General features: G+C 70.3%; 51 protein-coding genes and 2 pseudogenes (1 of these 53 only partly in view). 30 read left to right on the forward strand and 23 right to left on the reverse strand.

Annotated elements, in window-relative coordinates; all coding sequences use genetic code 11:
* Window positions 1-54: the start of a serine/threonine-protein kinase gene (locus tag ACWF79_RS03825; protein WP_453726431.1), read on the reverse strand. It extends 1920 nt beyond the left edge of the window; 54 of the gene's 1974 nt are visible here — the first part of the coding sequence; it begins with the start codon at window positions 52-54; the stop codon falls past the left edge of the window.
* Between the two features lie 228 nt (window positions 55-282).
* Here ACWF79_RS03825 and ACWF79_RS03830 point away from each other — a divergent pair, with 228 nt between their 5' ends.
* On the forward strand, window positions 283-672 hold the full coding sequence (locus ACWF79_RS03830) for an SSI family serine proteinase inhibitor (protein WP_453726432.1): 390 nt from the start codon (window positions 283-285) through the stop codon (window positions 670-672).
* A gap of 89 nt (window positions 673-761) precedes the next feature.
* Here ACWF79_RS03830 and ACWF79_RS03835 read toward each other — a convergent pair whose 3' ends face one another.
* The 3 genes from ACWF79_RS03835 to ACWF79_RS03845 form a co-directional block, all read right to left on the reverse strand.
* Window positions 762-3047 carry an FG-GAP repeat domain-containing protein gene (locus ACWF79_RS03835; RefSeq protein WP_453726433.1) on the reverse strand — a complete coding sequence of 762 codons (2286 nt, stop codon included), beginning with the start codon at window positions 3045-3047 and terminating at the stop codon, window positions 762-764.
* Between the two features lie 116 nt (window positions 3048-3163).
* Window positions 3164-3349: a DUF397 domain-containing protein gene (locus tag ACWF79_RS03840; protein WP_453726434.1), complete on the reverse strand. Its 186-nt coding sequence runs from the start codon at window positions 3347-3349 to the stop codon at window positions 3164-3166.
* Entirely contained in the window at window positions 3346-4209 is an 864-nt protein-coding gene (locus tag ACWF79_RS03845) for a helix-turn-helix domain-containing protein (protein ID WP_453726435.1), read from the reverse strand. The genes ACWF79_RS03840 and ACWF79_RS03845 overlap by 4 nt, the downstream gene beginning before the upstream one ends.
* A gap of 91 nt (window positions 4210-4300) precedes the next feature.
* On the opposite strand from ACWF79_RS03845, the gene ACWF79_RS03850 reads away from it, so the two are divergent.
* Complete coding sequence (locus ACWF79_RS03850) at window positions 4301-4753, forward strand: ATP-binding protein (protein ID WP_453726436.1); 453 nt, start codon at window positions 4301-4303, stop codon at window positions 4751-4753.
* On the opposite strand, the gene ACWF79_RS03855 is transcribed toward ACWF79_RS03850, so the two are convergent.
* The 4 genes from ACWF79_RS03855 to ACWF79_RS03870 all read right to left on the reverse strand — a co-directional run bounded on the left by ACWF79_RS03855 (window position 4711) and on the right by ACWF79_RS03870 (window position 8342).
* Window positions 4711-6957, reverse strand: coding sequence for an FG-GAP repeat domain-containing protein (locus tag ACWF79_RS03855; protein WP_453726437.1), 2247 nt, complete (start codon window positions 6955-6957; stop codon window positions 4711-4713). The genes ACWF79_RS03850 and ACWF79_RS03855 overlap by 43 nt on opposite strands.
* Window positions 6958-7082: 125 nt before the next feature.
* Window positions 7083-7598 carry a mycothiol transferase gene (locus tag ACWF79_RS03860; RefSeq protein WP_453726438.1) on the reverse strand — a complete coding sequence of 172 codons (516 nt, stop codon included), beginning with the start codon at window positions 7596-7598 and terminating at the stop codon, window positions 7083-7085.
* Window position 7599: 1 nt separating this feature from the next.
* Window positions 7600-8022, reverse strand: a complete 423-nt coding sequence (locus ACWF79_RS03865; RefSeq protein ID WP_453726439.1) for a DnaJ family domain-containing protein — start codon at window positions 8020-8022, stop codon at window positions 7600-7602.
* Window positions 8023-8138: 116 nt separating this feature from the next.
* On the reverse strand, window positions 8139-8342 hold the full coding sequence (locus ACWF79_RS03870; RefSeq protein WP_007265804.1) for a cold-shock protein: 204 nt from the start codon (window positions 8340-8342) through the stop codon (window positions 8139-8141).
* Between the two features lie 317 nt (window positions 8343-8659).
* Between ACWF79_RS03870 and ACWF79_RS03875 the strand changes: the two genes are divergently transcribed.
* Window positions 8660-9532, forward strand: coding sequence for a menaquinone biosynthetic enzyme MqnA/MqnD family protein (locus ACWF79_RS03875; RefSeq protein WP_453726440.1), 873 nt, complete (start codon window positions 8660-8662; stop codon window positions 9530-9532).
* Between the two features lie 4 nt (window positions 9533-9536).
* Here the strand turns inward: ACWF79_RS03875 and ACWF79_RS03880 are convergent, their stop codons facing one another.
* Window positions 9537-10592: an alpha/beta hydrolase gene (locus tag ACWF79_RS03880; protein ID WP_453726441.1), complete on the reverse strand. Its 1056-nt coding sequence runs from the start codon at window positions 10590-10592 to the stop codon at window positions 9537-9539.
* A gap of 226 nt (window positions 10593-10818) precedes the next feature.
* Here ACWF79_RS03880 and ACWF79_RS03885 point away from each other — a divergent pair, with 226 nt between their 5' ends.
* From ACWF79_RS03885 to ACWF79_RS03905, 5 genes are all read left to right on the forward strand, one after another.
* Window positions 10819-12684 (forward strand): protein kinase domain-containing protein, encoded by a 1866-nt coding sequence (locus ACWF79_RS03885; protein WP_453726442.1) that lies wholly within the window; start codon window positions 10819-10821, stop codon window positions 12682-12684.
* Between the two features lie 68 nt (window positions 12685-12752).
* Window positions 12753-13952: a cyclic dehypoxanthinyl futalosine synthase gene (gene mqnC, locus ACWF79_RS03890; protein WP_453726443.1), complete on the forward strand. Its 1200-nt coding sequence runs from the start codon at window positions 12753-12755 to the stop codon at window positions 13950-13952.
* A 7-nt stretch (window positions 13953-13959) separates the two neighbouring features.
* Window positions 13960-14559 carry an imidazolonepropionase-like domain-containing protein gene (locus ACWF79_RS03895; protein WP_453726444.1) on the forward strand — a complete coding sequence of 200 codons (600 nt, stop codon included), beginning with the start codon at window positions 13960-13962 and terminating at the stop codon, window positions 14557-14559.
* Window positions 14560-14661: 102 nt separating this feature from the next.
* A complete protein-coding gene (locus ACWF79_RS03900) occupies window positions 14662-15357 on the forward strand; it encodes a demethylmenaquinone methyltransferase (protein ID WP_453726445.1) in 696 nt (231 codons plus the stop codon).
* A 106-nt stretch (window positions 15358-15463) separates the two neighbouring features.
* Window positions 15464-16750 (forward strand): geranylgeranyl reductase family protein, encoded by a 1287-nt coding sequence (locus ACWF79_RS03905; protein WP_453726446.1) that lies wholly within the window; start codon window positions 15464-15466, stop codon window positions 16748-16750.
* On the opposite strand, the gene ACWF79_RS03910 is transcribed toward ACWF79_RS03905, so the two are convergent.
* Window positions 16716-17711 (reverse strand): helix-turn-helix domain-containing protein, encoded by a 996-nt coding sequence (locus ACWF79_RS03910; RefSeq protein WP_453726447.1) that lies wholly within the window; start codon window positions 17709-17711, stop codon window positions 16716-16718. The genes ACWF79_RS03905 and ACWF79_RS03910 overlap by 35 nt on opposite strands.
* 76 nt (window positions 17712-17787) lie before the next feature.
* Between ACWF79_RS03910 and ACWF79_RS03915 the strand changes: the two genes are divergently transcribed.
* The gene (locus ACWF79_RS03915; protein WP_453726448.1) at window positions 17788-18660 is read left to right on the forward strand and encodes an NAD(P)-dependent oxidoreductase; all 873 of its coding nucleotides are present in this window, start codon (window positions 17788-17790) and stop codon (window positions 18658-18660) included.
* A gap of 60 nt (window positions 18661-18720) precedes the next feature.
* Here ACWF79_RS03915 and ACWF79_RS03920 read toward each other — a convergent pair whose 3' ends face one another.
* Window positions 18721-19551 carry a C40 family peptidase gene (locus tag ACWF79_RS03920; protein WP_453726449.1) on the reverse strand — a complete coding sequence of 277 codons (831 nt, stop codon included), beginning with the start codon at window positions 19549-19551 and terminating at the stop codon, window positions 18721-18723.
* Window positions 19552-20230: 679 nt separating this feature from the next.
* Between ACWF79_RS03920 and ACWF79_RS03925 the strand changes: the two genes are divergently transcribed.
* Genes ACWF79_RS03925 through nuoN form a run of 14 tightly spaced genes read left to right on the forward strand, consistent with a single transcriptional unit; the run spans window position 20231 to window position 36050 of the window.
* Window positions 20231-20590 carry an NADH-quinone oxidoreductase subunit A gene (locus tag ACWF79_RS03925; protein WP_030494815.1) on the forward strand — a complete coding sequence of 120 codons (360 nt, stop codon included), beginning with the start codon at window positions 20231-20233 and terminating at the stop codon, window positions 20588-20590.
* A 17-nt stretch (window positions 20591-20607) separates the two neighbouring features.
* Window positions 20608-21162: a NuoB/complex I 20 kDa subunit family protein gene (locus ACWF79_RS03930; RefSeq protein WP_010041554.1), complete on the forward strand. Its 555-nt coding sequence runs from the start codon at window positions 20608-20610 to the stop codon at window positions 21160-21162.
* Window positions 21159-21890 (forward strand): NADH-quinone oxidoreductase subunit C, encoded by a 732-nt coding sequence (locus tag ACWF79_RS03935; RefSeq protein WP_453726450.1) that lies wholly within the window; start codon window positions 21159-21161, stop codon window positions 21888-21890. Before ACWF79_RS03930 ends, ACWF79_RS03935 begins: the two co-directional genes overlap by 4 nt.
* Window positions 21890-23212 carry an NADH-quinone oxidoreductase subunit D gene (locus ACWF79_RS03940; RefSeq protein WP_453726451.1) on the forward strand — a complete coding sequence of 441 codons (1323 nt, stop codon included), beginning with the start codon at window positions 21890-21892 and terminating at the stop codon, window positions 23210-23212. Before ACWF79_RS03935 ends, ACWF79_RS03940 begins: the two co-directional genes overlap by 1 nt.
* Complete coding sequence (nuoE, locus tag ACWF79_RS03945; protein ID WP_453726452.1) at window positions 23209-23952, forward strand: NADH-quinone oxidoreductase subunit NuoE; 744 nt, start codon at window positions 23209-23211, stop codon at window positions 23950-23952. Before ACWF79_RS03940 ends, nuoE begins: the two co-directional genes overlap by 4 nt.
* On the forward strand, window positions 23949-25301 hold the full coding sequence (gene nuoF, locus ACWF79_RS03950; protein ID WP_453726453.1) for an NADH-quinone oxidoreductase subunit NuoF: 1353 nt from the start codon (window positions 23949-23951) through the stop codon (window positions 25299-25301). Before nuoE ends, nuoF begins: the two co-directional genes overlap by 4 nt.
* Entirely contained in the window at window positions 25298-27781 is a 2484-nt protein-coding gene (locus tag ACWF79_RS03955) for an NADH-quinone oxidoreductase subunit G (RefSeq protein WP_453726454.1), read from the forward strand. The genes nuoF and ACWF79_RS03955 overlap by 4 nt, the downstream gene beginning before the upstream one ends.
* Window positions 27778-29133 carry an NADH-quinone oxidoreductase subunit NuoH gene (gene nuoH / locus ACWF79_RS03960; RefSeq protein WP_453726455.1) on the forward strand — a complete coding sequence of 452 codons (1356 nt, stop codon included), beginning with the start codon at window positions 27778-27780 and terminating at the stop codon, window positions 29131-29133. Before ACWF79_RS03955 ends, nuoH begins: the two co-directional genes overlap by 4 nt.
* On the forward strand, window positions 29126-29704 hold the full coding sequence (gene nuoI / locus ACWF79_RS03965) for an NADH-quinone oxidoreductase subunit NuoI (protein ID WP_453726456.1): 579 nt from the start codon (window positions 29126-29128) through the stop codon (window positions 29702-29704). Before nuoH ends, nuoI begins: the two co-directional genes overlap by 8 nt.
* On the forward strand, window positions 29701-30597 hold the full coding sequence (locus ACWF79_RS03970; RefSeq protein WP_453726457.1) for an NADH-quinone oxidoreductase subunit J: 897 nt from the start codon (window positions 29701-29703) through the stop codon (window positions 30595-30597). The genes nuoI and ACWF79_RS03970 overlap by 4 nt, the downstream gene beginning before the upstream one ends.
* Window positions 30594-30893: an NADH-quinone oxidoreductase subunit NuoK gene (gene nuoK, locus ACWF79_RS03975; RefSeq protein ID WP_069927518.1), complete on the forward strand. Its 300-nt coding sequence runs from the start codon at window positions 30594-30596 to the stop codon at window positions 30891-30893. The genes ACWF79_RS03970 and nuoK overlap by 4 nt, the downstream gene beginning before the upstream one ends.
* Before the next feature lie 11 nt (window positions 30894-30904).
* Complete coding sequence (gene nuoL / locus ACWF79_RS03980; RefSeq protein WP_453726458.1) at window positions 30905-32797, forward strand: NADH-quinone oxidoreductase subunit L; 1893 nt, start codon at window positions 30905-30907, stop codon at window positions 32795-32797.
* A 5-nt stretch (window positions 32798-32802) separates the two neighbouring features.
* Entirely contained in the window at window positions 32803-34392 is a 1590-nt protein-coding gene (locus tag ACWF79_RS03985; RefSeq protein WP_453726459.1) for an NADH-quinone oxidoreductase subunit M, read from the forward strand.
* Window positions 34389-36050 carry an NADH-quinone oxidoreductase subunit NuoN gene (gene nuoN / locus ACWF79_RS03990; protein ID WP_453726460.1) on the forward strand — a complete coding sequence of 554 codons (1662 nt, stop codon included), beginning with the start codon at window positions 34389-34391 and terminating at the stop codon, window positions 36048-36050. The genes ACWF79_RS03985 and nuoN overlap by 4 nt, the downstream gene beginning before the upstream one ends.
* Before the next feature lie 58 nt (window positions 36051-36108).
* On the opposite strand, the gene ACWF79_RS03995 is transcribed toward nuoN, so the two are convergent.
* Window positions 36109-36645 (reverse strand): hypothetical protein, encoded by a 537-nt coding sequence (locus tag ACWF79_RS03995; RefSeq protein WP_453726461.1) that lies wholly within the window; start codon window positions 36643-36645, stop codon window positions 36109-36111.
* A 138-nt stretch (window positions 36646-36783) separates the two neighbouring features.
* Window positions 36784-38016 carry a fumarylacetoacetase gene (gene fahA, locus ACWF79_RS04000; RefSeq protein WP_453726462.1) on the reverse strand — a complete coding sequence of 411 codons (1233 nt, stop codon included), beginning with the start codon at window positions 38014-38016 and terminating at the stop codon, window positions 36784-36786.
* A 318-nt stretch (window positions 38017-38334) separates the two neighbouring features.
* Here fahA and ACWF79_RS04005 point away from each other — a divergent pair, with 318 nt between their 5' ends.
* A complete protein-coding gene (locus ACWF79_RS04005; RefSeq protein WP_453726463.1) occupies window positions 38335-39618 on the forward strand; it encodes an LPXTG cell wall anchor domain-containing protein in 1284 nt (427 codons plus the stop codon).
* 72 nt (window positions 39619-39690) lie between these two features.
* On the opposite strand, the gene ACWF79_RS04010 is transcribed toward ACWF79_RS04005, so the two are convergent.
* Window positions 39691-41688, reverse strand: a complete 1998-nt coding sequence (locus ACWF79_RS04010) for a CocE/NonD family hydrolase (protein ID WP_453726464.1) — start codon at window positions 41686-41688, stop codon at window positions 39691-39693.
* 18 nt (window positions 41689-41706) lie between these two features.
* Window positions 41707-43212, reverse strand: a complete 1506-nt coding sequence (locus ACWF79_RS04015; protein WP_453726465.1) for a peptide MFS transporter — start codon at window positions 43210-43212, stop codon at window positions 41707-41709.
* 175 nt (window positions 43213-43387) lie between these two features.
* Between ACWF79_RS04015 and ACWF79_RS04020 the strand changes: the two genes are divergently transcribed.
* Complete coding sequence (locus tag ACWF79_RS04020; RefSeq protein ID WP_453726466.1) at window positions 43388-44398, forward strand: polyprenyl synthetase family protein; 1011 nt, start codon at window positions 43388-43390, stop codon at window positions 44396-44398.
* 163 nt (window positions 44399-44561) lie between these two features.
* Window positions 44562-45791, forward strand: a complete 1230-nt coding sequence (locus ACWF79_RS04025) for a LolA family protein (protein WP_453726467.1) — start codon at window positions 44562-44564, stop codon at window positions 45789-45791.
* Window positions 45792-45870: 79 nt separating this feature from the next.
* Here ACWF79_RS04025 and ACWF79_RS04030 read toward each other — a convergent pair whose 3' ends face one another.
* A complete protein-coding gene (locus ACWF79_RS04030; protein WP_453726468.1) occupies window positions 45871-47181 on the reverse strand; it encodes a M28 family metallopeptidase in 1311 nt (436 codons plus the stop codon).
* 281 nt (window positions 47182-47462) lie between these two features.
* Here ACWF79_RS04030 and ACWF79_RS04035 point away from each other — a divergent pair.
* A pseudogene (locus ACWF79_RS04035) lies at window positions 47463-47759 on the forward strand (carboxymuconolactone decarboxylase family protein); the annotation flags it as partial.
* Window positions 47760-47808: 49 nt separating this feature from the next.
* Window positions 47809-47991, forward strand: a pseudogene (locus ACWF79_RS04040) (DUF1203 domain-containing protein); the annotation flags it as partial.
* A gap of 3 nt (window positions 47992-47994) precedes the next feature.
* On the opposite strand, the gene ACWF79_RS04045 reads toward ACWF79_RS04040, so the two are convergent.
* Both ACWF79_RS04045 and ACWF79_RS04050 read right to left on the reverse strand, forming a co-directional pair.
* Window positions 47995-48462: a VOC family protein gene (locus ACWF79_RS04045; RefSeq protein WP_453726469.1), complete on the reverse strand. Its 468-nt coding sequence runs from the start codon at window positions 48460-48462 to the stop codon at window positions 47995-47997.
* Between the two features lie 49 nt (window positions 48463-48511).
* Window positions 48512-48976, reverse strand: coding sequence for a winged helix-turn-helix transcriptional regulator (locus tag ACWF79_RS04050; protein ID WP_453726470.1), 465 nt, complete (start codon window positions 48974-48976; stop codon window positions 48512-48514).
* 100 nt (window positions 48977-49076) lie between these two features.
* Here ACWF79_RS04050 and ACWF79_RS04055 point away from each other — a divergent pair, with 100 nt between their 5' ends.
* Window positions 49077-50495 carry an MFS transporter gene (locus tag ACWF79_RS04055; protein WP_453726471.1) on the forward strand — a complete coding sequence of 473 codons (1419 nt, stop codon included), beginning with the start codon at window positions 49077-49079 and terminating at the stop codon, window positions 50493-50495.
* Between the two features lie 47 nt (window positions 50496-50542).
* On the opposite strand, the gene rarD is transcribed toward ACWF79_RS04055, so the two are convergent.
* Together rarD and ACWF79_RS04065 are read right to left on the reverse strand one after the other, a co-directional pair.
* Window positions 50543-51598, reverse strand: coding sequence for an EamA family transporter RarD (rarD, locus tag ACWF79_RS04060; RefSeq protein ID WP_453726472.1), 1056 nt, complete (start codon window positions 51596-51598; stop codon window positions 50543-50545).
* Window positions 51599-51699: 101 nt separating this feature from the next.
* Window positions 51700-52560, reverse strand: coding sequence for an NAD(P)H-binding protein (locus tag ACWF79_RS04065; RefSeq protein WP_453726473.1), 861 nt, complete (start codon window positions 52558-52560; stop codon window positions 51700-51702).
* Window positions 52561-52660: 100 nt separating this feature from the next.
* Between ACWF79_RS04065 and ACWF79_RS04070 the strand changes: the two genes are divergently transcribed.
* Window positions 52661-53092 (forward strand): winged helix-turn-helix transcriptional regulator, encoded by a 432-nt coding sequence (locus ACWF79_RS04070; RefSeq protein ID WP_453726474.1) that lies wholly within the window; start codon window positions 52661-52663, stop codon window positions 53090-53092.
* 89 nt (window positions 53093-53181) lie between these two features.
* Here the strand turns inward: ACWF79_RS04070 and ACWF79_RS04075 are convergent, their stop codons facing one another.
* The 3 genes from ACWF79_RS04075 to ACWF79_RS04085 all read right to left on the reverse strand — a co-directional run bounded on the left by ACWF79_RS04075 (window position 53182) and on the right by ACWF79_RS04085 (window position 57090).
* On the reverse strand, window positions 53182-54234 hold the full coding sequence (locus ACWF79_RS04075; RefSeq protein WP_453726475.1) for a 2-oxoacid:ferredoxin oxidoreductase subunit beta: 1053 nt from the start codon (window positions 54232-54234) through the stop codon (window positions 53182-53184).
* Window positions 54227-56161, reverse strand: a complete 1935-nt coding sequence (locus tag ACWF79_RS04080) for a 2-oxoacid:acceptor oxidoreductase subunit alpha (protein ID WP_453726476.1) — start codon at window positions 56159-56161, stop codon at window positions 54227-54229. The genes ACWF79_RS04075 and ACWF79_RS04080 overlap by 8 nt, the downstream gene beginning before the upstream one ends.
* 269 nt (window positions 56162-56430) lie before the next feature.
* Window positions 56431-57090 (reverse strand): LuxR C-terminal-related transcriptional regulator, encoded by a 660-nt coding sequence (locus tag ACWF79_RS04085; protein WP_453726594.1) that lies wholly within the window; start codon window positions 57088-57090, stop codon window positions 56431-56433.
* Window positions 57091-57132: the final 42 nt, after the last annotated feature.

Here is a 57132-nt window from a genome sequence, read left to right on the forward strand (position 1 = left end):
CGGTACGGCTCCGCTACCGTTCAAATGCGCGCTGTTTTCCGGTTCCCCCTGCATGAGCCACAGGATAGCCAGGCTATCCTGCGATCTGCATGGCCCCTCAAGTCACAGAATTGTAGGGCTGGTTGGCGCCGGGCGATGTCGGCTCACCGTCGAACCGACGGACCGACGCACTCCACTTTCCCGGGCGTCCATCCGGGTGCCGTCGACGGCGAACAGGATGAACTTCCCGGTCATGCGGGTGGACCCCGGTGACCGGCGACGACCCTCTTCGTTGCGCGGGTCATGAAGAGCACCCTCGCGTTCACACTGGCCACGGCCACCCTCGCCGGCCTCGCCCTCACCGGCACCGCCGACGCCGCCCCCACCCCGGCCACCCGGATCCTCCTCACGATCACCTCCGACGGGACCGGCGACGCCCGGGAGGTCTGGCTCGGCTGCCGCCCGACCGGCGGCAACCACCCCGAGGCCGAAGCGGCCTGCGAAGAGCTCCACCTCGCGGCCGGAGACTTCGACCGGCTCGGGGGCACCCGAGAAGCGGCCTGCCCGATGATCCACGACCCGGTCACGGCGACGGCCGAGGGCACGTTCAACAAGCAGCCGGTCATGTGGAAGAAGACGTTCGGCAACACCTGTGAGCTGAACGCGACGACGGGCAAGGTCTTCGCGTTCTGATCCCTGCCGCCGGACGCGCGACGGCGGGCCTGCGAAAGGCCGGTGCCCGGGCTCAGGAGGAGCGCCGGGCACCGGTCACCGGTCACCGATCAGTGGACGGTGGCGCCTGCCCGCTGGACGGGGTCCCAGGACTTCTTACGGGGGCCGAAGGGCGCCCGCCAGTCACCGGTGGACTCGTAGACGTACAGCTCGCCCTTGTCGATCGTCATGGGGTCGTTGTCGTCCACCGCCGGGTTGTACCCGAAGAGGTCGGGACGCCCGTCCCGGTTGGCGTCGCCGACGCCGACGACCTGCTTGTACACGTTCCAGCCGCCACCGATCCTCGCTCGCGAGGCGAAGGTGCCGTCGCCCTTGCCGAGGTAGAGCCAGAGGACGCCGTCCTTGTCACGGGCGACGAGGTCGCCCGCCGGGGCGCCGGCGATGTTGCCCACCGCGGCGATCTGGTTGTAGATCTCCCAGCCGCCGCCGATCTTCCTTCGATCCGAGAGCGGCGCGTCGACGTTGCCGGTGCCCGGGTAGAGCCACTGGACGCCCGCCTTGTCGGTGGCCAGCAGGTCGGGCTTGTTGTCCCCGGTCAGGTCGCTGCCGCCGACGATCTTGTCGTAGATGCCCCAGTTGGTGCCGATCTGCTTGCGGGGCAGAAGACCCGGCTCCTCTTGACCGTTCCCCGGGTAGAGCCAGAGCCCGCCGTTCCTGTCCCGGGCCACGATGTCGGCGTGGGACGAGCCGCCCAGGTTGCCGGGGGTGGCGATCCGGTCGTAGATGTTCCAGCCCCTGTACGTCCCGCCCCACTGGGGCCAGGTGGTCTGGTTGAGAACGTGGTGGTAGTCGCTGTCGTGGATGACCAGATCGCCGTCGGAGTCGACACTTGCCAGGTCGGGCGAACCGTTGTCGGTGAAGTCGTGCGGGGCGGGCTTGCGGACGACCTTGAACGTGCCGGTCGTCACGACACCCGGGCCGACGCCGTCGAGTCGACTGGCACGCAAACGCCACTCGTAGTCGCCGTTGTACGCGGCGCCGTTGGAGGTGGAACCCCCGTACCCGTCGTGACGGCTGCCGTGCCAGGTGACGACGGTGGTTCCGGGACCGGCGGGGCCGTCCTTGACGGTCATGTAGTCCACGTACTCGCGGTACTCGTCGAGGCGGCCGGGGCGGGCGATCTCGAGGGACACATAGATGTCGTCACGCTGGTTCAGCTCCAGCCCCAGCTGGACGATGCCACGGTTCTGGTCGAGGTCGATGACCGCGGGGACGTCGTGACCGAGCAGCCTGAGCCCGGTCTCCTCGCCGGTGCTCGCCACCAGCTCCGTCGCGGGGGCGTCGCCGCTCCCGGCGGACACGCGGTAGAGACCCTCGCCGTCCGCCACCGAGCCACCCCGCACCAGCAGGTCGCCGCCGGGTGCGGTGGTGACGCTCGTGACGTGGTCCAGAAGCTGCTTCTTGGCGTCGGAGGCCAGGGACTGTGCGGTGAACGGGATCCGTCGGTCGTACGGGTTGGTGGCGTCCTCCCCGTACGTCACCCAGCCGCCGACCAGACCGAGTTGCAGGCCCTTCGCGTCGCCCACGACGTAGCGCTTCGTCGCGCCGGTGCTCCGGTCGGCGACGACCACCTCCGGGGGCGTGGCCCATTGGGTGGAGTACTCCACCCAGGCCACGTGGGTGGCCGAGAGGGCGGCGGCAGGCTCCTCAAGGTTCGGCCGGGTCTTCTCGTACGTGTGGGTGACCGTGCCCCCGGCGAGATCCACCACGGCCACGTACGTCTTCTTCGGACCTCCCGCCGGACCGGCGGTGTACGTCAGCAGCGCGCTGCCCGGCAGGGCGGACGACAGGGCGAACCCGTCCGCGCCGGCGGGCAGACCGGTGACCGTACGGTTGGACACCGTGCCGTCGGCGGAACTGAGAAGACGGACCTCCTTGGCACCCGCCCCGTTCACGGTCGTCGCCAGAAGCGTCGAGCCGACCGCGCCGAACTCGCTGTAGGCGCCCCCCAGCGCCTTCAGGTCGATTTCGACGGGCACCGCACCGGCGGACATGTCCTGGAACTTGACGACGTCGCCGGTCCGGGTCACGAGCACGTCCGAGACGGCTCCGAGCACGGGGCCCTGCGACACCAGCGTCGACCTGCCGTCCGCGTACCGGGTCCAGCGCTGCCCGTCGGCCTTCTTGCTCAAGAACCCGGTGGTGCCCGCACCGGCGATCTCGGCACCGGCCGGGAACGGCACGACGGCCTGCTCCTGCGCCGCCGCCGAGGCCGGCCTCGCGCCGTCGGCCTGCGCGGCGAAGGCCGGGGCGGCGAGCGTGCCGACGGTGACGGCCAGCACGGCGGTGACCGCCGCGCCGAGCCGCCGACGGTGGGTACTACGTGCGTGGGTCAAGACGTGTTCCTCCCCCTGAGGTACCTGGCGCAGGATGCGCCACGCCCGGTTCGACCACCGCCCATGTCGTTTGGTTGTACGACAAACGGCATCCAGGTGTCGGGGAGGTACGCCCGCTAGGCCCGGTGCGCGAACCCGACGAAGGACGCCCAGGCGGCGGGGGAGACGGCGAGCTGGGGCCCGTCGACGTTCTTGGAGTCGCGGACGTGGATGGTGGTGGGGTGGGCGGCGACCTCTACGCACTCGCCACCTTCGCCCCCGCTGTAGCTGCTCTTGACCCAGGCCAGATTCGCGGTGCTCATAGCTCTCCCAGCATTTTCTCGATCAACTCCAGGGACTCCAGCGGCGTGAGTGCCTGTGCGCGGATGATCCCATAGCGTTCGGCGAACATGCGCACCTCTTCCGGGTCGGTGATCAGCCGGGCGTGGTTGTAGCTCTCGATGTACGAGACCTCCCGGCGCCCCTTGGGCGTGAGGAGGGTGAACGCGCCTTCCAGGGCGGGGTGTTCCTTGCGGTCGGTGGGCATGACCTGGAGGTGCACGTTCCGCCGCCTGGCGACATCGATGATGCGGCGCAGCTGTTCCCGAAAGGCCTCCCGACCGCCGAGTGAGCGGCGCAGCACCGACTCCTCGATGACGAAGCTCATCGTCGGTGCGGGCCACTTCTCAAAGATGACCTGGCGGGACAGGCGGTCCGTCAGGCGTTTCTCGATCGTCTCCTCGTCGTACAGCGGGCGGCGGTGGCGGAACACCGTCTCGGCGTACGCGGGCGTCTGCAGGATGCCCGGTACGGCCTGCACTGCGTAATAGTGCAGCGCCACCGCCTTCGACTCCTCGTCCGCGAAGTCGCGGAACCAGTCCGGGTGCCGCACACGCGCCCGCGCCAACGCGTCCCGCACGTCGTCCAACGCCGCCGTAAGGACACCCCCCGATCCCAGCGCACGGTCCGCCCGCACCAGGAAGTCCGGCTGAGGCGTCCGCACTCCCCGCTCCACCGCCGAGACCAGGTCCTCGCTACAGTGCGTGGCCGTCGCCAGTTCCGACTGGCTCAGGCCCGCGTTCTTCCGCAGCACCTTGATGATTTTTCCGATCGCACTGAACAAGTGCGCCGTACCGTCGACTTCGGACGGCCGTTCCGGCCGCTCCTCCTCGTTCCCCGACATCCGTACCGCCTTCTTGGCGTGCCCGTACTGTCACTCAGCGTCGTACCGTCGCTGCTGGTCAGGGTAGAGCGGGGCGGCCAGGCTCGGGGGCATGAAGTCCGAAAACGCCACCCCCACCAGTGAGCCCGCCGGGGAGTTCGTCCTCCGGCTGTCGGCCACCCCGCGCGGCGCCCGTCTTGCCCGACTGCTCGCCGTGGAGCAGCTCCGCACTTGGGGGGTGCCGGATCCCGCGCCAGCCGAGCTGGTCGTCGCCGAGCTCGCCAACAACGCGGCCACCCATGGGCGCGTGCCCGGGCGGGACTTCGAGGTGCGGATGGACCGGGGGGAGGACCACGTACGGATCGAGGTGTCCGACACACGGGGCGAGCGGGAACCCGTACCGGTGGCCGTACCCGACGAGGGCGGATACGGGCTGCTGCTCGTGTCCGCCCTCGCCGGCGCCTGGGGCGTCAAGGACCGCTGCGTCGGCAAGACGGTCTGGGCGACCGTGCCGACGTCCCGTCAGAACAAGGTGAGAGAACCTTCACCCAGCCCCGGGTTGTAGACGGTGTTACGAGGCGCGAACGGCGCGCGCCACTCTCCCGTGCCCCGGTAGACGTACAGGCTGCTGTAGTAGCCGCCGACTGCGTTGTAGGCGACCAGGTCCGCTCGGCCGTCCTTGTTCTCATCGCCGATGCCGGCGAGGTGGGTGTATGGGCCCCAGCCGCCGCCGATCTTCGTACGGGCTGCGAAGGTGCCGTCGCCCTTGCCGAGGTAGAGCCAGAGGACACCGGCCTTGTCGCGGGCGAGGAGGTCGCCGGCCGGGGCTCCGCCGAGGTCGCCGGTGGAGGTGAGCTGGTTGTAGATGCCCCAGCCTCCGCCGATCTTCTTGCGGGCGGCGAAGGGGGCGGCCGCGTTGCCCGTGCCCTTGTAGAGGTACAGGTCGCCGGCCTTGTCGGCGGCGACCAGGTCGGGGCGGCCGTCGCCGGTCAGGTCGCTGCCGCCGGTGAGCTTGTCGTAGATCTGCCACCCGCCGCCGATCTTCGTACGCGGTGCGAAGCCTTTGCCGGTGCCCGTGTGGAGCCACAGAGTGCCGCTCCGGTCCCGGCCGAGTACATCGGCGTGGTCGGAGCCCCCGATGTTCCCAGGGGCCGTGACCCGGTCGTAGGTGGTCCACCCCGTGCCGAGAGTCGCCGGTTCCGGGTCGCGGATCATGGCTCCCCCGTTCAGGAGGTGCCGGCCCTCGTAGGAGAGCAGCCTTCCTGTGCCCTCGCGTACGAGGAGGTCGGGGGAGCCGTTGTCGTTGAAGTCGTGAGGTTTCTGCGTGCGTGTCAGCGTGAACGTGCCGGAACGCTCGACTGCGGGCCCGATGCCGTTGGCGGGTTGCGCCCGCATCCGCCAGGTGTACTCGCCGTTGTAGGCGGCGAAGTGGTTGGCGAGGTCCCCGTCCCATGTGACCACGTAGGGACCGCCATCCGCGCGCGGACTGGCCCAGGCGCCTCCCCTCTGGCCGGAAGCGGTGTGCTCGACCGTCAGGTCCACTTGGGCCTTGTGGTTGAACGTCCAGGTCGGCCGCAGGACGCCGTTGCGATCGAAGTCGATCACGCCGCTCGGGAGGTTGGCCTCATCCTTCAGCGTGAGGATCGTCTGCTCCCCGGTGCCGGCCACGAGCTCGGCGGTCGGCGGGCCTCCGTCCTGGCCGGGCGTGATCCGGTAGAAGCCCTCGCCCTGGGCGACCGTGCCGCCCCGCACGAGCTGCGCCCCGTCGGGCGCGGTGGTGGAAGACGTCACGTGGTCCAGGAGACGGACGGTCTCCCCGGTCTTCAGGGAACGAGCGGTCAGCGCGAAGAGGGGGTCGGGGGAGTCGGCGGTGAATCCCCCCGGCTTCGCGTACGTCACCCAGTCGCCCAGCAGCTCGATCCGGACGTAGTTTCCGTCGCCGAGGGGGATGCGCTCGGGCTCGGCAGCCCCCCGCCGGGCGACCGCGAGGGTGAGAGAGTTCCAGGTCGGCTTCTCGACCCAGGCAAGGTGCGTTGCCGACGAGGTGGTGTCGGAGCGCTCGTCGACCTTGAGCACGTCGCGGTCCTCGACGATCGTGCCGGTGGCGATGTCCAGCACTGCTATTCGGTTCTTGTACGCCCCGGCCACGGTGCCCGAGTACAGGACGATCACAGAGTCGGGAGATGCATGGTCGAGCCGGCGGATCGTGGCGTCTGCGGGCAGCCCGGGAACCTTGCGGTCGATGACGGCGTCGTCCGGCTTGCCGACCAGGTGGATGTCGGTGCCACGGGTCGTGTTGGCCGCCGTCATGACGAGAGTGGACCCTGCCACCCTGCCGAGCCAGTACGACGCCTGGGGGCCACCGGTGTCGATCAGGATCGGGTCGGCGCCCGTCGCCATGTCGTACAGCTTGTAGGTATCTCCCTCCGTCTTGACGACGAAGTCCGTCTGCGCGCTGCCGGTGTAGAAGCCTTCGGGCAGCACCGTCGTGACGCCGTCCGCGTACCGCGTCCACCGGTGGACCGTGCCCGTGGTGCCGTACTCGGCGCTCAGGAAGCCGTGCCGACCGGCGCTGACGACGGAAGCCGCTCCACTCGGGAACGAGATGACGCCCGCCTGCGTCGCCGAAGCGATGGCGGACGCCCCCGCGCCGGACAGTGGCGGCAGCGGCGTCGCCACCGCCGGGCTCGCCAGACCCGCCGCCGTGACGGCGAGGACGGCCGCGACGGCCGCGGCGAGACGCCGCCGGGGCGTACGAACGTGGATCAAAGGGGTCCCTCCCCCAAAAGTGCAGATGCGGCGGTGATCCGCCGTTGGGGGTGGGACGGATGAGGCGGGCGAAGGGTTGTACAGGAGGAGGCGGGAGTTCCGCCGTCACGTGTCCGGCGCTCGCGTCACGCCCCGCCGCGTCGCTCCACCACGCCCCGTACGTACGCCGCTTGGCCCGCGTGCTGGTTGTCCTCCGCGATCACGCTCACCAGCCGGACGCCCAGCGTGACCGGCGGGTCCCAGGAGTCGTCCACGACGCGGTCGAGGTCGGCGTCGGTCAGGTCGCCGAGGTGTTTCAGGCTCTGTTCGTGCACGGCGTCGTAGTAGCCGAGCAGCAGCTCCGCCGAGGCTCGGACGGAGGCGACCTGCTTGCTGGAGTGGCCGAAGCCGGTGGCGTTCGCGGCGAAGGGGAGGCCGAAGCGGGCCTTCCAGTCGTCGGCCGTCCAGACCTGCTCGGTGTCGAACACGCCCGCGATGTGGTCGTCCTGGATCCGGGTGAGGTGCCAGACCAGCCAGGCGATCGTGTTCGCGTCCTCGTCGATCCTGGCCGTCAGCTCGTCCTCCGACAGCCCCTCGACGGCCTCGTGCACGGCCTCCTTGACGCGCCCGAACGCGTCCATCAGCAGGTCGGCGCTCTTCATGTCACCCAACTCCTCGCTCGCCGCCACCGCGGCGCGTCTCCCGCCACTCCGCCAGGACCGTCTCCACGTCGAACGGCTTCAGGTTCAGCGGCGGGCCCGCGGGCGGGCGGCGGAGGGCCTCCGCGATCTTCGTGTTGATCTCGCCGAGGATCCGGCGCACCTGCGCCTCCGACACCGCCCGGTCGACCGCCTCCCGTGCGTCCTCGGCATCCTTGCGGAGCGCCAGCCCGGCCGGGAGGACCGACGCGCCCTCGCGGTGCATCTTCTGCTTGATCCACCACAGGGCGTCGTACGGCGCGGTGTCGTCGTCCAGCGGTCTGCCGAAGCCGGCCAGGTTCCGGAACTCGCCGCGTTCCGCGGCTTCGCGGATCTGCTTGTCCACGAATGACTCGAAGCTGACGCCGGGCGGTTTCCGTTCGGTCATACGTCCAGATTAGAAGGCGCCCGGACGAAAGGCAGGAGCCCCGCTCGTGCCCGAAGGCACGGAGCGGGGCTCCTTGGGTACTTCTCTAGCCGTGCGATACCGCCGACCCGGGCAACTTAGGCCGGGGTGACGTTCTCCGCCTGCGGGCCCTTCGGACCCTGCGTGACGTCGAAGTTCACCTGCTGGTTCTCCTCCAGGGAGCGGAAGCCAGAGGCGTTGATCGCGGAGTAGTGGACGAAGACATCCGGGCCGCCGCCGTCCTGGGCGATGAAGCCGAAGCCCTTTTCAGCGTTGAACCACTTGACGGTTCCGGTAGCCATAAGCCCTCCTTGGGCCAAAGGGTTGCCCTGCTCCAGAACCTGCAAACAAGTCTGAAAACTACAAAAGCCTGCGGGTCACATGCTCCGCAGGCTCTGTACTGCAAGGGAAACCAAACTGCAACTTGCGATGAGCGTAGCACGCAGGGTGTGCGACGCACTAGAGGGAAAGATCACGTCACCCACACGTTTGACGACGTTCCGACGCGCTGACGGAAGGGGCTGCGGGAACGACTGCGGGAGAGGTGCGTGGACTACCGCGTGAGCGCCACGCGCGCCCCGGCGATGTCCACCGTACGAGACGGGGCTAGCCTCGCGATGTGGACAATGCAACCGACGACCACCAGCGCAGCCGGCCCCGCGTCGGACACATCCAGTTCCTGAACTGTCTGCCCCTCTACTGGGGCCTGGCCCGTACGGGAACGCTCCTGGATCTGGAGCTCACCAAGGACACCCCGGAGAAGCTCAGCGAGCGCCTGGTCGGCGGCGACCTCGACATCGGCCCCATCACCCTCGTCGAGTACCTCCGCAACGCGGACGATCTCGTCGCCCTGCCGGACATCGCCGTGGGCTGCGACGGCCCCGTGATGTCCTGCGTGATCGTCTCCCAGCGCCCGCTGGAGCGGCTGGACGGGGCGCGGGTGGCCCTCGGCTCCACCTCCCGTACCTCCGTACGGCTCGCCCAGCTGCTGCTCGCCGAGCAGTACGGGGTACGGCCCGACTACTACACGTGCCCGCCCGACCTCGGGCTGATGATGCAGGAGGCCGACGCCGCCGTCCTCATCGGCGACGCCGCCCTGCGGGCCTCGCTGCACGACGCCCCGCGCCTCGGGCTCCAGGTCCATGACCTGGGGCTGATGTGGAAGGAGTGGACGGGGCTGCCGTTCGTCTTCGCGGTGTGGGCCGCGCGCAAGGACTTCCTGGCCCGCGAGCCGGAGACCGTCCGCGAGGTCCACGAGGCGTTCCTCGCCTCGCGGGACCTGTCGCTGGTGGAGGTCGTCAAGGTCGCGGAGCAGGCGGCGCGCTGGGAGACCTTCGACGCCGAGCTGCTGGAGCGGTACTTCCGGACCCTGGACTTCCGTTTCGGCCCGGAGCAGCTGGCCGGGGTGCGCGAGTTCGCCCGCCGGACCGGTCCGACGACCGGCTTCCCGGCGGACGTACGGGTCGAACTGCTCGGCGCCCACCGGGGCTGACGGGTCAGGGGGAGGGAACCGGGCCCTGCATCTGGCGGCTGATCCAGGCGATCGAACCCTCGCCCATCCCCCGGACGTAGCCCTTCGCGTTGTGCCCGCCGCCCTGGATGACCTGGAGGCGGGTCTTCACCGGGCCCTTCGTGTAGTCCTTCATGAAGCTCTTCAGGCGGCTCATTCCGGACTCCTCCGTCCCGATCTGGAACGCGAGGTACACCCGGTTCTTCTCGGTGTCCGGCTTCGCGCCGAGCGCCTTCGCCAGCTTCTCCGGATTGTTCGCCTGCCGCGCCGCCTCGTGCCCCGCCCACAGCGGCGAGTCCGGCGCCGTGTCCGGCCCCGAGGCGATCACGGCCTTGAACCGGTCCGGGCGCTGGAGAACGGCCTTGAGTCCGGCGAAGCCGCCCGAGGACGAGCCCATGAATGCCCAGCCGTCACGGGACGCGAAGGTGCGGAAATTCGCCCGTACGAAATCGGGCACGTCCTCCGTCAGCCAGGTACCCATTTTCGGCTGCCCCGGGATATCGCTGCCGTCGTAGTAGAACTTGTCGTCCGGGTTGAGGACAGGCATCACGACAATGAACGGAAGGCTCTTGCCCTCCTGCGCCCACGTACTGATGCTCGACTGGAGTTTGAGGTCCGTCCCCATCCAGTAATTCATCGGGTACCCGTTTCCGCCCGGCAGCGCCACGAGGACCGGGAAGCCGCTCTTCGCGTACTTCGGGTCGAAATACTGCTTCGGCGCCCACACCCACACCTTGCCCGTGAAGCCGGACTTCGCCCCGGCGAGCGTGGTGACACCGATCTTGGTGCCGTCCTCCAGGGTGTTGGCCGTCGTGAAACTCGCCTTGGGGCCGGTGGGGAGAACCGTTTCGGGACCACCCCCGCCGGCGCGCTTGCCCGCGTCCTTCCCCGCACCCTGGCCGGGGTCCTTCGCCTGCTGGGTCGTGTCACCCGCGGGGGTGTCGAACGTGAGCGGCGCGCCCTCGTCGGAGCAGCCGGTCACCAGCGCGGCCGCGGTGCCGAGGGCGAGGGCGGTGGCGAGGAACCTGGGGAGGCGGTTCATGGGGCGACTCCGGGTGTTTCGGACACGGCGGTCGATTACGGAAGGGGCTACGGAAGGGAGGAGGGGCGTGGTGGCCGATCGGTTGGCTGGGTACGGTTCCGAATCGTGGTGATCCGGCCCACGACCCACGGTGAGGGCCGCCGACCGGGCCACGTCCGGGCCACGACCGGTCACCGACCACGACCGGGCAGACGACCGGGCCACGTCCGGGCACCAAGGGGGAAACATGCAGCCGCTCGACGCCGGGGAACCCAGGACCATCGGCGCGTACCGGATCCTCGGCCGGCTCGGTTCCGGCGGGATGGGCCGCGTCTATCTGGCCCGTACGGAGGGCGGCCGGACCGTCGCCGTCAAGATCGTGCACCCGCACTTCGCCCTCGACGAGCAGTTCCGGGAGCGGTTCCGGCGCGAGGTGGCGGCCGCGCGCCGCGTCGGCGGCCGGTGGACGGCGCCCGTCCTGGACGCCGACCCCGAGGCGCCCGTCCCGTGGGTCGCGACCGGATACGTGGCCGGGCCGACGCTCACCCGGGCCGTGGAGGCCGTCGGCCCACTGCCCGAGCACACGGTACGGGCGCTGGGCGCCGGCCTCGCCGAGGCGCTGGCGGGCGTGCACGGGCTCGGCCTGGTCCACCGCGACGTGAAGCCGTCCAACGTGATGGCCACCCTGGAGGGCCCCCGCCTCATCGACTTCGGCATCGCGCGGGCCATGGACGGCACGGCGTCGCTCACGGCGAGCGGGGTCTCCATCGGCTCGCCCGGCTACATGGCGCCCGAGCAGATCCTCGGGCACGGGGCGACCGGCGCGTCCGACGTCTTCTCGCTCGGCGCGGTCCTGGCGTACGCGGCCACCGGCGCCCCGCCCTTCCCGGGCGACACCTCGGCGGCCCTGCTCTACAAGGTGGTCCACGAGGAACCCGAACTGGGCCCGGTCTCGGGGGAACTGCTCGCCCTGGTGACGGCCTGCCTCGCGAAGTCCCCTGCGGCCCGCCCGACGCCGAGCGCCCTCGCCGCCGCGCTCGCCCCGGCCGGTGCGGCGGTCCTGGTGGCGTCCGGCTGGCTGCCGCCCCGCCTCCTGGAGGAGATCAGCCGCACCGCCGTGAGCCTGCTGGACTTCGACGCGGACGCGGACGTGGGTCCGGCCCGGGACGCGCACACGGACTCGGCCGGCGACCCGGACGCGAGCATGGACCCGGCCGACGACCCGTCCCTGGCCCCGGCCCCGAACGCGGGCGCCGACGCGGCTCCGAGAGCCTCCCGAGACCCGTACGCGGACTTCGCCCCGGCCCCGGGAGCCGTCCCCGACCCGTACGCCTCGGGCCCGGTGCCCTTCACGGCCCCGTCGCTGGAAGCCGGCATGCCCGGCCCGCCGTCGGGCGTCTTCGGCCCTCCGCCGATCCCGGCACCGGACCTTCCCACCGGTCCCGCCCGCCTGGACGCCGGCGTCTACGGCCCGCCACCCGCCCCCGCCGATCTCGTACCCACCGCGCCCGGTGAACGGCGGGCGACCTTCGCCGTGGCGGGGCGGCGGGTGAGCTGCACGCTCGCGCTCTCCGTCGCGGGCGCGCTCGCCGCCGTCACGCTGGCGGCCGGCTTCCTCCACGACCTGTTGCCCGGCGGCGGCAGGGACGCCGACGCGGGCAGGACCGGCGGGACCACGTCGAGCCCGCCCGCGGCCACGGAACCCACCACCAAGACGCCGAGCCCCACCGGAACCGCGCCCGTCGGCTCCGTCCCCGCGGCCTTCCTCGGCACCTGGACCGGGCCCACCACCGAACGCAACGGCTCCCCGCACGGCGACTTCACCGTCGTGGTGACCAAGGGCGGCACCGGCGAGGACGTCGTCCGTACGACCCACACCATCACGGTCCTCGGCACCACCGTCAGCTGCCACGGCATCGGCCGGCTCACCTCCGCCACCGCCACCGAACTCCGCATCGCCGACCGCACCGACCCCGACCGCCCCGGCACCGCCGGACTCTGCACCACCGGCGCCTCCTCCTTCACCCTCACCCTGGCCGCCGACGGAACCCTGGCCTACCGCTCCCACGAGGAGGCCGCGGGCCGCCCGACCGGCACCCTGCGGAAGTCCTGAGAACAGCTGGCGTAGGCTGGTTCGGCCCGCCAAGAAGCCCAAGAACCCCTCCGAAAGGGACGCACCCGGTGACCGAGAAGGCCGACCTCCAGTCCGTGCTCGACCGTGCCGCCGAGGGTGGCCGGATCACCCCCGAGGAGGCGCTCGACCTGTACCGCTCGGCGCCGCTGCACGCGCTGGGCGCGGCGGCCGACGCGGTGCGCCGTCGCCGGTACGCGGGGACCGAGCACATCGCGACGTACATCATCGAGCGGAACATCAACTACACGAACGTCTGCATGACGGCGTGCAAGTTCTGCGCCTTCTACGCGCCGCCGAAGGACACCGCCAAGGGCTGGACGCGCGACCTCGACGACATCCTGCACCGCTGCGCGGAGACCGTGGAGCTCGGCGGCACCCAGATCATGTTCCAGGGCGGGCACCACCCGGACTACGGCGTCGAGTACTACGAGAAGCACTTCGCGGCCATCAAGAAGGACTTCCCGCAGCTGGTCATCCACTCCCTCGGCGCGTCCGAGGTCGAGCACATGGCCCGGATCTCCGGCGTCTCCGTCGAGGAGGCGATCACCCGCATCCACCAGGCCGGCCTCGACTCCTTCGCGGGCGCGGGCGCCGAGCTGCTGCCGGAGCGGCCGCGCAAGGCGATCGCCCCGCTGAAGGAGAGCGGCGAGCGGTGGCTGGAGATCATGGAGATCGCGCACAAGCTCGGGGTCGAGTCGACGTCCACGATGCTCATGGGCACGGGCGAGACGAACGCGGAGCGCATCGAGCACCTGCGGATGATCCGTGACGTGCAGGACCGGACGGGCGGCTTCCGGGCCTTCATCCCGTACACGTACCAGCCCGAGAACAACCACCTCAAGGGCCGTACGCAGGCCACGCTCTTCGAGTACCTGCGGATGATCGCGATCGCCCGGCTCTTCCTCGACAACGTGGCCCACATCCAGGGCTCGTGGCTGACCACGGGCAAGGAGATCGGCCAGCTGACGCTGCACTACGGCGCGGACGACCTCGGCTCGATCATGCTGGAGGAGAACGTCGTCTCCTCCGCGGGCGCCAAGCACCGCTCCAACCTGCGCGAGATGATCGACATGATCCGTACGGCGGACCGCGTGCCGGCGCAGCGCTCCACGACGTACGAGCACCTGGTCGTGCACGACGACCCGGCGAACGACCCGGTCGACGAGCGCGTCGCCTCGCACATCTCCTCGACGGCGATCGTGGGCGGCACGGCGCACCCGGAGCTGAAGCTCCTCGACGCCAACTGACGCCGCCGTGCTGACGATCCACGTCGCCGAGGCGTCGCCCGGGACCGCGGTCCTCGTCGACGGCGCGCACATCGCCGCCGTCGGCCCGTACGAGGACCTGGCCGCCGTACGCCCGGAGGCGCGGGTGCGGCGGTGGCCCGGCATCCTCACGCCCGGACTGCTCAACCCGTACGCCCCGGAGCTGCTCGAAGGCACCTACCACCCGGACCCGCGGGAGGCCGAGGAGTTCGGCACGCACCCGATCACGGGGGAGCGGGCTCAGGCGATCTTCCGCGCCGACCCCGCGCGGCGGGGCGCCTCGGCGCGGCGCGGGGTGCAGCGGATGCTGGCGCACGGGACGGTCGCCGTCGCCGGTGAACTGCGCGGCCGGGCCGCCGTGGACGCGGTACGCCGGGCCGGTCTCGCCGTGGGCCGGCGCCCGGAGGTGCTGCCCGGTCCGCCGTCGTTCTCCCCGGTCCCGCTGGTCCTCCTGCCCCGCCTGGCCCCGGGCGGCCCCGCCCGCTTCGCCGTCTTCGACGTCCCGAACCCCACGGCACTCGTCCGTCTCGGAGCCTCGACCTGCGTGGCGACGATCATCAACGGCCGCCTCCTCCACCGCCGCGGCTGACCCACGCACGGGGTGGCATGCCGCCGTCGTGTCCCTCAGGTCGCCTGCGAGAATGAAGGCGTCCGTACCGTGCCGTACCCGAGTCTGCGAGGCCGAACGCCAGTGACCCGCGCATCCCTGGACAAGCAGCCGCACGAAGTCGCCTCGATGTTCGACGACGTCGCCGCGAACTACGACCTCACCAACGACGTGCTCTCGCTCGGTCAGGACCGCCGCTGGCGCAAGGAGGTCGCCAAGGCGGTCGACGCCCGCCCCGCGCAGCGCGTCCTCGACCTCGCCGCCGGGACCGCGACCTCCTCGCAGCCCTTCGCCCGCGCGGGGGCGTACGTCGTGCCCTGCGACTTCTCGCTCGGCATGCTCCAGGTCGGCAAGAAGAGGCACCCGTGGATGCCGTTCACCGCCGGCGACGGCATGAACCTCCCCTTCCGTGACGACGTCTTCGACGCCGTCACCATCTCCTTCGGGCTGCGCAACATCCAGGACACCGAGGCCGCCCTGCGCGAGCTGTACCGGGTGACGAAGCCCGGCGGCCGCGTCGTGATCTGCGAGTTCTCGCACCCCACCTGGGCGCCGTTCCGCACGGTGTACGAGGAGTACCTGATGCGCGCGCTCCCGCCGGTGGCCCGCGCGGTCTCCTCCAACCCGGACGCGTACGTCTACCTCGCCGAGTCGATCCGGTCCTGGCCGGACCAGCCGACCCTGGCCGGCCTGCTCCAGAAGGCGGGCTGGTCGAAGGTCGCCTGGCGCAACCTCTCGGGCGGCATCGTGGCCCTCCACCGGGGCTTCAAGCAGCCGTAGCGACCCGGGCTTCAAGCCGCCGTCACAACCGGGGCTTCAAGCCGGGCGCGGCAACCGCCCCCCTAGACTGCAGACCTCCACCCTCGACCCTTCGGGAGACACCGCCGTGACCGAGCAGCCCCTCTCCGAGCACAGCGCAGATGTGATCGTCGTCGGGGCGGGCCCGGCCGGTTCGACGACCGCGTACTACCTCGCCAAGGCCGGGCTCGACGTCCTGCTCCTGGAGAAGACCGCGTTCCCCCGCGAGAAGGTCTGCGGCGACGGCCTCACGCCCCGCGCCACCAAGCAGCTGGTCTCCATGGGGATCGACATCTCCGAGGAGGCCGGCTGGCTGCGCAACAAGGGCCTGCGGATCATCGGCGGCGGCGTCCGCCTCCAGCTCGACTGGCCGGACCTCGCCTCGTACCCCGACTACGGACTCGTCCGCAAGCGCGACGACTTCGACGAGCAGCTCGCGCGGCAGGCGCAGAAGGCCGGCGCCCGGCTGTACGAGCGCTGCAACGTCCAGGCGCCCGTCATCGACGACCGCACCGGCCGGATCACCGGCGTGACCGCCAAGCTCGGCGAGGAGAAGCGCGAGGTCACCTTCCACGCGCCGCTCGTCGTCGCCGCCGACGGCAACTCCACCCGGCTCTCGCTCGCCATGGGCCTGCACCGGCGCGAGGACCGGCCGATGGGCGTGGCCGTCCGGACGTACTTCACCTCGCCCCGCCACGACGACGACTACCTGGAGTCCTGGCTGGAGCTGTGGGACCGGCGCGGCCCGCAGGACCGTCTCCTGCCCGGCTACGGCTGGATCTTCGGCATGGGCGACGGCACGTCCAACGTCGGCCTCGGCATCCTCAACTCCTCCTCCGCCTTCAAGGAGCTGGACTGGCGCGAGGTCCTCAAGGCCTGGTGCGCCTCGATGCCGGAGGACTGGGGCTTCACCCCGGAGAACATGACGATGCCGATCCGCGGCGCCGCGCTGCCGATGGCCTTCAACCGCCAGCCGCACTACACCAAGGGCCTGCTGCTCGTCGGTGACGCGGGCGGCCTGGTCAACCCGTTCAACGGCGAGGGCATCGCGTACGCCATGGAGTCCGGCCAGATCGCGGCCGACGTCATCGTCCAGGCGCACGCCCGCGCGACCCCGGCCCAGCGCGAACTGGCCCTGCACCACTACCCGAAGATCCTCAAGGACACCTACGGCGGGTACTACACGCTCGGCCGCGCGTTCGTGAAGATCATCGGCAACCCGAAGATCATGAAGATCGCGACCCAGCGCGGTCTGACCCATCCGGTCCTGATGAAGTTCACGCTGAAGATGCTCGCCAACCTCACCGACCCGACGGGCGGCGACGCGATGGACCGCATCATCAACGGCCTTTCGAAGGTGGCCCCGAAGGCCTGAACGCCCGGCGGTAGTCCGAGGGGGAGACCCCGACGGTACGGGTGAAGTGGCGGCGCAGATTCGCCGCCGTACCGAGCCCGCTGTGGTCGCCGATCTGCTCCACCGGCAGATCGGTCGACTCCAGGAGCGTCTGGGCGCGCGCCACCCGCTGCTGGAGCAGCCACTGCAGCGGGGTGGTTCCGCACGCCTCCTGTACGCGCCGGTGGAAGGTGCGCGGGCTCATCCGGGCCCGCCGCGCCAGCCCCTCCACGGTCAGCGGCTCGGCCAGGTGCTCGGTCGCCCACTGCAGTACGGGCCCCAGGCTCTCGGCATCGCTCGGCGGGAGCGGCGCCTCGATGAACTGGGCCTGCCCCCCGGTGCGGTGGGCCGGGACGACGAGACGACGGGCGAGCTGCCCGGCGGCCGTCGCGCCGAGGTCCTTGCGGACGAGATGCAGACAGAGGTCGAGCGCGGCCGTCGCCCCGGCGCTCGTCAGCACCGTTCCCTCGTCCGTGTAGAGGACCGAGTCGTCCACGATCACCTCGGGGTGGCGGGCGGCGAGCTGCCCGGTGTGCTGCCAATGGGCGGTGGCCCGGCGGCCGTCGAGGAGTCCGGCGGCCGCGAGCGCGAACGCGCCGGTGCACAGGGAGACCATCCGGGCCCCGGCCGCGGCGGCCGCGCGCAGCGCCTCGACCAGCTCGACCGGCACCTCCTCGCCGTCCTCCACGACGGCGTCGGGCACGGACGGCACGATGACGGTGTCGGCGCCGACGAGCCCGTCGAGCCCGTGGTCCGTCCGCACGGAGAAGACTCCCGTGCCGCCCGCGTCCCCGCACAGCCGGAGCTCGTACCAGGGGTCGGCGAGGTCGGGGTGCGGGACGCCGAAGACGGTGGCGGCGATGGAGAGTTCGTACAGCTCCCACAGCGACGTTCCGACGCGCCGGTCCGGCACGACGGCGATGGCGACGACTCCCGTACTCATACCGCCGAACCTACGGCAGGAATCGTGCGGCCGTGGTCAGTCCTGCCACTGTCGGCCGGATTCCGCCGCTGCGAGCGTGGAGTCCATGAACAAGCCGAACGTCACCGTCATCGGCCTCGGACAGATGGGCTGCGCCCTCGCCGACGCCTTCCTCGCCGCAGGCCACCCCACCACCGTCTGGAACCGTACGCAGGCCAAGGCCGACGCCCTGGCCGCCCGCGGCGCCACCCGCGCCGCCACCGTCGCCGAGGCCGTCGAGGCGAGCGAACTCGTCGTGGTCTGCGTCCTAGACGACACGGCCGTACGCGAACTCCTCGCCCCGGTCGCCGCGACGCTCCGCGGCCGGGCCCTGGTGAACCTCACCAGCGGCTCCCCGGAGCAGGCGCGCGCGGAGGCGGAGTGGGCGGCGGCGCACGGCATCGGCTACCTGGACGGCGGCATCATGACGACCCCGCCGGGGATCGGCGACAGCGCCAACATGATCCTGTACGCGGGCTCGCCCGCACTGCTCGCGCAGCACCGGCCGACCCTGGAGGTCCTCGGCGACCCGGTCGACCTCGGTCCGGACGCCGGGCTCGCCTCGCTGTACGACGCCGGGCTGCTCGGGCTCATGTGGTCGGTCTTCGGCGGCTGGCTGCACGCCACCGCCCTCGTCGGCGCGGACGGGGTCGCGGCCAAGGACTTCACCGCGCTGGCGAACCGCTGGCTGAAGACGGTCTCCTGGTTCATGACGGGGTACGCCGAGCAGATCGACGCGGGGGAGTACCCGGGCGCGGACGCCACGATCGACGTACAGGTCGCGGCGATCGGGCACCTGCTGCACGCGGCGGAGGCGCGCGGCATCGACGACCGGCTGCCGCGCCTGCACCTGGAGCTGATGCGCGCCGCCGTCGACGCCGGTCACGGCGGGGACAGCTACGCCCGGATCGTCGAAACCTTCCGCAAGTAGGGCAAACAGGGAAAAGCCGTCACTCCCCCGAGGAGTGACGGCCTTTCGACGTGCGGGTGATCAGAGGATCCGGACCGCGCCCGAGGGCATGTCCCAGTCCAGGGAGCGCTCGACGACACCGGTCGACGGGTTCTGCGCGCCGACGTACATGCCGCCGCCCACGTAGATGGCCACGTGGTACGAGCCGCTGCGGCTGCCCCAGTACAGGATGTCGCCCGGCTGGAGGTTGCTCAGCGAGACGGACGTACCCATGGAGGACTGGGAGCTGGAGACGCGGGGCAGGTCGATGCCGGCCTGGCGGTACGCGGCCTGGACCAGGCCGGAGCAGTCCCAGGAGTTGGGGCCGGTGCCGCCGGAGACGTAGGCGTCGCCGACCTGGGCACGGGCGAAGGCCACGATGGCTGCGGCGGACCCGGTGGGCGCCTGGGTGTTGCTGCTGTACGAGGAGTCGCCGTCCGAGGAGGACGAGGAGCCGGTGGACCCGGAGAGCTGGGTGCGCGCCTGGGTGCGGGAGGCGCGCTCGCGGGCCTCTTCGCGGGCCTTCTCCGCCTTCTCGGCCTCGGCCTTGCGGTCGGCCTCGGCCTTGGCCTTCTTGGCGTCCTTGGCGGCCTTCTCCAGGGCGGCGGTCTCCTGGGCCTGCAGGCTCAGGTCGAGGGCCTCCTGCTGGGACGCCTCGGCCGAGGCGGAGACGGCGCTCGCCAGTTCGGTGTCGAGCGAGCCCAGCGTGGGCATCTCGATGGTCTCGGTCACCGGCTCGGCATTCGCCGGCCCGGCAGCACCGGCCACCGCGATGGTGCTGAGGACGCCACCGGCAACTCCGGCACGGAGCGCGAGCTTCGAGGCGCTACGGCGGGGCTTCCGGTGGCTGGGTATGTGAGCGGTCTGGGACATGAGTACAACCGCTATCAGGGCTTCACGGTTCCCATCAAGAAACGTGGGTTGCGCCACAGTTACGTCCGGAACCACTTAATCCGCTTATCTGGCGGCTTTATTGACGCCGTAACGGACAATCCGGGCGCGGCCCATCTGGCCCTTGATCAAGGGTTTTCAATGAAACGTCCGAATTGACCGCCGCTTACCACCTCTTCACGCCGATGGCCAAGCCCCGCTTTCCCCGCCCCCTTGTCGGTGTGGTGCAGGTCACATCGGGGGTCCGTCAGGCGGGCGTGCGGTTCGTGAATCGGCGCACACGTCCACTTCGCTCCGTTCGACCCCCCGACCGGGCGACGGCCCGGTCCTTTATCACCTGGCTGGAGTCCATCGCCAATTTGCTTGTAGGCGCCATCTCTTGATAGGGCGACACCCCTCCGACCAGCGCTTTCCGGTCCGGATGTCACAACTGGTGATCACCTGGGCGCTTCGAGTGCCAAGATCACCGCTCATCCGACTTCATGATCGTTCGTCAGGTGGTGGAGATCACAAAGTCGTTGACGTACCCCGTGTCGCAGATCACAGAGGGGCGGGCATAAGATGCGGGGCAGTCGGGCTTGTGAACTGCCTCACATGGAGGCGATCTTTGCGCCCGACAGTGCGGTCCAACGGTCAAGGACGACTGGAAGGAGCGAGGAGCGTGAATGCGTACGCGCCCATCCTCGTGCTCGGTGCCCTGGGTGCGGGGTTTGCGATCTTCTCCGTGGTCATGGCCACGCTAATCGGCCCAAAGCGGTACAACAGGGCAAAACTTGAGGCATACGAGTGCGGCATCGAACCGACGCCCACACCGGCCGGAGGCGGCCGCTTCCCCATCAAGTACTACCTGACGGCGATGCTCTTCATCGTCTTCGACATCGAGATCGTCTTCCTCTACCCCTGGGCCGTCACCTTCGACGCCCTGGGGCTTTTCGGGCTCGTGGAGATGCTGCTCTTCGTGCTCACCGTCTTCGTCGCCTACGCCTACGTGTGGCGGCGCGGCGGCCTGGAATGGGACTGAGGGGCTGAGGGGCACCTATGGGACTCGAAGAGAAGCTGCCGAGCGGCTTTCTGCTGACGACGGTCGAACAGGCCGCGGGCTGGGTGCGCAAGTCATCCGTCTTCCCCGCCACCTTCGGCCTCGCCTGCTGCGCCATCGAGATGATGACGACCGGCGCCGGCCGCTACGACCTGGCGCGCTTCGGCATGGAGGTCTTCCGCGGCTCGCCGCGCCAGGCCGATCTGATGATCGTCGCGGGCCGGGTCAGCCAGAAGATGGCGCCGGTCCTGCGGCAGGTCTACGACCAGATGCCCAACCCCAAGTGGGTCATCTCCATGGGGGTTTGCGCGTCTTCGGGCGGCATGTTCAACAATTACGCGATTGTGCAGGGCGTTGACCACATTGTTCCGGTTGACATCTATTTGCCGGGTTGTCCGCCGCGCCCGGAGATGCTGATGGACGCGATTCTCAAGCTCCACCAGAAGATCCAGACCTCCAAGCTCGGCGTGAACGCCGAGGAGGCGGCCCGCGAGGCGGAGGAAGCGGCGCTCAAGGCGCTGCCGACCATCGAGATGAAGGGGCTCCTCCGTTGAGTGACGAGACTCCCAACCCCGAGAAGGAGCTCTCCGAGCAGAACCTTCCGGGCCAGCGCGGGGAGCACGGCGAGGAGGTCCGCGTCCAGCGCGGGATGTTCGGCGCCAACAACGGCGGTGACACCTCCGGCTACGGCGGCCTCGTCCGCTCCGTACGCCTGCCCGGCCCGGCCACCCGCCCCTACGGCGGCTGGTTCGACGAGGTCGCCGACGAACTCGAAGGCGCCCTCGACGAGCAGGGTCTGCTGCCCGAGAACGCCATCGAGAAGACGGTCGTCGACCGCGGCGAGCTCACCTTCCACATCGCGCGCGAGCACCTCGTCCGCGTCGCCCGCACCCTGCGCGACGACCCGGCCCTGCGCTTCGAGCTCTGTACGGGTGTCTCCGGCGTCCACTACCTCGGCGACAAGGGCCGCGAGCTGCACGCCGTCTACCACCTGCGCTCGCTCACCCACGGCCGGCTGATCCGCCTGGAGGTGTCCGCCCCGGACGCCGACCCGCACATCCCGTCGCTCACCGCGGTCTATCCGACCAACGACTGGCACGAGCGCGAGACGTACGACTTCTTCGGCATCGTCTTCGACGGCCACCCCGCCCTCACCCGGATCATGATGCCGGACGACTGGCAGGGCCACCCGCAGCGCAAGGACTACCCCCTCGGCGGCATCCCCGTCGAGTACAAGGGCGCCCAGATCCCGGCTCCTGACCAGCGGAGGTCGTACAGCTGATGAGCACCGAACACGCCTCCGCCCGGGAGACCACCGAAGGCACCGTCTACACCGTCACCGGCGGCGACTGGGAAGAAGTCGTCGAGTCCGCCGCCAAGGCCGACGACGAGCGCATCATCGTCAACATGGGCCCCCAGCACCCGTCCACGCACGGCGTGCTGCGGCTGATCCTGGAGATCGACGGCGAGACCGTCACCGAGGCCCGCTGCGGCATCGGCTACCTCCACACCGGCATCGAGAAGAACCTCGAATTCCGGAACTGGACGCAGGGCACCACCTTCGTCACGCGCATGGACTACCTCACCTCGTTCTACAACGAGACGGCGTACTGCCTGGGCGTCGAGAAGCTGCTCGACATCACCGAGCAGATCCCGGCCCGCGCCAGCGTCATCCGCGTGATGCTGATGGAGCTCAACCGGCTCTCCTCCCACCTGGTGGCCATCGCCACCGGCGGCATGGAGCTGGGCGCCACCACGATCATGATCTACGGCTTCCGCGACCGCGAGATGATCCTGGACCTGTACGAGCTGATCACCGGACTGCGCATGAACCACGCGTTCATCCGCCCCGGCGGCCTCGCCCAGGACCTCCCGCCCGGCGCCGTCGACGCCGTGCGCGAGTTCGTGAAGACCATGAAGAAGAACCTGCCGGAGTACGACAAGCTCGCCACCGGCAACCCCATCTTCAAGGCCCGCATGCAGGACGTCGGCTACCTCGACCTCGCCGGCTGCATGGCGCTCGGCGCCACCGGACCGATCCTGCGCGCCGCGGGCCTCCCGCACGACCTGCGCAAGACCGACCCGTACTGCGGCTACGAGAACTACGAGTTCGACGTCCCGACCGCCGACACCTGCGACTCCTACGGGCGCTTCCTCATCCGCCTGGAGGAGATGCGGCAGTCCCTGCGGATCGTCGAGCAGTGCCTCGACCGGCTCGCGCCCGGGCCGGTCATGGTCGGCGACAAGAAGATCGCCTGGCCCGCGCAGCTCGCGCTCGGCCCGGACGGACTCGGCAACTCCCTCGACCACATCAAGAAGATCATGGGCACCTCCATGGAGGCCCTGATCCACCACTTCAAGTTGGTCACCGAGGGCTTCCGCGTCCCGGCCGGACAGGCCTACGCGGCCGTCGAGTCACCCAAGGGCGAACTGGGCGTGCACGTCGTCTCCGACGGCGGCACCCGCCCCTACCGGGTCCACTTCCGCGACCCGTCCTTCACCAACCTGCAGGCCATGGCGGCGATGTGCGAGGGCGGCCAGGTCGCCGACGTCATCGTCGCCGTCGCGTCCATCGACCCCGTGATGGGAGGCGTCGACCGATGACGGACGGACAGACCAGTCTCGGGATGCCCCAGCTCCCCGCCCCCGACTACCCGGCCGAGGTACGCGCCCGGCTGGAGGCGGACGCCAAGGAGATCATCGCCCGCTACCCGGGGTCCCGCTCCGCGCTCCTGCCGCTGCTGCACCTCGTGCAGTCGGAGGAGGGCCATGTGACGCGTACCGGCATGAAGTTCTGCGCCGAGGTCCTCGGCCTGACCACCGCCGAGGTCACCGCGGTCGCCACCTTCTACACCATGTACCGCCGCAAGCCCTCGGGCGACTACCAGGTCGGCGTCTGCACCAACACGCTCTGCGCGGTCATGGGCGGCGACGCCATCTTCGAGGAGCTCAAGGCGCACCTGGGCGTCGGCAACGACGAGACGACCCCGGACGGCAAGGTCACGCTGGAGCACATCGAGTGCAACGCGGCCTGCGACTTCGCGCCCGTGATGATGGTGAACTGGGAGTTCTTCGACAACCAGACGCCCGAGTCCGCGAAGAAGATCGTCGACGACCTGAGGGCCGGCCGCCCCGTCGAACCGACGCGCGGCGCCCCCCTCTGCACGTACAAGGAGACCGCCCGCATCCTGGCCGGTTTCCCCGACGAGCGCGAGGGGGCCGTCGAGGCCACCGGAGGGGCCGGCCCGGCCTCGCTCGTCGGGCTGCGGCTGGCCAAGGGCGAGACCCCGCACCACAAGATCGTCCACCCGCGCGGCGAAGCAGCCAGTGGGGAGGGGGAGTGATGACCTTGGCAGCCGAGATCAACAACAGCAGCCCCGAGAAGCTTCTCGCGCCGGTGCTTTCGGCGTTCTGGGACCAGCCCGAGTCCTGGACCCTGGAGACGTACCAGCGGCACGACGGGTACGAAGGGCTCCGCAAGGCCCTCGCGATGTCGCCCGACGACGTCATCGCGTACGTCAAGGACTCCGGTCTGCGCGGCCGTGGCGGCGCCGGCTTCCCCACCGGAATGAAGTGGCAGTTCATCCCGCAGGGCGACGGCAAGCCGCACTACCTCGTCGTCAACGCCGACGAGTCCGAGCCCGGCACCTGCAAGGACATCCCGCTCCTCTTCGCCAACCCGCACTCCCTCATCGAGGGCATGATCATCGCCTGCTACGCGATCCGCTCCGAGCACGCGTTCATCTACCTGCGCGGCGAGGTCGTACCCGTCCTGCGCCGCCTGCACGAGGCGGTGCGCGAGGCGTACGACGCGGGCTTCCTGGGCGAGAACATCCTCGGCAGCGGCCTGAACCTCGACATCACCGTGCACGCCGGCGCCGGCGCGTACATCTGCGGCGAGGAGACCGCGCTGCTCGACTCGCTCGAAGGACGGCGCGGCCAGCCCCGGCTGCGTCCCCCCTTCCCCGCGGTCGCCGGTCTGTACGCGTGCCCCACCGTCGTGAACAACGTCGAGTCCATCGCGTCCGTTCCCGCGATCATGAACCGGGGCAAGGACTGGTTCAAGTCGATGGGCAGCGAGAAGTCCCCGGGCTTCACCCTCTACTCGCTCAGCGGGCACGTCGCCACGCCGGGCCAGTACGAGGCGCCCCTCGGGATCACGCTGCGCCAGCTGCTCGACATGAGCGGCGGGATGCGGCCGGGCCACCGGCTGAAGTTCTGGACCCCCGGCGGCTCCTCCACGCCGATGTTCACCGACGAGCACCTCGACGTCCCGCTCGACTACGAGGGCGTCGGCGCGGCCGGCTCCATGCTCGGCACGAAGGCGCTCCAGTGCTTCGACGAGACCACGTGCGTGGTCCGCGCGGTGACCCGCTGGACCGAGTTCTACGCCCACGAGTCCTGCGGCAAGTGCACGCCGTGCCGCGAAGGCACGTACTGGCTCGTGCAGTTGCTGCGCGACATCGAGGCCGGCAAGGGCGCGATGTCCGACCTCGACAAGCTGAACGACATCGCCGACAACATCAACGGCAAGTCGTTCTGCGCGCTCGGCGACGGCGCCGCCTCGCCGATCTTCTCCTCGCTGAAGTACTTCCGTGAGGAGTACGAGCAGCACATCACCGGCCGGGGCTGCCCCTTCGACCCGGCCAAGTCGACCGCCTGGGCGGACAACCACAAGGAGGTGACGGCATGACGGTCACCACGGCCGGCTCGGCCGGTGGCGGTTCCCCGGCGGTACCGCCCGAGGATCTCGTCACGCTGACCATCGACGGTGCCGAGATCTCCGTCCCCAAGGGGACCCTGGTCATCCGCGCCGCCGAACAGCTCGGCATCGAGATCCCCCGGTTCTGCGACCACCCGCTCCTCGACCCCGCCGGCGCCTGCCGCCAGTGCATCGTCGAGGTCGAGGGCCAGCGCAAGCCGATGGCGTCCTGCACCATCACCTGCACCGACGGCATGGTGGTGAAGTCCCAGCTGACCTCGCCCGTCGCCGAGAAGGCCCAGCACGGCGTGATGGAGCTGCTGCTCATCAACCACCCGCTGGACTGCCCGGTCTGCGACAAGGGCGGCGAGTGCCCGCTGCAGAACCAGGCGCTGTCCCACGGGCAGGCCGAGTCCCGCTTCGACGGCAAGAAGCGGACCTTCGAGAAGCCGGTACCGATCTCCACGCAGGTGCTGCTCGACCGCGAGCGGTGCGTGCTGTGCGCCCGCTGCACCCGGTTCTCGAACCAGATCGCCGGCGACCCGATGATCGAGCTCCTCGAGCGCGGCGCGCTCCAGCAGGTCGGCACCGGCGAGGGCGACCCGTTCGAGTCGTACTTCTCCGGGAACACCATCCAGATCTGCCCGGTGGGCGCGCTGACCTCGGCCGCGTACCGGTTCCGCTCCCGCCCCTTCGACCTGGTGTCCTCGCCGAGCGTCTGCGAGCACTGCGCGGGCGGCTGCGCCACGCGCACCGACCACCGGCGCGGCAAGGTCATGCGGCGGCTCGCGGCGGAGGACCCGGAGGTCAACGAGGAGTGGGTGTGCGACAAGGGGCGGTTCGCCTTCCGGTACGCCCAGCAGCGTGACCGGCTCACCACCCCCCTCGTACGGAACCCGGAGACGGGCGCGCTGGAGCCGGCGTCCTGGCCGGAGGCCCTGGAGGCGGCGGCCCGTGGACTGGTCCGGGGCCGTACCGGCGTCCTGGCCGGCGGCCGGCTGACCGTCGAGGACTCCTACGCGTACGCCAAGTTCGCCCGCGTCGCCCTCGACACCAACGACGTCGACTTCCGGGCCCGGGTCCACTCCAGCGAGGAGGCCGACTTCCTGGCCTCGCAGGTCGCCGGCCGTGGACGCGATCTGGACGGCAGCGGAGTGACGTACACCGCGCTCGAAGCCGCCCCGGCCGTGCTGCTCGTCGGCTTCGAGTCCGAGGAGGAGGCGCCCGGCGTCTTCCTGCGGCTGCGCAAGGCCTGGCGCAAGCACGGCCAGAAGACGTACGCGCTGGCCGCGTTCGCGACCCGCGGCCTGGAGAAGGCGGGCGGCACGCTGCTGCCGGCCGCGCCCGGCACCGAGACCGAGTGGCTCGACGCGCTCACCTCCCGGGTCGGGCTCGACGAGGACGGTACGCGGGCGGCGGAGGCACTCCGCCAGGACGGCGCGGTCGTCGTGGTCGGCGAGCGGCTCGCCGCCGTACCGGGCGGGCTGACCGCCGCCGTACGGACGGCGGCGGCGACCGGCGCCAAGCTGGTGTGGATCCCGCGCCGGGCCGGAGAGCGCGGCGCGCTCGAAGCCGGCGCCATCCCGACGCTGCTGCCCGGCGGCCGCCCCGCGACCGACCCACGCGCGCGTGAGGAGGTCGCCGCCGCCTGGGGCGTACGCGACCTTCCGCACGGCTACGGCCGCGACACCGGCCAGATCGTCGAGGCCGCGGCCACCGGCGAACTGGGCGCGCTGCTCGTCGGCGGCGTCGAGCTCCGCGACCTGCCGGACCCGGCACGCGCGCGTGAAGCCCTCGACGCGGCGTTCGTGGTCTCCCTGGAGCTGCGGCCGAGCGAGGTCACCGAGCGGGCCGACGTGGTCCTGCCGGTCGCCGCGGTCGCCGAGAAGTCCGGCACCTTCCTCAACTGGGAAGGCAGGGCACGGCTCTTCGAGGCCGCGCTCAAGCCCGAGCACATGACCCGGACCCTTGCGCCGAGCGACACGCGCGTGCTCCACATGCTCGCCGACGCCCTCGACGCGCACCTGGCCCTGCCCGACCTGCGGTCGGTCCGCCGGGAGCTGGACCGGCTCGGCGGCTGGGACGGCCGGCGGGCCTCGGAGCCGACCGAGCCCGCACAGCCCGCGCCCCGCCCGGGCGAGGGCGAGGCGGTTCTCGCCGGACACCGGCTCCTGCTCGACCTGGGCCGCCTCCAGGAGGGCGACACGGCGCTCGCCGGCACCCGCCACGCGGCCGTCGCCCGCCTCTCGGCCACCACCGCGGCCGAGACGGGCGTCAAGGACGGCGACGTCCTCGCCGTCACGGGCCCCGCGGGCACGACCCGCTTCCCGCTCCAGGTGACGGAGATGCCCGACCGCGTGGTCTGGCTCCCCCTCAACTCCGCGGCGGGCGGCGTCCTCTCCGACACCGGCGCCCACCCGGGCGACCTGGTCCGCATCGGCGCGGCGACGTCGACGGAGGTGCAGGCATGACCACGCTGCTCGCCGCGGAAGACCTCTCCATGTTCGGGACCGACCCCTGGTGGCTCGTCGCGATCAAGGCCGTCTTCTGCTTCGCCTTCCTCATGGTCACCGTGCTCTTCTCCATCGTGTGGGAGCGCAAGGTCGTCGCCTGGATGCAGCTGCGCATCGGGCCCAACCGGCACGGACCCTGGGGATTCCTCCAGTCCCTCGCGGACGGCATCAAGCTGATGCTGAAGGAGGACGTCGTCGTCAAGCGCGCCGACAAGGTCGTCTACATCCTCGCGCCGATCATCGCCGCCGCCCCCGCGTTCATGGCCATCGCCGTGATCCCGTTCGGCCCGGCCGGCAACGAGGTCTCGATCTTCGGCCACCGCACCACGATGCAGCTCACCGACCTGCCGATCGCGATGCTGTACGTCCTCGCGATCGCCTCCGTCGGCATCTACGGCATCGTGCTCGCCGGCTGGTCCTCCGGCTCCACGTACCCGCTCCTCGGCGGCCTGCGCTCCTGCGCCCAGATGATCTCCTACGAGATCGCCATGGGCGCCGCGTTCGCCTCCGTCTTCCTCTACGCCGGGTCGATGTCGACCTCGGCGATCGTCGAGGCACAGGCCGACCGCTGGTTCATCATCCTGCTGCCGGTCTCGTTCATCATCTACATCGTCACGATGGTCGGCGAGACCAACCGCGCCCCCTTCGACATGCCGGAGTCCGAGGGCGACCTCGTCGGCGGCTTCAACACCGAGTACTCCTCCATCAAGTTCGCGATGTTCATGCTCGCCGAGTACGTGAACATGGTGACGGTCTCCGCGGTCTCCGTGACGCTCTTCCTGGGCGGCTGGCGCGCCCCGTACCCGGTCTCCACCTTCTGGGAGGGCGCGAACCACGGCTGGTGGCCGATGCTCTGGTTCATCCTCAAGGTGCAGCTGCTGCTGTTCTTCTTCATCTGGCTGCGCGGCACGCTTCCCCGCGTCCGCTACGACCAGCTGATGAAGCTCGGCTGGAAGGTCCTCATCCCTGTCTCGGTGCTCTGGCTGATGCTGGTCGCCACCGTCCGGGCCCTGCGCAACGAGAACTTCGCGTTCCAGACGATCGTGCTCTACGTCGCCGGAGCCGTGATCGGCGTCCTGCTGATCTCCTTCGTCGCCGACATGTTCCGCGACAAGCGGGCGAAGGCGGCCGAGGTGGAGGACGAGCCGCCGTTCGACCCGATGGCCGGTGGGTTCCCCGTACCGCCCAAGCCCGGACAGTCCCTGCCGCCCGTGCCGCGGCGCAGGCCGCGTGTGGATCGCGACCTGGTTGTCAGTGGTGGCCCCGATACTGCTACTGCGAGTGAGGGAAAGGAGACGGACGGTGTCTGATTTCCAGAATCCGGTGGCCGGCTTCGGCGTGACCTTCAAGGCCATGTTCAAGAAGCGGCTGACCGAGCAGTACCCGGAGGAGCGCAAGACGACGGCGCCCCGCTTCCACGGCCGCCACCAGCTCAACCGTCATCCGGACGGACTTGAGAAGTGCGTGGGCTGCGAGCTGTGCGCCTGGGCCTGTCCCGCGGACGCCATCTACGTGGAGGGCGCGGACAACACCGACGAGGAGCGCTACTCCCCGGGCGAGCGGTACGGCCGCGTCTACCAGATCAACTACGCCCGCTGCATCTTCTGCGGCCTGTGCATCGAGGCCTGCCCGACGCGGGCGCTGACGATGACGAACGAGTTCGAGCTGGCCGACACCTCGCGGGCGAACCTGATCTTCACCAAGGAGCAGCTCCTCGCGGGCCTGGAGGAGGGCATGGTCGACTCCCCGCACTCGATCTTCCCGGGCATGGACGAGCAGGACTACTACCGGGGCCTGGTCACCGAGGCCGCCCCGGGCACCGTCCAGCAGGTCGCCACGTCCAAGGGGGAGAAGGGCGAGTCGGAAGAGGTGGACGCATGAGCGCCGTCCTCGCGCCGGAGACCCTGGCCGCGTACAGCACCTCCGGCGGTGAGGCCTTCCAGTTCTGGGTCCTGGGCACCGTCGCCGTCATCGGCGCGCTCGCCACGGTCCTGATGAAGAAGGCCATGCACAGCGCGCTGTCGCTGGCCGGCACGATGATCGTCCTCGCGGTCTTCTACCTCGCCAACGGCGCGTACTTCCTCGGCATCGTCCAGATCGTCGTCTACACCGGCGCGATCATGATGCTCTTCCTCTTCATCGTCATGCTGGTCGGTGTCACGGCCGCGGACTCGCTGAAGGAGACCATCAAGGGCCAGCGCTGGTGGGCCGCCGCCTGCGGGCTCGGCTTCGGCATCCTGCTGATCGCCGGCATCGGCCAGGCCTCCCTGACGGAGTTCAACGGACTCGGCGCCGCCAACGGGGCGTACGGCGGAAACGTGGAGGGCCTCGCCGCCCTCATCTTCACCAAGTACGTCTTCGCCTTCGAGATCACCGGCGCGCTGCTCATCACCGCGGCCGTCGGCGCGATGGTCCTCACCCACCGCGAGCGCACCGAACGGGCACGCACCCAGCGGGAGCTGTCGGAGCAGCGCGTACGGGAAGGCAAGCACGTGCCGCCGCTGCCCGCGCCGGGTGTCTACGCCCGGCACAACGCGGTGGACATCGCCGGTCTGCTGCCCGACGGCACGCCCGCCGAGCTGACCGTGATGCAGACGCTGCGCAAGCGCGGCCAGGTCCGTGACGTGTCCGGCGAGGCGCTGGCCGACCTGAAGGCGCTGGAGCAGCGCGCGCAGGAGCGGCTGGGCCGGGACCGGGACGCCGTCGGCCACCGGGACGCCGCCGGTAGGCGCGACGCCGCCGGCAGCCGGGACGAAGAGGAGGCCACGCGATGAACCCGGTCAACTATCTCTATCTCGCCGCCCTGTTGTTCACCATCGGCGCGGCCGGGGTGCTGATCCGGCGCAACGCGATCGTGGTCTTCATGTGCGTCGAGCTGATGCTCAACGCCTGCAACCTCGCGTTCGTCGCCTTCTCCCGGATGCACGGCAACCTCGACGGCCAGATCATCGCCTTCTTCACGATGGTCGTCGCCGCCGCGGAGGTCGTCGTCGGGCTCGCGATCATCGTGTCGCTGTTCCGTTCCCGCCACTCGGCCTCGGTCGACGACGCCAGCCTGATGAAGCTGTAAGGGGCTGAATTGTGGACAATCTGATCGCTCTGCTCATCGCGGCGCCTCTGCTGGGAGCGGCCGTCCTGCTGTGCGGCGGGCGGCGCATGGACAAGGCCGGGCCGCTGCTCGGCACGGTGCTCGCGGCCGTCTCCTTCGTCATCGGCGCCGTCCTCTTCGTGGACATGCTCGGCAGGAGCGTCGACGACCGGGCCCTGCACCAGCGGCTGTTCAGCTGGATCCCGGTCGAGGGGTTCCAGGCGGACATCGCCTTCCAGCTCGACCAGCTGTCGATGACGTTCGTCCTGCTGATCACCGGCGTCGGCTCGCTGATCCACCTGTACTCGATCGGGTACATGGAGCACGACGAGCGCAAGCGCCGCTTCTTCGGCTATCTGAACCTGTTCCTCGCGGCGATGCTGCTGCTCGTCCTCGCCGACAACTACCTGCTCCTCTACTTCGGCTGGGAGGGCGTCGGCCTCGCCTCGTACCTCCTGATCGGTTTCTGGCAGCACAAGCCCACCGCGGCCACCGCCGCCAAGAAGGCCTTCCTGGTCAACCGGGTCGGCGACATGGGCCTGTCGATCGCCATCATGATCATGTTCACCACCTTCGGGACCTTCGCCTTCGGGTCGGTGCTCTCCTCGGTGGGGGAGACGTCCGAGGGGACGCTGACGGCGCTCGGCCTGATGCTGCTGCTCGCCGCCTGCGGCAAGTCGGCCCAGGTCCCGCTGCAGTCCTGGCTCGGGGACGCGATGGAAGGCCCGACGCCGGTCTCGGCCCTCATCCACGCGGCCACCATGGTCACCGCCGGTGTCTATCTGATCGTCCGCTCCGCCGCTATCTTCAACGGCGCGCCGGACGCCCAGCTCGTGGTCGTCGTGGTCGGCGCGGTCACGCTCCTCTTCGGTGCGATCGTCGGTTGCGCGAAGGACGACATCAAGAAGGCCCTGGCCGGCTCGACGATGTCGCAGATCGGCTACATGATCCTGGCGGCCGGCCTCGGCCCCATCGGCTACGTCTTCGCGATCATGCACCTGGTCACGCACGGCTTCTTCAAGGCCGGGCTCTTCCTCGGCGCCGGATCGGTCATGCACGGCATGAACGACGAGGTGGACATGAGGAAGTACGGCGGCCTGCGGAAGTACATGCCGGTCACCTTCGTCACCTTCGGCCTCGGCTACCTCGCGATCATCGGCTTCCCGGGCCTGTCCGGCTTCTTCTCCAAGGACAAGATCATCGAGGCGGCCTTCGCCAAGGGCGGCACCGAGGGCTGGATCCTCGGCGCGGTCACGCTGCTGGGCGCGGCCATCACCGCGTACTACATGACCCGCGTGATGCTGATGACCTTCTTCGGCGAGAAGCGCTGGCAGGCCGACGACAAGGGGGAGATGCCGCACCCGCACGAGTCGCCGAAGTCCATGACGATCCCGATGATCCTGCTGGCCGTCGGCTCCATCGGCGGCGGTGCGGTCTTCGAGTTCGCCGGATTCGTGAAGTGGCTGGAGCCGGTGACCGCGTTCGAGCACGGACACCCGCCGATCAGCGCCGCGGCCGTCACCGCCGCCACGGTCGCCGTCATGGTGATCGGCGTCGGCCTCGCCTACCTCCAGTACGGGCGCCGCCCGGTCCCCGTCACCGCCCCGCGCGGCTCGCTGCTCACCCGGGCCGCCCGCCGCGACCTGCTTCAGGACGACTTCAACCACGCCGTCTTCGTGACGGGCGGCAGGCACCTCACCCGCTCGCTCGTCTACGTCGACCACAGCCTGGTCGACGGGGTCGTCAACGGCACCGCCGCCTCGGTCGGCGGTCTCTCCGGCCGGCTGCGCAAGCTGCAGAACGGCTACGCCCGCACGTATGCGGTCTCCATGTTCGGAGGTACGGCGGTGCTGATCACCGCGACCCTGCTGATGAGGGCGGTGTAACTGTCATGTCCTTCCCGCTCCTTACGGTGACGGCAGCGGTGCCCGCGGTCGGTGCGATCCTCACCGCCGCCGTCCCCGCCGCCCGCCGTACCGCGGCCAAGTGGCTGGCCCTGCTGGTCTCCCTGGTCACGCTGGTGCTCGCGGCGGTCGTCATGATCCGCTTCGAGCCCGGCGGCGACCGGTACCAGCTCGTCGAGTCCCACGCCTGGATCAAGGACTTCGGCGTCCGCTACGAACTGGGCGTGGACGGCATCGGGGTGGCGCTGATCGCGCTCACCGCCCTGCTGATCCCCTTCGTCATCCTGGCCGGCTGGCACGACGCCGACCCCCTGGAGACGAAGTCCACGCGCTGGCGGCCGACCCAGGGCTTCTTCGCCCTGATCCTGATGGTCGAGGCGATGGTGATCCTCTCCTTCGAGGCCACCGACGTCTTCCTCTTCTACATCCTGTTCGAAGCCATGCTCATCCCGATGTACTTCCTCATCGGCGGCTTCGGCGACCGCGCCCACGCGGGCTCCGACGAGAACGCGGCGGCCCAGCGCTCGTACGCGGCCGTGAAGTTCCTGCTGTACAACCTGGTCGGCGGTCTGATCATGCTGGCCGCCGTCATCGGGCTCTACGTGGTCGCGGGAAACTTCTCCCTCACCGAGATCGCCGAGGCCCGCGCGAGCGGGCAGCTGGAGATGGCGACCAACACCGAACGGCTGCTGTTCCTCGGCTTCTTCTTCGCCTTCGCGGTGAAGGCGCCGCTCTGGCCGCTGCACACGTGGCTGCCCAACGCGATGGGGGAGGCGACCGCACCGGTCGCCGTGCTCATCACCGCGGTCGTCGACAAGGTCGGCACGTTCGCGATGCTCCGCTTCTGCCTCCAGCTCTTCCCGGAGGCCTCGAAGTGGGCCACCCCCGCGATCATCGTGCTCGCCCTGATCAGCATCGTGTACGGCGCGCTGGTCGCGGTCGGCCAGCGGGACATCAAGCGCCTGGTCGCGTACGCCTCGATCTCGCACTTCGGCTTCATCATCATGGGCATCTTCGCGATGACCACCCAGGGCCAGAGCGGCGCGACGCTGTACATGGTCAACCACGGGATCTCGACGGCCGCCCTGATGCTGGTCGCCGGCTTCCTGATCAGCCGGCGCGGCTCGCGGCTCATCGCGGACTACGGCGGTGTGCAGAAGGTCGCCCCGGTGCTCGCCGGCACCTTCCTGGTCGGCGGTCTGGCCACGCTGTCGCTGCCGGGGCTCGCGCCCTTCGTCAGTGAATTCCTGGTCCTCGTCGGCACGTTCGCCCGCTACCCGGTCGCCGGCATCATCGCCACGACCGGCATCGTCCTCGCCGCGCTCTACACCCTCGTCCTCTACCAGCGGACGATGACCGGCCCGGTGAAGACGGAGGAGATCCGGACGATGCCGGACCTGCGGGCGCGCGAACTGGTCGTCGTCGCCCCGCTGATCGCCCTGCTGATCTTCCTCGGGGTGTTCCCGAAGCCGCTGACGGACATCGTGAACCCCGCCGTCACGCACACCATGTCCGACGTCCAGCAGAAGGACCCCGAGCCCGCCGTGCCCGTCGAGAACCTGGAGGCGGCCAAGTGAGTGCATCCGCCGTCGCGCCTTCCGTCCACAGCCTGTGGACGACGGCTGCCGAGCCGTTGGCGAAGATCCCCGCACCCCACATCGAGTACGTCCAGCTCTCACCCGTACTCATCGTGGTCGGCGCCGCGGTCCTCAGCGTCCTCGCCGAGGCCTTCGTGCCCCGCAAGGTCCGTTACCACTCCCAGGTGTTCCTGACCGTGCTCGCGCTGGTCGCCGCCTTCGCCGCGATCATCGGCCTCGCCGCCGGCGGCTACGGCTCCACCAAGGCGCACATCGCCGCCATGGGAGCCATCGCCGTCGACGGTCCGGCGCTCTTCCTCCAGGGCACGATCCTGCTGGCCTCGCTCGTCGCCGTCTTCACCTTCGCCGAGCGCAGGCTCGACCCGGCCGACCACGGCCACAGGGTCGACTCCTTCGCCGCCGAGGCCGCCGCCGTCCCCGGCAGCGACCAGGAGAAGGCGGCCGTCAAGGCCGGGTTCACCACCACCGAGGTGTTCCCGCTGGCGCTGTTCGCCATCGCCGGCATGCTGGTCTTCCCGGCCGCCAACGACCTCCTGACGCTCTTCATCGCCCTGGAGGTCTTCTCCCTCCCGCTCTACCTGCTCTGCGCCGTCGCCCGCCGCAGGCGGCTGATGTCGCAGGAGGCCGCGGTCAAGTACTTCCTCCTCGGCGCCTTCTCCTCGGCGTTCCTGCTCTTCGGCATCGCCCTGCTCTACGGCTACGCGGGCTCCGTCTCGTACGCCACCATCGCCAACGTCGTCGACGGCTCGGTCGCCTCGGTCGACCCGGCCCTCGCCCAGACCATGGGCAACGACGTGCTGCTGCTCATCGGCTTCGCCCTGGTCCTCATGGGGCTGCTGTTCAAGGTCGGCGCCGTGCCGTTCCACATGTGGACCCCGGACGTCTACCAGGGCGCGCCGACCCCCGTCACCGGCTTCATGGCGGCCGCGACGAAGGTCGCCGCGTTCGGCGCCCTGCTGCGCCTGCTGTACGTGGTGCTGCCGGGCCTCACCTGGGACTGGCGGCCGGTCATGTGGGGCGTCGCCATCGTCACCATGCTGGGCGGCGCGATCGTCGCGATCACGCAGACGGACATCAAGCGGCTCCTCGCGTACTCCTCGATCGCGCACGCGGGCTTCCTGCTCGCCGGTGTCATCGCGGCGACGCCCTCGGGCATCTCGTCCGTGCTCTTCTACCTGGGCGCGTACTCCTTCGTGACGATCGGCGCGTTCGCGGTCGTCACGCTGGTGCGGGACGCGGGCGGCGAGGCGACGCACCTGTCCAAGTGGGCGGGCCTTGGCCGCCGTTCGCCGCTCGTCGCGGCGGTCTTCGCGGTCTTCCTGCTCGCCTTCGCCGGCATCCCGCTGACCTCCGGCTTCTCGGGGAAGTTCGCTGTCTTCAAGGCGGCGGCCGAGGGCGGCGCGGGCGCGCTGGTCGTCGTCGGTGTCGTCTCGTCGGCGATCGCCGCGTTCTTCTACATCCGGGTGATCGTGCTGATGTTCTTCAGCGAGCCGAAGGCGGACGGCCCCACGGTCGCGGTGCCCTCGGTCTTCACGGCGGCCACGATCACGGTGGGCGTCGCGGTCACGCTGGTGCTGGGCCTCGCGCCGCAGTACTTCCTGGACCTGGCGGGCCAGGCGAGCGTGTTCGTCCGCTAGCGACGCGCTCCAGGGCCCGGTCTCCGCGCGAGCGGGGGCCGGGCCCTGACGCGTGTGCCTAGGGGTGCGCCGTGCCCGTCGGGCAGTCGCACGTGACCTTCGGGTTGTACGGGGCGAAGACGCCCGCCGGGTTCTTCTTGAAGATCCAGGCGTGCAGGGAGTAGTGCGGGCCCACGGGTTCGAAGTCGAACGGCCCGTCGAAGCCGCGGTCGAAGAGCTCGGGCCGCGGCTGGCCGGTGTTGGGGACGACCCACTCGAGTGCGACCAGCTTCCGCTTGCCCTTGTCGTCGTCCGCGTACAGCACGGCGGCGGGCTTGGTCGGATCGGTCGAGCCGATGTGCTCCGGCTTGACGTAGTGGTAGCCCATCCCGCCGAGCTCCGGGTCCTCCACACATTCGTCCGTCCGGAGGTAGCCGTCGGCGATGGCCGCCTGCTCCGACTTGTACTTCACCGTGGCGGCGTACGTCTTCTCCAGGTCCGGGTGGGGCCAGTCCGTGACCGGGTTCGCGGCCGAGGCCGGGGCCGTCGTCAGGGCCAGCGACATGGCGGCGGCGAGGCCGAGCGCGGCTATGAGCGGACGGGGTCGTGCGGGCATGTGCGTGCTCCTTGAGAGGTGGGCGCGCGCCCCGGAGGGGGCGCCTGCGTCGAGCGGGGCTCCCCCTGGGCCCTGCGAGCAGCATGCGCAGCCCCGACGGGTCACCGCACGCCGGGTGACCCATCGGGGCGACCGCCCTCAGGCGCCCGGAGCTGCCACGATCCGCCCGGTGACCTCGCCGAGCGCGACCTGCGTACCGTCCGGACCCGGGGCCCAGGCGGTGAGCGTGACCTCGTCGCCGTCCTCCAGGAACGTCCGCTTGCCGGTGGGCAGTTCGAGCGGGTCGCGGCCGTTCCACGTCAGTTCGAGGAGCGAGCCGCGCTGGTGGACCTCGGGCCCGGAGACCGTGCCGGAGCCGTACAGGTCGCCGGTGCGTAGCGAGGCGCCGTTGACCGTCATGTGGGCCAGCTGCTGGGCGGCGGTCCAGTACATGGTGGCGAACGGCGGCTCGGAGACGACCTGGCCGTTGATCTCGACGGTGATCCGCAGGTCGAAGCCGCCTGGCTCCTCGTCCGTGGAGTCGTCCAGGTAGGGGAGGAGGTCGAACTCCCGGGCCGGCGGGGCCGTGCGGGCCGCGTCGAGGGCCTCCAGGGGGGTCACCCAGGCGGAGACGGACGTCGCGAACGACTTGCCGAGGAAGGGGCCGAGCGGGACGTACTCCCAGGCCTGGATGTCGCGCGCCGACCAGTCGTTGAGGAGCGTCAGGCCGAAGACGTGCTCACGGAAGTCGGCCAGCGGGACCGGGGTGCCGTGCGGGGAGGGGGTGCCGACGACGAAGCCGACCTCGGCCTCGATGTCCAGCTTCACCGAGGGCCCGAAGACCGGGGCGGGATCGGTGGGCGCCTTGCGCTGACCGGCGGGGCGTACGACATCGGTGCCGGAGACGACGACCGTACCGGCGCGCCCGTGGTAACCGATCGGCAGGTGCTTCCAGTTGGGGGTGAGTGCGTCGCCGTCGGGGCGGAACATCCGGCCCACGTTGGTGGCGTGGTGCTCGCTCGCGTAGAAGTCGACGTAGTCCGCGACCTCGAACGGCAGGTGGAGCGTGACCGTGTCGAGCGCGTACAGCAGCGGCTCTATGACCGGCCGGTGCGCGGGTACGGTCACCCAGCCCGTCAGGGCCCTGCGGACGTCGCGCCAGGCGGTGCGGCCGGCGGCCAGCAGCGGGTTGAGGCTGGGCTGGGCGAGCAGCGCGGCGTACGGCGAACCGAGCGCGTGCGCCGCGGCCCCTGCGTCGAGCACATGACCGCCGATGCGGACGCCGACCCTCCGCCGGTCGGGCTCGTCGGCGGGGGAGAAGACGCCGTACGGAAGGTTGTGCGGGCCGAAGGGATCGCCCTCGGCCAGGTCGAGCGGGGACTGCTCGGGCATCGGTGCTTGCCTCGCTTTCACGGGTGTGGAGGACACGTTACGGGGCGGGCCGCCGGGCGCGGATGACATGGATCACAGAGAAACTGCCACCTCCGTGCACAACTGTCCATGTTTGCGCGGTTTATTCGTCCCGGGGGCGAGCTGAGGGTGCGTGACCCGACTGAGCGCGTTCAATTCCTTCTTTTCCGGGGCCTTGTCCGGGTCATACCATCACGGCACTGTCGCGCCGCGTGAGGCTCCCGCAGGAGCGACTCCCCCTTGCTCTGTCTTCGCCCGACCGCTCCTGACCAGAAAAGGTCCACCTTGAAGATTCGCCGCATGCTCGCGACGGCCGTGGCCGCCGCCGTGACGACCCCTGTCGTCTTCCTGTCGGCCGCCCCGGCGTTCGCCGACACCAAGCCGGCCGCTCCCGCGCAGACGCAGGAGCAGAAGAAGACCATCGAGCAGCTGAAGAAGGACGTCGAGGCCGCGCAGGCGGCGTACGACGCGTCCCTCCTCACTGTCGCGGACCTCATCAAGGCCCTGGAGGCCTTCGCCAAGCCCGAGCACGAGCTCCAGGTCGCCCTCGCCGCCGCCAAGACGGCCGCCGCCGAGGCCGCCACCAAGAAGACCGCCGCCGACACCAAGGTGACGGAGGCCAAGGCCGCCCTCGCCGCGCTCCCGCCCGAGGCCACCGCCGAGGAGAAGGCCGCCGCGGAGCTGGCCGTCACCAACGCGGAGACGGCCGCGGCCGAGGCCGCCGCCGCGAAGACCGCCGCCGACACGGAGGTGGTGAAGGCGGGCACGAAGATCGACGACGCGCGGGTCGCCACCGCCAGGAAGATCGGCGAGGCCCAGAAGGTCAGGGATGAGGCTCTCAAGACCCTGAACGCCGCCAAGGAGGCGCTGAAGAAGGCCGAGGACGAGGCCAAGGAGGAAGAGGAGGAGGAGCCGCCGCACGAGGACTGCTTCCCCGACGACAAGTTCACCTCCGTCGTCCAGGGCCTGCCCTCGAAGGTCGTCGCCGGCACCACCGTCGACTTCAAGCTGCGCCTGACCAACGGCAGCGACCGGACGCTGGACGAGGCGTACGCCTTCGTCGCCCTCCACGCCTTCGACGAGAAGGGCCTCAAGCCCCTCGACAAGTACCTCGACCTGGAGTGGTACGAGGTCGTCAAGGGCAAGGGCGCGTGGAACGACGTCCCCGTCGCCGAGGAGCTGCCGGTCGGCGCCCTGAAGCCCAAGGCCTCCGCCGACATCAAGCTCCGCCTGAAGGTGGACGCGAGCGCCCCCGCCGGCCAGGGCATCACCTTCGCCGCGGGCGACTTCTGGAACGAGGACGGGACCTGCGGCGGCACGCCGGACCTGACCGAGTACAAGTTCCAGATCCTCGCCAAGGGCACCGACCCGGGCAAGGTGGAGGACGCCCAGGGCACCCCGGGCAAGACGAACACCACCACCCAGGGCGGCACCTCCACCACCCCGGTGACCACCGGCACGCTCGCCAACACCGGTTCGAACGACGCCGTGCCGCAGATCGCCCTCGCGGGCGCCGCGGCCGTCGCCCTCGGCGCCGGCGCGATGTTCGTCGTCCGCCGCCGTAAGGCCGGCGCGGACGCCTGATCCGAGCAGTGAAGAGGGGCCCGCGTTCCATGAGGAACGCGGGCCCCTTTGGCGCGGACGCCTGCGTACCGCTCACCCCGCCGTACGCGGAATCCTCTTCTCCCAGGTCCGGTGGAAGAGGACTTCGTCGCCCTCCTTGCACACCACCTCGTTCGACGTCATGAACGCGTCCGCGTCGCAACGGATCTCCGAGCGCGAGTCGATCCTCACGTCCCAGGAGAGTTCCGGGCGGTGGAGGCGGATCGACCAGTCGGAGCGGGTGCGGGCCGACAGGGGGTCGTTCTCGGTGATCGTGTAGGTCTCCAGGGCGTCCTCGGTGAACTCCAGGCCGTCCGGGTAGACCCGGGTGCCGCCGTAGCGGGGGTCGACCTCCAGGCGCCATTCGCCCCTGGCCACGTCCCGTACGACCAGGCGCTCAGGGCGGGGCTCCTCCAGGGTCGCCGGGATCACCACGCCCAGGGGCTCGGACTGTTCCGGCTCCTGCCACTCGACCGCGTCCGTCGTGGGGCGACGGACCGGGAGCGTCAGGTTCGAGGTGGTCGGGGCGAGGGTGAAACCGGCCGCGTCCGGCTGGGGCCAGATCCAGGGCCAGTACGCGGAGGAGACCGCGAGGCGGACCCGGTGGCCGGGCGGGAACGTGTGGCCGATGCCGTTCAGCTCGAAGACGACGGTCTCCACCTCGCCTACCTGCGCCTCGACCGCACGGTCGCGGCCGTGGCGGGCGGAGAGGTTCAGCGCGCCCCGGGTCACCAGGGTCGACGAGCCGTCCGGGGCGACGTCGCAGAGGCGGGCGATCACCTGGCCGGTGGGCGCGCCCGCGCGAACCGTCAGGCTCACCGCCGGGCGGCCCAGGATCTCGATCGGCTCCCCGTCCTCCGGTACGGCGAAGTCGAAGCAGGCTGAATGGGCGTCCTCGTCCCGCTGGTCCGGCGGCAGGTCCGCGTCGTTGCCGAAGGGGAAGAAGCGCCCCGCGTCCAGGCCCGTCTGCTGCGGCGATTCGACCACGACAGGGTCGCCCTGGAAGGCGTACGTGACGGGTGTGACGTTCGGGGACGGCCAGGCCGGGTCGCTGACCCAGCGGCCCGGCAGCTCCTCGTAGACGGTCGCCGGCGGGTGCGAGGCGCTGATCCAGGAGCGCAGCAGCGGCTCCGCCATCACGTCATTGTCCGCGCCCTTGAGGTGGTGGTCCCACCAGCGCAGCGTCTCCTGGAGGAAGCCGATCGCCGGCCCCGGCGGGAGCCCGCGGTCCGGGTACTGGTGCGACCACGGCCCGATGATCCCGCGCACCCGGTCCTGCGGGAGGTGCTCCACCAGGCGCAGCACGGTGTCCCGGTACGGGTCGTGCCAGCCGCCCACGGCCAGGACGGCCGCACCGATCGCCCCGTAGTCCTCGCAGACGCTGCCGTGCTTCCAGTAGTCGTCGCGGGTCTGGTGGGCGAGCCAGGTGTGGATGAACGGGTCCACGGCCTCCAGGCGCCGCAGCCACATCTCCCGCCACTCCTCGCCCACGTGAAGCGGGTCCGGCGGCCGGCAGACGAAGGCGAGCATGGTCGCCGCCCAGGCGTGCATGTCGACGGCGAGGACGGAGCCGCCCATGTAGTGGACGTCGTTGTCGTAGCGGTCGTCGGTCGAGCAGACCGTGACGATCGCCTTCAGCGGCTCCGGGGCGAGCGCGGCGATCTGGAGCGCGTTGAAGCCGCCCCAGGAGATCCCGAACATACCGACCTTCCCCGTGCACCAGGGCTGCTCGGCGAGCCAGTTCACCACCGCCACGCCGTCCGCCAGCTCCACGGCGTCGTACTCGTCGCCCGGCAGCCCCTCGCTGTTGCCGTGCCCGCGCACGTCGACGCGTACGGAGGCGTAGCCCTGCCCGGCGTACCAGGGGTGGCGCTGCCAGTCCCGGGGCGCCGTCCAGTCGCTCAGGCGGTACGGGAGGTACTCCAGGAGCGCGGGGACGGGCTCGTCGGTGACCGGGCGCCAGATCCGGGCGTACAGCCGCGTGCCGTCCTCCAGCGGGATCCGGACGTCCTCGCGGGTCGTCTCGTACGGGAACTCGGTACGGATCTTCATGGCGGACCTCCACGGACCTCAGTGGACGGGGTGCATGGTGCGGCGCAGCCAGGGCGCCATGGCGATCACGACGAGGCCCGCGAGGACGGCGATGGCGCCGTTGACGCCGAAGTAGGCGGGCTTGGAGACGTCGTCGTACAGCTTCACCGTCTGCGCCTGGATGCCGTTGGCGAGCGCGAGGGAGAGGAACCAGAGCGACATCGTCTGGCTGGAGAAGGCCTTCGGCGCGAGTTTGCTGGTCGCCGACATCCCGGAGGTCTCCAGGAGCACGTCGCCGAGCCCCAGCAGCAGGTACGAGCCGACGATCCACCAGGCCGCCATGCGGTACGTGTCGTCCGCGTGCCCGGACGTCGGCAGCGCCATCAGCAGGAACGACAGGCCGCCCAGGATCACGCCGAAGGCGATCTTGTTCGAGACGTGCGGCTGCTTGTGCCCCATCCGCGCCCAGGCGGCGGCCACGACGGGCGCGAGCGCCACCTCGAAGGCGCCGAGGGCGGAGGCGTACCAACTGGCCGGGAAGTCGAAGCCGAGGATGGTGGTGCGGGCGTTGGTGGAGGCCAGCAGGATCATCGTCGAGTACGCCTGGAAGAGGATGAAGTTGAAGACCACCGAGGCCAGGAAGAGCACGACGTACGGCTTCAGCCGGCCGCGCTCCTCCGCCGTGACCCGGGGGCTCTTGAACATCACCCAGAAGTAGACGACCGGGGCGATCACCGAGATGAGCGTCAGCAGGTCGACGAAACGGTCCATCGTCAGCCAGCCGACCCCGGCAAGCAGGCCTCCCAGGGCCGCCACGGCGACCAGTCCGAGGACGATCAGGCGGACGGCCCGGCGCATGGCGTCGGGGGCGAGCGCGAATTCGGCGGAGTGCTTGCGCCCGGCCAGGTGACGGCGGCCCAGGACGTACTGGAGCAGGCCGAGGGTCATGCCGACGGCCGCCGCGGAGAAGCCCCAGTGGTAGCCGCGGTGGTCGGCGAGCCAGCCGGTGATCAGCGGTCCGGCGAAGGCACCGATGTTGATCGCCATGTAGTAGAGGGCGAAGCCCGCGTCACGGCGGTCGTCGTCGGTGCCGTAGAGCTTGCCGACCATGGTGGCGACGTTCGGCTTGAGCAGTCCGGTGCCGGCGCTGATCAGGCCGAGGCCCACCCAGGTCATGCCGGCCGTCGGCACGGCCATGGAGTAGTGGCCGAGGGCGATCAGGATGCCGCCCCACAGGACGGCCCGGTACGAGCCGAGGATGCGGTCGGCGAGCCAGCCGCCGCCCACGGACACCAGGTAGACGAGCGTGCCGTAGGCCGCGGCGACGGAGGCGGCCGTGCCCGCGTCCATGCCCAGGCCCTCGTTCGCGACGGTGTCGGCGAAGTAGAGGACGAGGATCGCCTGCATGCCGAGGAACGAGAACCGCTCCCAGACCTCCAGACCGGAGAGAGTGAGAAGCCCCTTCGGGTGGCCGAAGAAGGCATGATCGTCCTCGGGGGGCGGCTGCTCGCCGTCGGTGTCGGTATCGATCGCTGTTCGGGACAAAACGGCCACTCCTGGTCGTATGAGCTGATCACGAACATACCGGGGGTGGCGGGAAGGCGCCCATGGTGATCGAAACGCGACCGGATACGCTGACTTGAGTGAATCGAGCGACACATCGACAATCCGTGTGATCGTCGGCAGCAGAAGCAGGCGTCAGCAGACAGGAGACCCCCTCGTGACCGTCGTCGGGCCGTTCGGTCTTAGCGTGCGGGACCAGGCTCTTGAGGCCGATGTCCAGGCGGGTTTGGCGGCCGTGGAGGCAGGACTCCTCGACGCCACCAAGAGCGAGATCCCGTTCATCACGGAGGCCGCGCAGCATCTCGTCCTGGCAGGTGGGAAGCGTTTCCGGCCCCTGCTCGTGATGCTCGCCGCCCAGTTCGGCGACCCGTACGCGCCGGGCGTCGTGCCCTCGGCCGTCGTCGTCGAGCTCACCCACCTGGCGACCCTCTACCACGACGACGTCATGGACGAGGCGGACGTGCGGCGCGGGGTCGACAGCGCGAACACCCGATGGGGCAACTCCATCGCCGTCCTCACGGGTGACTTCCTCTTCGCCCGAGCCTCGCACACCCTTGCGGACCTCGGCCCCGAAGCCGTACGGATCCAGTCGGAGGCGTTCGAACGTCTGGTCACCGGCCAGATCCTGGAGACGGCCGGCCCGCAGGGCGACCGCGACCCGGTCGAGCACTACCTGGACGTGCTCGGTGGCAAGACCGGCTCGCTCGTCGCCGTCTCCTGCCGCTTCGGCGCGATGATGTCCGGCGCGGACGAGAGCGTCGTCGACATCCTCACCCAGTACGGAGAGCGGCTCGGCGTCGCCTTCCAGCTCGCCGACGACGTCCTCGACATCGCCTCCGACTCGCACGAGTCCGGCAAGACCCCGGGCACGGACCTCCGCGAGGGCATTCCGACCCTCCCGGTCCTCCACCTGCGGGCCGCGGCGGCGACTTTCGGCCGTCCTGAGGACGTGGAGCTGGTCGAGCTCATCGACGGCGACCTCAGCGACGACGCCCGGCACGCGGAGGCCCTGCGCCGGCTGCGCGTCCACCCGGCCCTGGAGCAGGCCCGGCGGGACACCGTGCGGTACGCGGAGGAGGCGCGGGCGATGCTGGCGCCGCTGCCCGAGGGGTACGCGAAGGCGGCCCTGGAGGAGCTGTGCGACGCGGTGGTCCACCGGGCGGGCTGAGCATCCCGGTTCCTGGCGCGCCCGGGGTGATCCCCCGGGCGGGGCAGGGTCCCTAAGGGTCTGTCATCCCAGAGCAGTACGTGAGGTTGAGTCCGGAGTCTGACGATTCCGAGCCGCCGCTTTGGTCAGATGGAGTCATCGACCACGGAGGTTAGGACAGACCATGGCAGAGACCCGTAAGGTGAGCCGCTACGTCGTCCCGTTCGCGGTGGCCGGCGTGGCCGCGGCGACGATCGGACTCGTACCGGCGCTGGCGGCGTCCGGCGACCCCGACCTGCCGGAGATCACGGCACAGCAGCTGATCGAGAAGATCGCCGCTTCGGACACGCAGACGCTGTCGGGCACGTTCAAGGTGAGCACCGACCTGGGCCTGCCGTCGGTGGCCGGTCTCGCCGACAGCTTCGCGTCCGGCGCGGCCTCGGACGGGGGCTCCGGCACCACCCCGTCCACCGACCCGGCCGACATGCTGACCAAGCTGATCTCGGGCTCGCACACGCTGCGCGTGGCGGCGGACGGCCCGGAGAAGCAGAAGCTGACGCTCCTCGACGGCTCGGACGAGTACAGCCTGATCCACAACGGCGACGACGTCTGGGCGTACGACAGCAGGTCGAACGAGGTGTTCCACGAGAAGGGCGCCTCCGACGGCCCGGCCGGCGAGAAGCCGGACAAGGCCGGGAAGGACGGGCTGCCGGGCACGCCGAAGGAGCTCGCGGACGAGGTCCTGAAGGCGGCGGGCGACACGACGTCGATCACGGTGGGCGGGACGGCCACGGTGGCCGGCCGGGACGCCTACCAGCTGGTGATCAAGCCCAAGCAGAGCGGCTCGACGGTGGAGTCGGTGAAGATCGCGGTGGACGCGAAGACCGGTACGCCGCTGAAGTTCACGCTGGCGTCGGTCGAGGGCGGCAAGCCGGTCCTCGACGCGGGCTTCACGAAGGTCGACTTCGCCAAGCCGGCGGCCTCGACGTTCGACTTCAAGGCGCCCAAGGGCGCGAAGGTGACCGAGGGCACGGGCGAGGGCCCGGCGGAGCACGGGAAGTCGCCCGAGGACGTCGAGAAGGACCTGGAGAAGGAGTTCGGCGGTCTCGGTGCCCTCTTCGGTGCGCCCGGCGCGGCCGGTGCGGCCGACGGCCAGGGCATGAACGTCATCGGCGAGGGCTGGACGACGATCGCGACGTACGACACCGGCGCCAAGGCCCCGAAGACGGACGAGGCCCCGAAGGAGGTCCAGGGCTTCCTGGACTCGCTCGGGGACGAGGTCAGCGGGAAGTTCGGCTCCGGCACGGTCTTCAAGACGAAGATCGTCAACGCGCTGATGACGGACGACGGCAAGGTGTACGTCGGCGCGGTGACGAAGCAGGCGCTCGTGGACGCGGCGAACGCCGCGAAGTAACGCGCGGTGGGACCCCGGGTGGGTCGGGGGCATTGGTCACCGACCCACCCGGGCGTTTTTCGTGGAGCGGTCGATCCGCTTACGGGAACGTCAGCTTGAAGCCGCTGATGTACCCGGTGTCGACCGAGGCCTTGTCCTGGGCCCGCAGCTTCCAGGCGCCGTTGGCGACCTCCGAGGAGGCGTTCACGGTGTAGGTCTGGACGAGGTTGTCGGCGCTGCCGCCGGAGCGGTTGTGCAGGTTGTAGACCGAGCCGTCGGGGGCGACGAGGTCGACGACGAGGTCACCGCGGTAGGTGTGGACGATGTTCACGTCCACCTTGAGGGTGGAGGGCGCGTTGCCGGTGATGCCGGTGACGTTGACCGTCGAGGTCACCGCGGCGCCGTTGTCCGGGATGGACACGTCCGCGGTGTTCTCGAAGACCGTGCCGGGCTGGGTCGTACCCGCCGACAGGGTCCAGATCGCGTGGGCGACGGCGTCGCTGTTGCGGTCCAGGGCGGTGTCGTTGATGTTCGCGGTGGTGTCGCAGGAGGAGTGGTAGCAGCGGTCGAAGGCCGTGGCCGTACCGCCCCACTTCTGGACCTGGGCGCTGGTCTTCACGCGGCTGGCGCCGGTGAACAGACCGCCGACCGGGATGCCGACGTTCTTGAACGAGGCGTGGTCGGAGCGGCCGTCGCCCTCGGTCTCGATCTCGGTGGGGACGCCGATGCCGGCGAAGTAGCTCTTGAAGGTCTGCTCGATGGTGGGGTCGTCGTCGTAGACGAAGTAGCCCGGGTTCGGCGACCCGATCATGTCGAAGTTCAGATACCCGGAGAACTTCGAACGCTCCGTGCTGGGCAGCTGGTTGACGTAGTACTTCGACCCGACGAGCCCGAGCTCCTCGGCGCCCCACCAGCCGAAGCGCAGGTGCTTCGTCGGCTGGAGGTTGGCCCGGGAGACGGCGAGCGCGGTCTCCAGGACGGCGGCGGAGCCGGAGCCGTTGTCGTTGATCCCGGCGCCGGAGGAGACGGAGTCGAGGTGCGCTCCGGCCATGAGGACCTGGTTGGGGTCGCCGCCGGGCCAGTCGGCGATGAGGTTGTAGCCCGTGGCACCGCTGGTGGTGAACTGCTGGACGGTGGTGGTGAATCCGGCCGCGTCCAGCTTGGCCTTCACGAAGTCGATGGACGCCTTGTAGCCGGTACGGCCGTGGGCGCGGTTGCCGCCGTTGGCGTTGGCTATGGACTGCAGATCGGCCAGGTGCTGCTTGACGTTGGCGAGCGGTATGTCGGGCGCGGCGGCGATCGCCGCGGGCCCGGCGGGCGCCGCGTTCGCGGAGGCGCCGGTGAACCCGGCGAGGGCCAGCGCGGCGACGGCGGAGAGCGCGGCGGCACGTCTGGGAACGGAGAACTTCATGTGGGGGCTCCGGATTCCGAACGGGGATGGGACGGAAACGTGCGAGACGCCCCGGGGCGTGGGTGCCACGGGGCGCTGGAGCTGTACGGGTGGTGCGTGGGCTGAATGTTCGGCGAGAATTTGACTTCCCGTCAAGAGCGGAAACCGGTCAGACCTGTTCGCTCTCCGGACGCCGCTCTGAATCCCCCGAAGAAAAAGCCTCCCACTTCGGTCACACCTCTCCGATCGGATCCGTCAGTGCTGTGAAGGGCGCTGACAAGGCCCACACAAGGAGAGCAGCCATGACGAACGTGAACCCGAGCCCCTCCGTCTCCCGCATGCCGAACCCGGGCGAGTTCGTGCCCGAGGTGGCGGACGTCAGTGCCGCGCTGTTCCGGGCAACGGGCAACCGCTCGGTGCCGCGCTCGACGATCAGCCTCGTCCACCTGCGGGCCGGCCAGATCGTCAACAACACCTACCTGACCGTCCTGAACACGAGCTTCCTGCGCAAGGCCGGGGTCTCCGAGGAGCGGATCACCGTCGTCTCCTCCTGGCAGGACGCCTCGTACTTCACCGACGCCGAGCGCGCCGCCCTCGCCCCGCGCCAGCACGCGGGGGACGTGCGCGCGACGCTGGGGTCATGACGACCTCCGCCGGTACGACGCCGCGGGGCGGATCGTCGGCGGACGGCTCCTGGAGATCCCGGCCGAGGCGACCGCCGCCTTCGACAAGGGCTTCGCGGAGGCCTTCGCCGATCCGCGCGTCGCACTCGTGCACGTCAGGGCGGTCGAGTACGGCTGCTTCCAGTTCGAGGTACGGCGCGACGCCTGAAAGTCACTCCACGCAGAACTCGTTCCCCTCGGGGTCCGTCATGACCACCCACGTCGCCCCCCACTCCGACACCCGCCGCAGCACCGAGGCGCCCAGGGACTCCAGGCGGGCCACCTCCGCGTCGCGGGTCTCGGGGCCCGGGTGGAGGTCCAGGTGGACGCGGTTCTTGACGGTCTTCGCCTCGGGGACGCGCTGGAAGAGGATCCGGCGGCCACGGCCGGCGCCCGACTCCTCGTCGTACGGGTCGTCCGGGTGCCGGACAGCGGCCAGATCGCGCCACCCGCTGCGCCCGTCCGGGAGCGTGACCGTCAGATCGGGCGGTGCGGCGCCGGCGTCGAGGAGCCGTGTGACGAGCGCGCTGTGGTCCTCGTCCACGTAACCGAGGGCGGCGGCCCAGAATCCGGCCTGTGCGTGCGGGTCGGCCGTGTCGACGACGACCTTCCAGTGGAGGGGTGTGGTGGCGGGTGTCATGGGACCAGTCTTAGTGGTTCGGCCGCCGCCACGCCCGTCGCCGCGCGCGTCAGACCGTGGCGCCGGCCGGCTCCGCCGCTGCCGCCTCCCGGGCGTCGTACGCCTCCCGCGCCGCCGCGATCTCGTTCTGGTGCCGCTCCGTCCACGTCACCAGAGAGCGGATCGTCGTGTGCAACGTCCCGCCCAGCGGCGTCAGTTCGTAGTCCACGCGCGGCGGGACCACCGGATGGACCGTCCGCCTCACCAGGCCGTCGCGCTCCAACTGCCGCAGCGTCACCGTCAGCATCCGCTGGCTGACCCCGTCGATCTCCCGCTTCAGCTCCGAGAATCGCAGCTTGCGGCGGTCGAGCAGGGCGATGACCAGCAGCGACCACTTGTCGGCGACCCGGTCGAGGATCTGCCGTACCTCGCAGTCCTCCCGCGTGTCCCACTGGAAGGGGTCGGCGTCCCCGGACAGGCCCTCGGCGTAGGTCACTTCGCAGTGACTCGGTGACTTCAAAGTGCCTTCTTCCATGGCATCGGATCGTGCCGCAGGATCGGGGTGGTTACAAGAGGGAACCGACCCTCTGGCCGGTAACCGCCCCTTCCTTCTTCCTTCCTGCCTGGAGACAAGTGTGTCCACCTCCCTCCCCGCACGCGCCTGGGCGCTCCTCCTCGTCCTCTGCGGGACGATCTTCCTCGAAGGCATCGACGTCGCCATGCTCGCCGTGGCCGTACCAAGCATCAGATCCGATCTGGACCTGTCCACCGGTACGGCGGCCTGGGTGATGTCCGCCTACGTCCTCGGCTACGCCGGCTTCACCCTCCTCGGCGGACGCGCGGCCGACCTCCTCGGACGCCGCCGGATGTTCCTCGGCTGGCTCACCGTCTTCCTGCTCTTCTCCGGCCTCGGCGGCTTCGCGACCGAGGGCTGGATGCTGATCACGGCCCGCTTCATGACGGGTGTCGCCGCCGCCTTCATGACCCCCGCCGCGATGTCGATCATCACGACGTCGTACGAGGAGGGCCCGCAGCGCAACCAGGCGCTGCTGGTCTTCGCCGGCACCGCCGCCGGCGGTTTCTCCCTCGGCCTCGTCATCGGTGGGCTGCTCACCCAGTTCGGCTGGCGCTGGGTCTTCTTCGCGCCCGTCCTGCTGGCGGCGGCGGTCCTGCTCGCCGCACTGCGGCTGATCCCGAAGGAGCCGCGCCCGCAGCGGGCGGCCGGTGGCTTCGACGTGACGGGCGCGCTGACGGCGGCCGGGGCGATGCTGCTGCTCGCCTTCGCGATCGTACGGCTGGAGCACGGCCTCGACGGCTGGCCGCTGACCGCGCTCGTGGCCGCCGCCGGTGTGGCCCTCGCCGGGGTGTTCGTCGCGGTCGAGCGGCGGTCCGTCGCCCCGCTCGTCCGCCTCGGGCTGCTGCGCAAGGCGTCGACCGTCCGGGCCGACCTCGGCGCGCTGCTCTTCGTGGGGTCCTTCTTCGGCTTCCAGTTCGTCGCCACGCTCTACCTGCAGGAGCTGCGTGGGTGGTCCGCACTGGAGACGGCGTTCGCCCTGATGGCGATGGGCGTCGACGCGATCCTCGCCCCGACGCTGACACCGAGGCTGGTGGCGCGGTTCGGCAACGGCCGGGTGATCCTCGGCGGGTTCGTGCTCGCGGTCCTCTCGTACGCGCTGTTCCTGCCGGTCGGCCGCGACTGGTCTTACGCGGCGATGTTCCCGACCCTGCTGCTGACCGGGCTCGCCTTCTCGCTCGCGTACGGGCCGCTGACGATCGCGGCGACGGACGGCGTCGCGGAGGAGGAGCAGGGGCTCGCGAGCGGGCTGCTGACGACGGCGACGCAGTTCGGCTCGGCGGTCGGCATCTCGCTGGTGACGGCGGTGTACGGGATCGTCGGCGGCGGCCTCGACGGGTTCCGGGCCGCGCTGGCCGTACCCGTGGCGATGGTGGCGCTCGGGGCGGCGATCACGGCGACGGGCGGGCTGCGGCGGCCCTCGCGGACCGCTCAGGCTCAGGACGCACCGGGGGACACGGTCGAGGTCCCCGTCTCGTGAGTCCGGTCCGGCCGCATGGGGGCGCATCCGCCCCCATGCGGGCCAGGCTAGGCGGGCCGGGCCGGCTGGGTGGACGCCGTGGAGGCGCTCGCGGCCCCGGGCTCCTCGGCGGGGATCCCGGTCACCGCGACGGCCTCCGGGCCGTTCACCGCGGCGGTCGCCGCCGCGGTCCCGGAGTCTGCCGTCGCCGCGCGTTCCGCCGCCGCCAGTTCCGCCCGGCTCCGGCGGGCCGTGCGCAGCGCGTCCCACGTCAGGATCGTCAGCGCCAGCCACACCAGGGAGAAGCCCGCCCACCGCTCCGGCGGCATCGCCTCGTGGAAGTACGCGATGCCCAGCACGAACTGGAACATCGGCGCCAGGTACTGCAGCAGCCCCAGCGTCGACAGCGGGACGCGGATCGCCGCCGCGCCGAAGCAGATCAGCGGCACCGCCGTCACCACGCCGGTCGCGGCGAGCAGGGCCGCGTGCCCGGCGCCCTCGGCGCCGAACGTGGCCGTGCCCTGCGTGCCGAGCCAGAGCAGGTACGCGAGGGCGGGCAGGAACTGGACCGCCGTCTCGGCCGCCAGCGACTCCAGGCCCCCGATGTTGACCTTCTTCTTCACCAGGCCGTAGACGCCGAACGAGACGGCCAGGATCAGCGAGATCCACGGCGGCTGTCCGTACCCCACCGACAGGACGAGGACGGCCGTGGCCGCGACGCCGACCGCCACCCACTGCGCGGGCCGCAGCCGCTCCTTCAGGAGCAGGACGCCGAGCGCGATGGTGACGAGCGGGTTGATGAAGTAACCGAGGGACGCCTCGACGACGTGACCGGTGTTGACGGCCCAGATGTAGACGCCCCAGTTGACGGTGATCACCGACGCCGCGAGCGTGATCAGGCCCAGCTTGCGCGGGCTGCACGCGAGGTCGCGTATCCAGCCCCAGCGGCGGACCGCGAGGAGCGCGACGACGACGAAGGCCAGGGACCAGACCATCCGGTGGGCGAGGATCTCGATCGCCCCGGCCGGCTTCAGCAGCGGCCAGAAGAGGGGGACCAGCCCCCACATCCCGTAGGCACCGATCCCGTAGAGGAGACCTGCTCGTCCCTCGTTGTCCGTCTTCACCGAACCTCCTGCCCTGCGCCACGCCGTCCTGATGACGGTAGCGCCGCACAGGGCAGGCTGTCATGTCCGTACCGCGATACGGTCATGACTCGGGGCAGGCCTTACGCCAGGGCCTCCGCGATCGTCTCGGCCAGCGGGGTCGTCGGGCGGCCGATGAGGCGGGACAGGTCACCGGTCTGTCGGGCCAGCGCCCCGCGCGCGATGGCCTTGTCGACATCGACGAGGATCGCGGCGAAGAACGGCGGGACGCCCGCGCCGGTCAGGATCTCCTCGTGCGTCTCGGCCGGGACGTTGCTGTACGCGATCTCCTTGCCGGTCTGGCGGGCGACCTCGGCCGCGTACTCGGCCAGCGACCAGGCGACGTCGCCGCTCAGCTCGTACGCCGTGTTCACGTGCTCCTCGGCCGGGCCCGCCAGGACGGCGGCGGCCGCGGCGGCGTAGTCGGCGCGGGTCGCGGAGGCGACCCGGCCCTCGCCCGCGTTGGAGACGACGGCGCCGTGGGCGAGGACGGGGGCGAGGTTGGCGGTGTAGTTCTCGGTGTACCAGCCGTTGCGCAGGAACGTGTACGGCAGGCCCGAGTCGAGGATCAGCGTCTCCGTCTCCCGGTGCTCGGCGGCCAGGTCGAAGTCGGCCTCCGGGCCGCCGAGGATGCCGGTGTACGCGAGCTGGGCGACGCCGGCGGCCTTGGCCGCGTCGATGACGGCGGCGTGCTGGGACACGCGCTGCCCGACCTCGCTGCCGGAGATCAGCAGGACCCGGTCGCCCGCCTCGAAGACGCCCGCGAGGGTCTCGGGCTTGCCGTAGTCGGCGATCCGCAGCTCGACGCCACGCTCGGCGAGGGCGGCGGCCTTCGCCTTGTCGCGGACGACGGCGACGACGGACTCGGCGGGGACCTGGGCCAGCAGCTCGTCGACGACGAGACGGCCGAGCTGTCCGGTGGCTCCGGTGACGACGATGCTCATGGGGGTTCCTTCTCCGTGGAGTGGCGCGGTGGGGCTACGCACTCACCGTACGGCTGGCGCTAACCTTTCGAAAGTACCCACTTTGAAGTAAGGTACTGGCATGGGAGTAAGTGCAGAAACTGGCGCGGACGACGAACTGCAGAGCCTGCTGGCCGACGTCGACGGCGCCATGTGCCCGTCCCGGCTCGTCCTGGAGCACGTCACCAGTCGGTGGGGCGTCCTCGTCTTCATCGCGCTGAGCGAGCGTTCGTACCGCTTCAGCGAGCTGCGCCGCCGGGTCGGCGGAGTCAGCGAGAAGATGCTGACGCAGACGCTCCAGACCCTGGAACGCGACGGCTTCGTCCACCGCGACGCCAAGCCCGTCATCCCGCCCCGCGTCGACTACAGCCTCACCCCGCTCGGCGAGGAGGCCGCGGACCGGGTCAGGGAGCTGGCCCGATGGACCGGCGCACGCCTCCCGGCGGTCGAGGAGGCCCGCACCCGCTACGACGTGGCGCGGCAGGAGGCGGTGGCCACGAGGTCATCCCCCTGAGGCGGTGAACAGCGCCTGTTGGGGCGTGCGAGGGAAAAAAGGGGCGCGGCCCACGCGTGGGCCGCGCCCCTCACCACTTTCCGCCCGCGTCAGCCGACGACGGTCCAGGTGTCGTTGCCGGCGAGGAGCTGTCCGAGGTCGCCCTTGCCGTGTTGCTCGATGGCGGTGTCGAGTTGGTCGGCCATGAGGGTGTCGTAGACAGGCCGCCCGACGGACCGGAAGACACCGATGGGGGTCTGGTGCAGCGTGTCCGGGTCGGCGAGCCGGGAGAGCGCGAACGCGGTGGTGGGTGAGGCTGCCTGCGCGTCGTGGACCAGGATGGTGTGCTCGTTGTCCTGCGTGACCTGGACGACGGTGAGGTCACCGGTCGCCGGGTCGCGGACAACGCCCTTGGCCAGGTCGGCGCCGAAGCGGATGGGCCGGCCGTGTTCGAGGCGGATCACGGCTTCCTGGGCCTGGTCCTTGTCCTTGAGGGCGTCGAAGGCGCCGTCGTTGAAGATGTTGCAGTTCTGGTAGATCTCCACCAGCGCGGTGCCGGGGTGGTCGGCCGCCTGCCGCAGGACCTCGGTGAGGTGTTTGCGGTCGGAGTCCACCGTCCGGGCCACGAACGACGCTTCGGCGCCCAGGGCGAGGGAGACGGGGTTGAACGGCGCGTCGAGCGAGCCCATCGGCGTCGACTTGGTGATCTTGCCGAGTTCGGAGGTGGGGGAGTACTGGCCCTTGGTCAGTCCGTAGATCCGGTTGTTGAACAGCAGGATCTTGAGGTTGACGTTGCGGCGCAGGGCGTGGATGAGGTGGTTGCCGCCGATGGACAGGGCATCTCCGTCGCCGGTGACGACCCAGACGGACAGGTCGCGGCGGGAGGTGGCAAGGCCGGTGGCGATGGCGGGGGCGCGGCCGTGGATGGAGTGCATCCCGTAGGTGTTCATGTAGTACGGGAAGCGGGAGGAGCAGCCGATGCCGGAGACGAAGACGATGTTCTCGCGTGCCAGGCCTAGTTCGGGCATGAAGCCCTGGACGGCGGCGAGGACGGCGTAGTCGCCGCAGCCGGGGCACCAGCGGACTTCCTGGTCGGACTTGAAGTCCTTCATCGACTGCTTGGCTTCGGCCTTGGGCACGAGGTTCAGGAGTGTCTCAGCCATCGATGGCCTCCTTGAGGGCCGCAGCGAGCTGCTCGGCCTTGAACGGCATGCCGTTGACCTGGGTGTGCGAGCGGGCGTCGACGAGGTACTTCGCCCTGATCAGAGTGGCGAGCTGACCGAGGTTCATCTCCGGGACGATCACCTTGTCGTAGCGGGTGAGGACCTCGGCGAGGTTGGCCGGGAAGGGGTTGAGGTGACGCAGGTGGGCCTGCGCGATGGGCTGCCCGGCCCTGCGCAGCCGGCGCACCGCGGCCGTGATCGGCCCGTAGGTCGATCCCCAGCCCAGGACCAGTGTCGTCGCGTTGTCGGGGTCGTCGACCTCGACGTCGGGGACGGTGATGTTGTCGGTCTTGGCCTGCCGGGTGCGGACCATGAGGTCGTGGTTGGCCGGGTCGTAGGAGATGTTCCCCGTCCCGTCCTGCTTCTCGATCCCGCCGATCCGGTGCTCCAGACCGGGCGTGCCCGGCACCGCCCACGGGCGGGCCAGGGTCTGGGGGTCGCGCTTGTAGGGCCAGAACACCTCGGTGCCGTCATCGAGGTGATGGTTGGGGCCGGTGGCGAACTGGACGCGCAGGTCGGGGAGGTCCTCGACGTCGGGGATCCGCCAGGGTTCGGAGCCGTTGGCGAGGTAGCCGTCGGAGAGCAGGAAGACCGGCGTGCGGTAGGTGAGCGCGATCCGGGCGGCCTCGATCGCCGCGTCGAAGCAGTCCGCCGGTGTCCGCGGCGCGATCACCGGAACCGGCGCCTCACCGTTACGGCCGTACATCGCCTGGAGCAGGTCGGCCTGCTCGGTCTTGGTGGGCAGCCCGGTCGAGGGCCCGCCCCGCTGGATGTCCACGATCAGCAGCGGCAGCTCCAGAGAGACCGCCAGCCCGATCGTCTCCGACTTCAGCGCCACACCAGGGCCCGAGGTCGTCGTCACCGCCAGCGAGCCGCCGAACGCCGCACCGAGCGCGGCGCCGATGCCGGCGATCTCGTCCTCGGCCTGGAAGGTGCGCACTCCGAAGTTCTTGTGCCGCGACAGCTCATGCAGGATGTCGGAGGCCGGGGTGATCGGGTACGACCCCAGATACAGCGGCAGGTCGGCCTGGCGGGCGGCGGCGATCAGGCCGTAGGACAGGGCCAGGTTCCCGGAGATGTTCCGGTACGTGCCGGCCGGGAACGCCGACGTCGCGGGCGCCACCTCGTAGGAGACGGCGAAGCTCTCGGTCGTCTCGCCGAAGTTCCAGCCCGCCCGGAACGCGGCCACGTTCGCCTCGGCGATCTGCGGCTTCTTGGCGAACTTCTGCCGCAGGAACCGCTCCGTGCCCTCCGTCGGCCGGTGATACATCCACGACAGCAGGCCCAGCGCGAACATGTTCTTCGACCGCTCGGCCTCCTTCCGCGACAGCCCGAAGTCCTTCAGCGCCTCGATCGTCAGCGTGGTCAGCGGCACCGGGTGGACGTGAAAGGCGTCCAGGGAGCCGTCTTCCAGGGGCGAGGTGTCGTAGCCGACCTTGGCCATCGCCCGCTTGGCGAACTCGTCCGTGTTCACGATGATCTCGCCGCCCCGCGGCACGTCACCGATGTTCGCCTTCAACGCGGCCGGGTTCATCGCGACCAGCACGTTCGGGGCGTCACCCGGGGTCAGAATGTCATGATCGGCGAAGTGCAACTGGAACGAGGAGACACCCGGCAGCGTCCCGGCGGGTGCCCTGATCTCGGCCGGGAAGTTCGGCAGCGTGGACAGGTCGTTCCCGAACGACGCCGTCTCCGAGGTGAACCTGTCACCCGTCAACTGCATACCGTCACCCGAGTCACCGGCGAACCTGATGATCACCCGATCGAGCCGGCGGACTTCCTTCTCGTCGCCGTGGTGGGGCCCGGGGACGCTGCGCTGTTCCCCGACCAGGGCCTCACCGGCCTCGCTACTGACCTGGCTGGTCACTGAACTGGACCTCCCTCGCGGAAAGGGTCTCTCCGCCAGAGGCGGGAGAAGGCTCGTGGGGTGGGCGGCGAACCGCCTGGCCCCGTGGCCCACCCTACGACGGTGAGGTGGCCCTTCCCGGGACTTCTCGCATCGTGGACCCCGTTTTGAGATGCCGTTCTGTCGTGAATCGTCACGTTCTGTCGCCCCCCAGAGTCTTCCGGAAAGTCGCGTTCCGCTCGTCTTCGGTCGTAGGTCCTTATTCAGCCATCTGACAGGGTGTCAGGTATTCAGGAGTTCAGGTAGGTCAGCACCGCGAGTACCCGGCGGTGATCCCCGTCACTCGGAGACAGGCCCAGCTTCAGGAAGATGTTGCTGACGTGCTTCTCCACCGCGCCGTCGCTCACGACCAGCTGCTTCGCGATCGCCGAGTTCGTCCGGCCCTCCGCCATCAGGCCGAGGACCTCGCGCTCGCGCGGGGTCAGGTTCGCCAGGACGTCCTGCTTACGGCTCCGGCCGAGCAGCTGCTGCACGACCTCCGGGTCGAGCGCCGTACCGCCCCGCGCCACCCGGACCACGGCGTCCACGAACTCGCGGACCTCGGCCACCCGGTCCTTCAGGAGATAGCCGACGCCACGACTGGATCCGGCCAGAAGCTCGGTGGCGTACTGCTCCTCCACGTACTGCGAAAGGACCAGGACGCCCACTCCCGGGTAATCCTTGCGCAACCGCACCGCCGCCCGTACGCCCTCGTCCGTGTGCGTCGGGGGCATCCGTACGTCCGCCACGACGACATCCGGCAGCGCGTTCTCGCCCGCCAGCTCGGCCACGGTCTTGACCAGGGCCTCTCCGTCGCCCACCCCGGCGACGACCTCGTGCCCCCGGTCGGTCAGCAGTCGGGTCAGGCCCTCGCGGAGCAGCACTGAATCCTCGGCGATGACCACACGCACTCTGTCCGCCACGTCTCCCACGACCCTGAAGCCCCCATGTTC

The organism is Streptomyces sp. NPDC054975 (assembly GCF_053609105.1).

Bases quoted from the DNA above. Each gene is read 5' to 3' on its own strand.
- ACWF79_RS03840 (WP_453726434.1), bottom strand. From the start codon at position 3,349: ATGAGCACCGCGAATCTGGCCTGGGTCAAGAGCAGCTACAGCGGGGGC.
- ACWF79_RS03955 (WP_453726454.1), top strand. From the start codon at position 25,298: ATGACGGTCACCACGGCCGGCTCGGCCGGTGGCGGTTCCCCGGCGGTA.
- fahA (WP_453726462.1), bottom strand. From the start codon at position 38,016: ATGCCCGAGCAGTCCCCGCTCGACCTGGCCGAGGGCGATCCCTTCGGC.
- ACWF79_RS03930 (WP_010041554.1), top strand. From the start codon at position 20,608: ATGGGACTCGAAGAGAAGCTGCCGAGCGGCTTTCTGCTGACGACGGTC.
- nuoK (WP_069927518.1), top strand. From the start codon at position 30,594: ATGAACCCGGTCAACTATCTCTATCTCGCCGCCCTGTTGTTCACCATC.
- ACWF79_RS04075 (WP_453726475.1), bottom strand. From the start codon at position 54,234: ATGGCTGAGACACTCCTGAACCTCGTGCCCAAGGCCGAAGCCAAGCAG.
- ACWF79_RS04005 (WP_453726463.1), top strand. From the start codon at position 38,335: ATGCTCGCGACGGCCGTGGCCGCCGCCGTGACGACCCCTGTCGTCTTC.
- ACWF79_RS04045 (WP_453726469.1), bottom strand. From the start codon at position 48,462: ATGACACCCGCCACCACACCCCTCCACTGGAAGGTCGTCGTCGACACG.
- ACWF79_RS03880 (WP_453726441.1), bottom strand. From the start codon at position 10,592: ATGAACCGCCTCCCCAGGTTCCTCGCCACCGCCCTCGCCCTCGGCACC.
- ACWF79_RS04025 (WP_453726467.1), top strand. From the start codon at position 44,562: ATGGCAGAGACCCGTAAGGTGAGCCGCTACGTCGTCCCGTTCGCGGTG.
- ACWF79_RS03995 (WP_453726461.1), bottom strand. From the start codon at position 36,645: ATGCCCGCACGACCCCGTCCGCTCATAGCCGCGCTCGGCCTCGCCGCC.
- ACWF79_RS04010 (WP_453726464.1), bottom strand. From the start codon at position 41,688: ATGAAGATCCGTACCGAGTTCCCGTACGAGACGACCCGCGAGGACGTC.
- ACWF79_RS04050 (WP_453726470.1), bottom strand. From the start codon at position 48,976: ATGGAAGAAGGCACTTTGAAGTCACCGAGTCACTGCGAAGTGACCTAC.
- ACWF79_RS03910 (WP_453726447.1), bottom strand. From the start codon at position 17,711: ATGAGTACGGGAGTCGTCGCCATCGCCGTCGTGCCGGACCGGCGCGTC.
- ACWF79_RS03985 (WP_453726459.1), top strand. From the start codon at position 32,803: ATGTCCTTCCCGCTCCTTACGGTGACGGCAGCGGTGCCCGCGGTCGGT.
- nuoH (WP_453726455.1), top strand. From the start codon at position 27,778: ATGACCACGCTGCTCGCCGCGGAAGACCTCTCCATGTTCGGGACCGAC.
- ACWF79_RS03850 (WP_453726436.1), top strand. From the start codon at position 4,301: ATGAAGTCCGAAAACGCCACCCCCACCAGTGAGCCCGCCGGGGAGTTC.
- ACWF79_RS04070 (WP_453726474.1), top strand. From the start codon at position 52,661: ATGGGAGTAAGTGCAGAAACTGGCGCGGACGACGAACTGCAGAGCCTG.
- ACWF79_RS03860 (WP_453726438.1), bottom strand. From the start codon at position 7,598: ATGAAGAGCGCCGACCTGCTGATGGACGCGTTCGGGCGCGTCAAGGAG.
- ACWF79_RS03870 (WP_007265804.1), bottom strand. From the start codon at position 8,342: ATGGCTACCGGAACCGTCAAGTGGTTCAACGCTGAAAAGGGCTTCGGC.
- nuoE (WP_453726452.1), top strand. From the start codon at position 23,209: ATGACGGACGGACAGACCAGTCTCGGGATGCCCCAGCTCCCCGCCCCC.
- ACWF79_RS03920 (WP_453726449.1), bottom strand. From the start codon at position 19,551: ATGTCCCAGACCGCTCACATACCCAGCCACCGGAAGCCCCGCCGTAGC.
- ACWF79_RS04065 (WP_453726473.1), bottom strand. From the start codon at position 52,560: ATGAGCATCGTCGTCACCGGAGCCACCGGACAGCTCGGCCGTCTCGTC.
- ACWF79_RS03885 (WP_453726442.1), top strand. From the start codon at position 10,819: ATGCAGCCGCTCGACGCCGGGGAACCCAGGACCATCGGCGCGTACCGG.
- ACWF79_RS03970 (WP_453726457.1), top strand. From the start codon at position 29,701: ATGAGCGCCGTCCTCGCGCCGGAGACCCTGGCCGCGTACAGCACCTCC.
- ACWF79_RS03845 (WP_453726435.1), bottom strand. From the start codon at position 4,209: ATGTCGGGGAACGAGGAGGAGCGGCCGGAACGGCCGTCCGAAGTCGAC.
- ACWF79_RS04030 (WP_453726468.1), bottom strand. From the start codon at position 47,181: ATGAAGTTCTCCGTTCCCAGACGTGCCGCCGCGCTCTCCGCCGTCGCC.
- ACWF79_RS03830 (WP_453726432.1), top strand. From the start codon at position 283: ATGAAGAGCACCCTCGCGTTCACACTGGCCACGGCCACCCTCGCCGGC.
- ACWF79_RS03940 (WP_453726451.1), top strand. From the start codon at position 21,890: ATGAGCACCGAACACGCCTCCGCCCGGGAGACCACCGAAGGCACCGTC.
- ACWF79_RS03865 (WP_453726439.1), bottom strand. From the start codon at position 8,022: ATGACCGAACGGAAACCGCCCGGCGTCAGCTTCGAGTCATTCGTGGAC.